Origin of the sequence: Adhaeribacter arboris, assembly GCF_003023845.1 — a bacterium.
GTDB classification, from domain to species: domain Bacteria; phylum Bacteroidota; class Bacteroidia; order Cytophagales; family Hymenobacteraceae; genus Adhaeribacter; species Adhaeribacter arboris.
Map to the genome: position 1 here is coordinate 5123457 of NZ_PYFT01000001.1, position 57671 is coordinate 5181127.

Genomic DNA, 57671 nt, shown 5'->3' on the forward strand with positions numbered 1-57671 from the left:
TAGGGTAAACTTAAAATTTTACCCTATTTTCTCTTCCTCTTTACATGAAAGCCTTATATAATGATTGAGCACACATTGTATATGGCTTATCTTCAGCAATTTCAATTTCAATTTGATCTTTAAGGACCTTTTGTAAAAGAGGATTAGTAGTTGCATGGTATCTGTCGATTAATCTTTTAATAGAATCTAATCTTTCAGACCGTTTCTCCAATAATTCTGGCCTATTTAATTGTATGATAGTTTGAGTTAATTCACCTCTCGTATTATTTGGCCTATGGTGAATAATATGTCCTAAAGCAACTAAAAAATTAGCTGGGTCATCTAGATATGGGTTAATGAAAGGGTAAGTATTATCATACTCATTGCCTTTATTCATATTGCAAACCTGGCAAGCCAATCCTAAATTATCCCATTCAGAAGTTAAATCAGGAAATATAGATTTTGGTTTTATATGCTCAATATGTTCATGAGAAACATGTGCTATAGTGCTTTCACAATACATACATTTAAATCTGGATTCTTTCCTTAAAGCATCTTTTACATCAACATGATTGTAATTGTTTTTCAGATTATTTGGAATCTTTTCTCCTCTACTTAAATAACCAAGTAGGTCATTTGTCCATCTTGATTTATTTAATGTTAATGCTTGTGGTTCAATCCCTTTAACTATTCGAATCATTTCTTTTTTGAATCGTTTTATCTAAAGCTAACGGCATTAAGTTTTCTAAACCTAATTCTTTCATATCTTCCCTCATTTCATTAAAGATATTTTGGTTTAACTCTAACTCAGCATATTTATTAATTATGCTGTTCAATGAATTCTCAACCCAAATTGGCATAGTAAATGGTACTCCTAGAACTTCATTTAGTATTTCTGTTGCGGATTTAGCTTTGTTTTCTAAATCCAGCTTTTCATTATATATTTTTTTAGAATCATCATATCTAAAAGCATGCACGAATGAATCCTTAACAGACCCAATAATCAAAGGACTGTGAGTGGAAACTATAAACTGAATATTTGGAAATGCATCAATTAGATTTGGTAATATTTCACGCTGCATTGTTGCGTGCAAATGATTCTCTACTTCATCTATTAAAACACTCACCTTCTCAGTTGAATCTTTAGAGAAATTATAAATTTGCCATCCTAAATCAATAATAGCACTTAGCCCTCCCGAAACGGCATCCAACATAAAGTCACCAGTTTCAGTTTCTAAAATAATTTCATAATTTCTTATGGCTATAGATTGGAAACCTAATGTTTTAGGAAGAAGAACCTTTAAGATTCTTTGGAAACCTAAATAATAATCCCTGATTTCATTATCAGGTTGAATAAATTCATTACCAGCTCCACCTATTGCCCAACTGAGTAAAGTTTCCTTAATGTAAAAATTAGCTGATTTAGATTGTCCATATTGTGCCTGGAATTTACTTACTGAATTTTGAAAAGTTAATTGGTAAGCATGCTCCTTAGTTCTTTTTTGAGTGGATATATTCACTACTGGTTCATAGAAGAATACTGGTCTATGTGAGGGAATATTTAAACCTCTTACCTGTTGTTGATTTACGATTTGTACATAATATTGGGCCGCAGGCTGATCTAACGCTATCAACTGCGTTTCTGTATCACTTGAATAAGTAAGACTTCCTATTATATAACCTTGAGAATTGTAGGCAGGAACAAAGGTTAATTTTTTTAATAAGGAAAAGCTAAATGTAAAAGCTCCTGTTGATTTGTTAAGAACTGGTGTAGATAACTCATTTAAATTCCAGCCAAAATGTTTTGCTAAGATATTTAAAATCGTTGTTTTACCTGAACCATTTGCTCCAGTTAAAACAGTTAACTGGGGGTGGAAATCAATGTTGAGATTATTAAATTGTTTCCAATCAAAAATCTTAAGATTTTTAAATATCATCTATATAGATTTTAATATAAAAAATTACAAGGCTAAAATTAACTAAAATTATATAATATATAATTCATTATTTATGACACCAAATCTGACACCTATAAAAGCAAAAACCCTTGTAAATCAAAGACTTACAAGGGTTTAAAGTACCAGGGGCGGGACTTGAACCCGCACGAACTAATGTTCACAAGATTTTAAGTCTTGTGATATTGAATCCTTATGGTTCCATATGTGCCTTAAACACATGAAAAAGTGCATCTTATTGGCATATTGATTTACTAGATTTCATAAAAAAACGTGCTTTGTTGTCCAAATGTTGTCCTTTTTTTTGTATCTTTATAAAAGATAACACGCTGACTTTATGGCATCTATTAAAGCTGTCTTGCGGAAAAATAAAAACAAGGACAACACGTATCCGCTCGTAATCCGCATTACGAAAGACCGCAAAACAAATTTCATTTCCATCGGTCACAGCGTTTTGCTGGACGACTGGAACGCAGCAATCGGTAAGGTAAAAAAATCACATCCGAATTCCGCAAGATTAAACAACCTAATTGCCAAGAAGCTGGCAGAAGCCAACGACAAGCTATTGGAACTGGAAACTACGGCGAAAGATACATCCGTTCGCGTTATCAGTAAAGCGGTCAAAGGTGCGAAAGAAGGTACGTTTTTAAAACAGGGACAGGTCTATGTCGATAACCTCACTAAAGAAGGCAAGTTTAACCGAGTATCCGCCGATAGTCCCATCATCAACCGCATGAAAGAATTTGCGGGCGGTGACGTGCATTTCAGTGAAATCGATTCGGCTTATTTGCGACGCTTTAAAGCTTGGCTAATAGGCACGCGCAAGGTGAGTGAGCGCACCGCTGTGAATCATTTCGTAGTGATCCGTTCCATTTTCAACCAAGCCATTGCCTCCAACTTGGTAGACCGAAAGCACTACCCTTTCGGTAAGGGCAAAATCTCGATCAAGTTTCCCGATAGCAAAAAGTTTAGTCTCACTGAAGAAGAAATTGAGAAGCTGGAAAAAATCGAATTAAATGTGCTGGAGAATCATTCCCGCCAGATTTTTCTATTGTCCTTTTACTTTGCTGGTATGCGAATTAGCGACGTGTTGCGATTGCGGTGGTCAGATTTTGACAAAGGACGGCTTTATTACCAAATGGGCAAAAACGCTAAGATTGGTTCGCTAAAAATTCCCGAGAAAGCGTCTGAGCTACTAGAAACCTTACGTCGGCCTGATGCGAGATTGGTTTTTTCAGACTTGGAAAGTGTTGATCTGAATGATCGTTATGGCGTGGAATTTCGTATTAAATCGCGCCTTCATGAAATAAACAAGCATCTTGGAAAGGCGGCAGCCAAGGCGGGTATTAGTAAAAAAACGACAATGCATATTTCCCGGCATACCTTCGGGGATTTAGCGGGAGAAGATGTTGATCCGCATATTTTACAAAAGCTATACCGGCACACGTCTTTAGTGACGACACTGGGCTACCAAAAAAACTTTATTCATCGGCAGACGGATGAAGCTTTAGACGCCGTTATTGGGAAAAAGAAGCGCCAGAAATGAACGCCTTGATGCAAGATCATTTTTTCTTTTCGTGGCAATTTTATATACTATGGGATGCGCCGGATTATTCAATTTTTTAGACACCTATTTAAAGGCAAGCCAAAGGAAACTGATGAAGAATCTCTTTTGTACTTTATGGCGTTAATAAAAGGATACGAACTTCGTAAAAAGCCGAGACCATTACCACCCAGTTTAACCGCTTTGGCAAAAAAGCACATTAACGAACTTAGTTACCTTAAAAATAAGTAATGATATACAAATTGACGACAAAAAAAATTGTATACTATTTTTCTTTGAAAAATAAATATTTATTCACACTCTAAAATGCAACCAATTAATAATAAATTGCAAATAAATACAAAAAGTGCGACAAAATTTTCGTCTATTTACGAGTTGTGTGTAATGCAATCGGAGGTTCAGACAATCTTCCTATAGTACTCGACAAAACAGATTCGATATGACAAACAATATAAATGAAAAAACCATTATTGTTCCAACAGAGCTAATAACAAATAAGACACTTTATACTCTTACCGGTGCATCCGCCTCAGTTTGGATTGTTTGCCTTGTTATTCATTCAATATTACATAGGTCTTTAAATAATCCTGATGTGTATAAGATTATTGCACTTAGCCTATCTCTACTTGTTTCAACAAGTGTAGTCTTCAAAAAAAGGAAAAAGACATATGAAGACTGGTTGCTTTCTGTAATCAATGGGTTTCTGATTTTTATATATGCTACAGGCTTTAATTCGATATCAACAAATATTTTTTTGGTTGACGAAACAAAAGCAGTAAGCGTGAAGTCGGATACAAATGGAAAGGCATATTTTAATGCAAAATCAACCACACAATTAGCAGGTTTCTTAGATTTATTTGATATTGATTGGTTTCCAAATAAAAAATTAATTAGAGAAAATGAGAACCTACTCTACAATATTGATAGCCTAAAGAAAACTTTGAGCAATTATGAAGTTAGGTTTAAGACAAAAAATATAGGAAATGAAAATCACGACTCTTCATTAGAAATAGAAAATTCAGAACTAAAAAACAAAATCTTAGAGCTTGAAAAAAAATTACCTGTTGCGAGTACAGGTATTAATTCTTCACTGACCGATAAGGAAAAAATTATAGTACAGATGGCAAATGAAATAGAAGAATTAAAGAAGAATAAAACCAATTTTAAATCTAAAATAAATCATTATTCAAACGAAAAAAGCCTTGATTCATTAAAACAGACTATATACATATTGCTTGACCAGCAAAAGCAAAATAGCTTACACAATTCAAAAGAAATAGAGAAGTGGCGGAAGAAATATTTGGAATGTATGGACAATAAAGAAGTTCACTAGCTTGAAAAGCACTACACAAAACAAAAGTATTGCTGCAAGTAGGGCTTGACGTTGGTATCTTCGGCTATAGTTCGCTATCAGCAACAGTTCCAGCCGACGAATAAAGCCCAGCAAAAGTTCTTATCTTCATCTGTTAAACCACTGTTAAGCTATAGTTCCGGGCGGGATGTTCAATGAATGCCCCACCTGCAGCAATACTCAACGTTAGCGGCAATGGTAAACGACACTTCACTGAATGAACATACAGAAAAAACTTAAAGACCTAAAAGACCAAAAGAGTTATAGTAATCCAGCCAAAAGGGTAATGGAGCATTTAAAACCTATCCTTAGTAAGTCAAACGACTTGCGACAAAGATGGGTGTGGGAATTGCTTCAAAATGCAAGTGACTTGGGTGATAATGTTAAGGCAAGGTTTGAAATAACTGCTGACAGATTAAAATTCAGCCATAATGGAAAAGCTTTTTCATTGGACGAAGCATATAATCTAATTATGCCCGACTCTTCTAAAGATGACGCAATAACACATAAGAAAAGTGTTATCGGACAGTTTGGAACAGGCTTTATTTCGACACATATACTTTCCAAGATTATACAAATAGAAGGAATCATTGAAGATGACGAGCAATTTTACACCTTTAACTTTCACCTTGACAGAAGCGAAAGAAACAACAAGGATTTTTTAATTCAATCAATTAAAGACGCAGAAGCAGAATATCGGGAAAATCTTGAAGAGATAGAAGAACTTCCAGAAAATGAATTTCAAACTTCATTTACTTATCACATTAATAATACATACTCTTCTTTGAAAGGACAAGAAATTGTTGAAGATGGAATTAAAAATTTCAAAGAATTAATTCCATACGTTTTGACTTTTAGACCTCAATTAGCAGAAGTTGAAGTTATTGACCGCAGGACAACGACAACCAAATGGACATTCAAACGTGATGAAGTTGAAACTGATATTGATGACCTCGTAATTATTAAAACGATTTGCTATAAAAATAGCAAACATATTGAAGACAGATTAATAGGTAATATTATTCAAAAAGGCACTGAAATTGCCTTCCCAATCGAAGAAATCGAAGATGGAAAATTTCAGTTACTTCCTTTTCCTAATAATTGCCCATTACTGTTTTGTGCATTTCCTATGATTGGAACTAGTCATTTTGATTTTCCTGTAGTTATTCACAGTGAAAAATTCGATCCCAATGAAGCAAGAGATGGAATTGAAATCTCTCAACATGATCTAGAAAACAGAAATAGGCTCATAGAAGCTAAAGATGCTTTCTTGAGATTATTAAAAATAATTGAAGGTTATGAATGGACTAATACATTTAATATTTCTTTGCTTTTCAGTCCTGATTTTAATGATTACTCTGTAAAAACTTGGTTTACCAATTTAATTTTTAAACCAATTAAAGAAGGTTTACACAAAACTAAAATGATTGAATTGGATGAGTCCTTAATTAAGAATAAACGACTTTCATTAAGTCAAGTTTATATTCCGTATACAGATAGGAGATTAAAAAATTACACAGAACAGGTAACAGATATTTATAATTTTGCTTTCAAGACAATACCAACTTTGTTACCCAAAAAAGACCATTTTTTAAGTTGGTATGAAGTTTTGGATTTTGAAATTTTTACAGATGAAAAACTTGACTTAGAAGAGCTAACAAAAAAGATTTCCGAAGAAGTTGATTCGCTTGACAAGTTTTGTTCTGAATATTCAATGGATGAAACAGCAGCGATTGAATTTTTGATTGATTTTATAAGATTCATTTTAGCGCAAGAAAAAGATGAACTTTTTGATAAATATAAATTGATACTGAATCAAAGTAATCAGCTTTGTTATTTGAAAGGAATGAAATTAGATCTAATTGATTGTAAAGGACTGAAAGATGGTTATGATGAGAAACTAAAAGACATTTACTATTCCATATCAGACACTGAGTGCCGTGATATTTTACTTCATAAGGACTTTGAGCAAATTGATGGACTCATTGAGGAAAATGATAAATATGAATTTGAGAAATTAGCAAAAGATACTGACGAAGAACTTCGGAACTATGAAGGGAATTTTCAAGATGAAAATTTTTTGCTTATCCTAAAAAACCTTTTCAATTGGTATACAACTTGTGGACTTTCGGAAGAAACCTTAACAAACTTGTTTCGATTCTTTTCCTCTAATAAATCTCAATTGTATCTTAATACAAAGACGTCAGAAGAATTGGAATATGCTTTTGATATTGAGATTAGTGGTAAAAGTGAAGTATTAGCAAAACTTGCTAACAGTTCGCTTTTGGAGAACGAATTAGAAACTATTGCGGATAATCCAGTATTGATTTCAAATTTTATTGAGTGGCTAAATAATAAGCAAGAAGATCATCCTGAAGAAGAATTGGGAAATATCGGAGAAGAGTTTTTATATCATCGACTTTGCCAAATATTTGGAGAAAATAGAGTGCTTTGGGAAGACAAATCTGAATATGATTTCCGAGTTCTTGAAATGGACTTGACAACAACAAAATACTTCATAGACGCGAAGACAACAGGTAAGGGTATTGCAAACAGTGACAATGTTCCCTTTTTTATGCGGACTGCACAATGGTCTTTCCTTGACAAACAACAAGCAAGGAACAAGTATATAATAGCAAGGATTTTCAAAACCGGTAGGACAATTGACATTAAGTATTTAAGGTTAAACAAACAATCACTACAATAAGTACCAATACCTATAACAGAGTATTGCCGCAATAGGAGCTGACGGGCGTAATTCAACAGTTGTAATTCAACAGTTGTGCTACAATGAAACTTTTGTGCTAAATTCAACTGACGGTTTCCAAAATCCCTATTGCGGCAATACCGATGCATTGGTAGCAACGCCTTGCAAATTTATTTAGTGTAAATTTGTATGTCATTGCCAAAAATAATTAAACATGTAGTGGATTCTGATATCAATACGATAGCAACAGAGATTTTAGGGCTAACAAAAATGAATTGGAATTCATTTGATTTATATAAAAAACTTCCGGCAACTATAAATTCATCAAATCAGATCGCCAGAATAGGCAAACTACTTTCCCATTTTGAAGGCAGAACTTACGATTACCGCTTATTTATTTAAATAACAGTCCTGTGTAATATAAAATTCTAAATATAAAATATCCATTTTGGTGAAATGGATCGGTTTCTTCCAATGGTTACATCCCTAATTCATCCGCGAAAGAGTAGTAGCCTTCTTTGGTGACGATAATATGATCGAGAACCGGCAATTCTAAAAAATTGCCCACTTCTTTAAGCCTCTTTGTCATGGTTATATCGGTAGCACTAGGGTTTACATTGCAAGAGGGATGGTTATGCGCTAGGATAATAGCCGAAGCATTAGCTTTAAGCGCCGCCATAAAAACCAGTTTCGGATCAATGACCGTTCCGGCAACGCCGCCAGTAAATAAATCGCAAATCCCTAATACCCGGTTGGCTCGGTTCAAGAGCAATACTTTTGCTTGTTCGACAAATTCCAGCTTGTTTTCATCCCAGGATTGCAGCAACACGTCGTAAGAATCTTTTGAACTGGTTATCTTCGGTCGTAAGGAAGACTTTACATGGGTTTTGTAAGTAAGCTCCACTTCGGCTATCTGAATAGAGTTCTGACAACATTTCTTATGCCTTTCTGATTAGTACTGCGGTTAAGGAATGTATACCTATCGTAGGAATAAAAGCTTGTCAAGGACTACTTAAACTATTTCAAAGGCAAATTTTATTAATAAAATTTGTTCAGGAGTAAACCATCCTCAACTCATAAACAAAAATCCCCTTTTTTTAAAAGAACCGTTACGGGCAACCCTTTCTTTTTCAGACACTTTTGACTTGAACCGAAGCCAGTTTTCAGGTCATTCTGTTCAAATATAAAGGATGGTTTACTCCTGAACAATGCCGGGACGCCACATGAAAAGAGCAATTGCCTACTATCGGGTTTCTACGACCCGGCAAGGCCGGAGTGGTTTGGGATTGGAAGCCCAACAAAATGCCGTGGAACAATACTGTAAACGGAATGATTACGCTTTGCTTAGCGAGGTAGTGGAGGTGCAATCCACTCGCAAGTACCGCCCGGGTTTATTTCAGACCCTGGACTTGTGCCGCCAGCACCAAGCGACCTTGATGGTAGCCCGGTTAGACCGGCTCGGCCGGGATGTCGAACAAATCGCCGGGATCGTCAAGTCGAAGGTGGAAATTATTGTCGCGGATAATCCCCACGCAAACCGGTTTACCATCCATATTCTGGCGGCGGTGGCCGAGGAGCAAAGGCAGCGCATCAGCGAAACCACCAAAGAGGCATTAAGGGCGGCAAAAAAGAGAGGTGTGGCGCTGGGAAAGAATGGCAAAGCCCTCTCCGTGGCGAATAGGAAAGCCGCTCAAGAATTTGCGCATCAACTCTCTCCCATCATCAGGCGCTTACGAAACCGGGGCATTATCTCGGTGCGGGCTGTGTCCGAGGAATTAAATAAGAGAGGAATACCGACCTTTCGGGTAGGCGGAAAATGGCATCCGAGTACGGTTTATACCTTGATGAACCGGCTGAAATGAACCAAATAGAATTAACGAGTGATCAAATTTAACTTAACTCTAGCATTATGATTTTTGAATTCGAAAATGACCTCCTATTTGATGATAGGGCGCTACTTGAAAATAAGCTCGGTGCAGGCTGTTTAAGCAATACCGATGTAAATACTGACTGCGATTGTTCCGGTTATACCGCTATTCCAGACGATGAAGGAACTGATCCCGCAAAAAGCTCCGGAACTGCTGCTTAGCCTAGTGAATCCGGAATACGGGTACGCGGTCAATTGTGCTTACCCTAATTCCTTTCGACTATTGAACCGCGGCCAGTATGAAATCGTGCAGTCCATCAATAATCGGGATGACATTCAAACCCTGGCTATTCAGTTAAGGATGCCATCCGAAAGGCTGCACCAGTTCCTGTTACTCTTGAGTAAAACGGAAATTGTCCGGTTCGATAATAGCTTTAGCCTACCGAAGAAGTCAGCGAAACCAAAATCCTTGAATTTTTGGATTCATACCACCAATGCGTGCAATCTGGGTTGCAGTTACTGCTATATTTCGACTTTAAATACCGGCAAGGGGATGAATGATACCGTCAGGCAGCAGTTAATGTATAAGCTGCTGGAAGTGGTAAAGGTAAGAGGCATCAAGCAGATCAAACTGCGGCTGGCCGGCGGGGAACCGATGGGGCAATTCAATGCCTGGAAAGCCTTCATTCCCGCAGCAGCAACTATTTTAGCTGAGGCTGGCTGTAAGCTGGACGTCGCCTTTATTACTAATCTGACCCTCTTGAATGAGGATATTCTTGAATTTTCTAAAAAGCACCGGGTAAGTTACGGCGTTTCGTTGGATGGCGTGGCAGAGATTCATGATGCCACCCGAAGGTTTCGGTCTGGTTCCGGCTCCTTCCAGTTGGTCGATACCAACTTGCGCAGGCTAGTGGCGGAAAAGATACCGGTGTCGGTGAATACCGTTGTGAGTAATGTTAATATCATCGGATTACCCGATCTCACCCGCTATCTTATTTCCTTAGATATTCCTTTTCGGTATTCGATTGTGAAAGGCGCGGCGATTGATGCCGCGTTGCTGGATAACTATCTGGCCGCCTCCCACGCCATTATGGGAGAAGCGATAGAGACGGGCTGGCAATTCTCCCAGCGATACCAGTTTTGTGATTTGAAGCCAAACGAGTTAGGGTTCCAAACCTGTGCTTCCGGCTTTTCTGGGGGAGCCATCTACGTCGATGGTTCTTTTAAGTATTGCCACGTGCACTTTGGCAAAGAATCTGATTCGTCTCGTTCTATCTTTAATGAGGAATTAGACTTGGTGGCAATGATAGAGAGCGGGCAGCATGACGAAGAGATAAGATCGGCAGATTGCCGAAAATGCCGCTACCGCTCGGTTTGTACGAGTGGCTGCCCGGTTTACCGGGTGGAGGGTAAAGACCCGCAATGCAGTCTTTACCATCGGTTCATTCCCCAATATTATGAACTTCAGGCCAAAGAGCGATTGCGTTTATTGCGTCAATATGAGATGATCTAGCCAATACAATTATGCCCCGTTCCTTAGGATGCTGCGTCATTGGCGATTACCATTTCCCTTTTAGCCTTGCTAGCTACCTTTTATCAACTGTACTTGCAACGAGTTCATAATGAAAAATCGCTCAAGACGCTGGTTCAAATTGATTTGCTGGATCGGGATAAGCTGATTTTTGTGCATATTCAGAATAATGGCGTCGGACCGTTAATAATAGATAAGCTTACCTTTTTCAAAAATAACCAGCGTTATTCGAGCATCGAAGATTGTTTAGACCTCAATCCTAAATTATACCAGCATATAGCGATCACCGAAGCGGTGAAGAAGGTTATTCTGCCCGGAAATTATCTGGAGGTCTTTTCAACTCGATTAGCAGAGAAGGCTGATGATAAGGAAGTGGAAGATGTTCGGGAGCAGCTTTCTGTTCTTAGATTAAAGGTAGAGGGACGAGATATTTACAATAATAAAGTTACTGCCGAACGAGACCTGCACTGGTTTTTAAGACACCATGTTTCCTAAAAGCAAATTCAGCCGGTTGAGTGTAATTGCCAAATCACCCGATTATTATTACATTTGGGGATTGCAATCCTAAAATTATATGTTATTTTGGGATTTTGGAGAGCAAATGATCAAAAGAACGCTACAATCCACTATCGAACAACGGCTCTTTAAAGGCAAGGCTATCTTAATTTTTGGCCCGCGCCAGGCCGGTAAATCCACTCTGGTGGAAACCATCCTGCAAGATAAGGATCATCTTTACCTGAATGGCGATGATTCTGATGTGCGGGATATTTTGACCAATACTACCGCCACCAAATTAAAAACCGTGGTCGGCCAGAAGAACATATTGTTCCTGGACGAAGCGCAACGCATCCCTAATATCGGCCTGACGCTGAAACTGTTTACTGATCAGATCAAAAACGTGCAGGTCATTGCCACCGGCTCATCGGCTTTTGAGCTTTCCAGTCAGGTCAATGAGCCGCTTACGGGGCGCAAATATGAATTCATGCTCTATCCGCTCAGTTTTGGCGAGTTGGTAGAATATCATGGCCTGATCCAGGAAAAACGCCTAATCGAGCACCGGCTCATTTACGGCTATTATCCGGAGATCGTGACCAAGACGGGTGAGGAAGCGGAATTGCTCAAATTGCTGGCCGGAAGCTACCTCTACAAAGATTTGTTAATGCTCGAACAGATCAAAAAACCCGCCATCTTGGAAAAGCTGTTGAAAGCACTCGCTTTGCAGGTTGGCAGCGAGATCAGCTATCACGAACTGGCACAAACGGTCGGCAGCGATCCCAAGACCGTTGAAAAATATATCGACCTACTGGAAAAAGCTTATGTGCTATTTCGCCTGCCGGCTTTCAGTCGCAACGTCCGCAACGAAATCAAAAAAGGAAAGAAAGTCTATTTCTACGATTGCGGGATCCGCAATGCCGTTATTAACAATTTCAAACCGTTGGCCTCGCGAACCGACACCGGGGCATTGTGGGAAAATTTTGTGATGGCGGAACGGATGAAATACCTGCGCTACTGCCAGATCGATACGGCGCAATATTTTTGGCGCACCACACAGCAACAGGAAATTGACCTGATTGAGGATAACGGTGAAGTGCTAATAGCATTTGAATTCAAATGGAAGGATAAAAGAGGCAAAATCCGCTTCCCGCATACCTTCACGGATAATTATCCGGGAACCGAAACTTTCGCCGTTACGCCGGAGAATATAGAAAAATTTATCTTATAAGTTTTCAATGAAAATTATTATCGGCATAGTGAATAAGACAACTGTATAGAGCCGCTGAAAAGTTACATTCATCGGGTGGTGGGAAAAGACCCGCAATCCAGCCTTTATCTATTGCGTTTATTGCGTCAATATGAAATGATCTAGCTAATTTTAATCCCGAATACCTATTCTTTAGGATGCTGCGTCATTGGCGATTACCATTTCCCTTTTAGCCTTGCTAGCTACCTTTTATCAACTGTACTTGCAACGAGTTCATAATGAAAAATCGCTCAAGCCCCTAGTTCAAATTGATTTGCTGGATCGGGATAAGCTGATTTTTGTGCATATTCAGAATAATGGCGTCGGACCGTTAATAATAGATAAGCTTACCTTTTTCATAAATGACAAGAGCTATGGTAACATCGAAGACTGTTTAGCACTCGACCCCAAGTCTTATCAGCATCTGTCAATTACGGAAGCGGTAAAGAAAGTTATCTTGCCCGGAACCTACTTGGAGGTTTTCTCAATTCGGTTTGCAGAGCAGGATACCTGTGAAGAAATAGACAATGTCCGGCAACAGCTATCCGTGCTTAAATTGAAGTTGGAAGGTCGGGATATTTACAATAATAGGATTATCGCCAAAAGATACCTGCACTGGTTTATAAGACACCACATTTGCTAAGTGCCGAAACCTTATCTACTCTCTATTTCATGTTAGAGTGAACCGGGAAATTGTTCCTCTTATAACTGTATCCAAAAACTATTAAAGCTATTGATTCACTTTAATCTAAAAGGTAGCACCAAGGTAGCACTGAATAAATCGCAATCTTGATTAGTTATATGTAAGTGCTTGATTTAATTGGTTGCGGGGGCAGGATTTGAACCTGCGGCCTTCAGGTTATGAGCCACTTTTGCAATAATATATGTAATATTTAATGGTGATGTATGGACGTTAATTGTTATTGATATATCAGATACTTGTTGCAATAGTTGGTGTTTTCGGCTATTCATTCAATATAACCGATTTTACCCTGGAAGGTAGCACCAGGGTAGCACCAAATACCAGCACAAGGAGCATTAAATGCCAGCCAAAGTAATCAACTTTACTAAAGCATGTTTGACTAATTTGCCCTTGCCAGAGGCGGGAAAGCGGAAATACTATAAGGATACCCAATTAAAGGGACTGATCCTGGATGTGCGTTCCAACGGCTCCAAGTCGTTTTACATTTATAAAAAGATAAGTGGTAAACCAGAACGGCTGTTCTTAGGTATCTTTCCCGAAATTACCATTGAGAATGCCAGAAAAAAAGCCAAAATAAAAATTGGCGAAATCGCTCAAGGAAAAAATCCGCAAGAAGAAGCTCGCCAGGTTCGCAATGAAATGTCGTTTGAGCAGCTTTTCGACCAGTATATGAAGCGATATAGCAAAGTGCACAAGAAGTCATGGCGCTACGATGAACGGGAAGTGAACCGGTTTTTAGCTCATTGGTTCAAACGCCGTCTTTCAGACATCAAGCGGGTCGAGGTACAGCGCTTGCACGAAAAAATCTACGCAGAAAGTGGCCTCTACCAAGCCAATCGCCTTTTAGAACGGATACGGGCGATTTTTAATAAGGCACTCGAATGGGGATGGGAAGGTACCAATCCCGCTATTGGCATTAAGAAATACAAGGAAAAGAGCCGGGATCGGTTCATTCAGCCAGTAGAAATGCCTTTTATCATCCGCTCTCTCAATGAAGAAACGAACGAGACGGTAAAAGATTATCTCTGGATATTGCTTCTAACGGGTGCTCGCAAAACGAATACCCTCATGATGCGATGGGAGCAGATCAATTGGGAGCGGAATGAATGGCGAATTCCGGATACTAAAAATGGAGAGCCGGTTACCGTTCCTCTGATCGAACGCGCACTGGAAATATTAAAGCGCCGTGAAATGACCTCACAGAGCCCGTGGGTTTTCCCGCAAGAAGCGGATAATGAAAAGCACTTCGTTAACACTAAACGTGCCTGGCGGCGCACTTTGGAGCGAGCCACGCTTTACCTATGGCAACAAAACGAAAGGATTGCTCCATTATTGGAAAAATTGGAATGTAATGTGCCTGTTTTTCTCCTAAGTGAGATATTATTTAAAGCTGTGATCAAACGGGCAGAAAAAGAAAAAATCCCGCTTCCCGCAAGCCTGCTGGATATTCGCTTGCATGACATTCGTCGTACTTTCGGCAGTTACCAAGCGCTTACCGGTGCCAGCTTGCAAGTCATTGGCAAGAGCTTAGGTCACAAATCTACCCAAGCTACACAAATATACGCGCGACTCAATCTCGATGCAGTTCGTGCCTCCATCGAAAAGGCTACTGGCGCTATGTTTGATTAATTTCCGATTCAGTAAAAAATGACTTTCGAGCAGGATTCCATTTTACTACCTTAAGTATTGAAATTTCCTTAGCTTTTCAAGCTTTATGTTATAGTGGGTACCCCATACCCCCATTAAATAATAGCGGGGATTAGATTAATATATGTTGCCAAAGAAAGAATTGCTACTGATTTTTGTTGTAGAGCTTCGATATTGAGCTGACACTAGCATGGAAATAAATAATAGGGAACTTGCGGGACTTATTTGGATCGGGATATTTATAGCTTGGGTTATGATGCGTCCGGAAACACGAAAAAATGTCCCTGGACTGTTTAAAGCGGCTTTCCAGTCTAAGCTTAGTATTATCTATGGAATTATGGCAGCGTACACCGCTATTGTTGTCTTTCTTTTATACCGCATAGAGTTGTGGAATAGCAGCCAAATTAAGAACACTATTTTGTGGTTTCTTACTGTTGGTTTGGTTTCGCTCAATGATATAACAAAACATAACCAAGTCAATTTTTTTAAGAAAACAGCATCAGATGTCCTTAGTCTAACCGCGATCCTTCAGTTCATAACCGGAGTTTATACTTTTAGCTTTATTACTGAATTTACTTTAATACCGTTCGCGGTATTGATTGGATGCATGATTGCAATGGCAGAGAGAAAGCCAGAACACGTTTCAGTAAGAAAGTTATTAAAGGGGATGCTTGCATTAGCTGGATTATATACGATTAGTTTCACTATCTATAAGATCGCAACGGATTTCCAAACTTTTGCTAATAGAGGAACACTGAACGATTTCCTGATACCTGGCGCTCTGTCTTTTCTGTTTCTTCCTTTGATGTATTTGTTATCTCTTTATGCAGCGCGTGAAAATACGTTTATTGGTCTCGGTAACGTTTTAAGTCCAAGCTTATTACGATTAGCAAAATGGTACACACTGCGCTATTTTGTTTTTAATAAAGACGATTTGCAGCGCTGGCAAAGGTACATCTTTGTAAAAAAAATTGAAAGTAAAACAGACTTACGTTGTTCAATTAAATTTATCAAACAACTAAAGAAAATTGAGAAAAACCCGCCTTCCGTTCCTATAGAAATGGGTTGGTCTCTATATATAGCAAAAGAGGCGCTTACAACAGAAGGGATCAAAACCGGCCAATACCTACCGAACTTTAATGAGGAATGGTCAGCTAGCTCTACTTATCTTAAAATTGACGATGATCTACTAGCGAATAACATTGCTTACTATATAGAAGGTAATTCGCGTGTTGCCGTACGACTTAAACTCGTCTTAAATGTAAATGACCCAGCTAAGGCTAATAACGCACATACCAAAATGGTTGGTTGTGCTAAGCTACTTTATCGATTTGCCATGAACCAAGACATACCGAAAACTATATTAGATGCCCTTTCTACAGGTAAAAGAAAAGAACTACAGATCGGTGATAAGTGCATTTTAGTCTATAAAAATAATTGGTCGGAGCATAAAATGCAGGGTTACAGTTTAAAATTTACCATTGGCGTTGGAAACACATCAGTAGTGGAATTCTAAATATTTAAAATATAATGGGTGCTACGGCCTCCACCTTCAGTTATCAGCACTTCTACCTCTAAAAGGTGTTGTAAATCCCTTATGACAGTTGCTTTGGAAACTTTTGTTATGGACATATATTTTTTGGCACTCATACCTCCTGCAAAACCTTCCACTCCGGCATCCAACATTTGTTTTACAACCTTAATCTGCCGTTCATTCAAAGCATCTTTAAACCGGTCAAAGAACTTTGATTTTTTCAAAACGAAGTCGACCAAGCTAATTGCCTGTTCCTGAGACTTCAGAATAACGTCGATAAAGTATTTAACCCAAAGCGTAATCTCATTGCTTTTTTGTGCCTGTTCCAAAGCATTATAATAAGACTTCTTATCGGACTCTATGACTCTTGAAAGACTAAGCAATACGGGACGACCAATAGTTTGCGACAAAGCTTTTTCGGCAATGGCACGTCCAATCCTGCCATTGCCATCTTCAAAGGGGTGAATTGTTTCAAAATATAAATGCGCAATCGCTGACCTAACAGGAGCTTTCTTTATTTCTTTGATGCTTCCCGGAGTTGTGTCATTGAACCATTAAATGAATTTTGTCATTTCGTCTGGTATACGAGAAGAGGGCGGAGCTTCAAAATGGATTTTTTCTCTGCCAAGTGCACCTGAAACAACCTGCATGGGGTCTTCATGGTTGCGCCATCTGCCAAGATTGATTCTTATATTTCCTTTTAAAAGCATTTTATGCCATTAGAAGAGTCTTTTCTTCTGTCATGGCTTCAGCGTAAGTTCTTTGGACATCTACCATCAATTCGCTAGCCCCTTGTGCTCTCCTATCTTTGACAGGGTCATGGGTCTGATTAAGTCCAAGATTATTGCGAATAAATGAAACAACATCTTGGCGACTTAGATACTCACTCTCAATTTCTGAAGTTCTAATCGCTTCGGCAACCATTATATCGATAACAGCTTCCATTCGGATATCATCCGGTATTACCTTTAAAATGCCACTAACATGGCCTATTTGCTCAGCGAAATGGAATAAGGCGTCTTCCGTATTCCGCAAATCATATTTAAAATTAGGCCAGTCAGGTTGTTGTCAGTTTATATCATGAGCCGAATATATTGTTTATTCGGCTCAAAGATGATAGAAAAATGTGCCAAATAGCGTGGTAAATAAAATCAAGTTCATTTCATATACCACTCTTAATTAATTTTCGTCTAAATTCATCACTGTTCGAAAAGTGAATCTCTATACTATTAGCATTATTAAAACGTTGAAAATCAGCTAACGTACGAGAGATATCTTTTATTAAACTTTCTGAAATTTTAATACCTTTTTCTAGAAAAATGGATTTCAAAATAAGCTTCTTACTCTGTCTGTCAACTTTGGGATCAATTCGACCTATAAAATTTCCTCTATAAAGAATAGGCATGTTATAATAACCCCACTTACGACTTTTTTCTGGTTTATAAGCTTCAAATACATTTTCAAAATCAAATATTACTCTATTACGCTTTTTATTCCAAAAAATACAATCGAAAGGCGATAAAAAGGTTGTCCATGTGGAATCTATATTTGCTTCAGTAAAGTTGCTTAAGTCACTAATTTTCTCCTTGTGAATATACATTGGTTCACGAAATTCGGCTACTTCAATCGGTATAATTTCTCCTTTTTTTATTATAGATGCTAATACACCTTCAATTGAAGATTTTCTTATATTAGCATAATTCATTAGTTCTTGTAAAAAGAAAACGCCTAGACATTTGGCAGAAAGAGTTAATTTAAATGCTATTGCTTCTTGAAAAGAGATTTGACTTTTATCTACCCAATTAGGAAGAACGCGTTCCTTAATATCATAAATTCGACAAAAATTTACTCTATCAGTAACCATAAGATCTCCTCTGTTATAAAGTTGCTCAAGTGCATTTTTAGTTGGCTTTCTGTTCCACCAGCCACCAATAGGTTTTTCTTCATCAAAATCAGCAGAGCGAACATTACCGTGACTTTTTACGTGTTCATACACTTGTTTCATTAAAATTAAATTTTCGGGCTGGCTAAGCCATTCTTTACTCCATTTATCATTATTGTTCTTGTAAGTATCCATTTTGTCCGCTAAATATTTATATATATTTAGTGGTATTAATGATGCACAATGAAACCAATATTCAAACAACTGTTTTTGTTCGCCATAAATGAGACTATCTAAATCAGATTTATTGTAGAAACCTAATCTACTCCATAATGTAAGATAATGGCTTCTTTCAACAACATTTATTGAATCTATTTGAATTACACCCATCCGGCATATACAATCCATTAAATCCTTTAATGAATAATACATTTTTCTTTCACTATGTGAAAAAAGATTTTGATTATAAAGTATATAACTTTTTATGTTCTCTTTGGTATATTTCATACAGATAAGTAAAGCCTAAGATTAAATCTTAGGCTTTATATTACAACACTTCATAGTGAAATTTAAGAGGTAAAATTTGCGGTTGGAAAAATAATGCTGCCAAATTTGCTATCGTTACATTTGCGTTCTTTGAATCAATTATAGGCTGAGTACCATTTTCTAATCGGCTGCCAGGAGCGACTTTCATTGGTACACCTCCATAATCACTGTGTACTTTATCTAAACCCAATTTATAGATACCAATATCTAAGAAATAGGCATTTAAGAAGGGTGTATATACACCAGGCTTAGGATCGCGTTTTAATGGAAAATCAGCATTCACCAATGTATCACCCGCAGATAAGTACATATCTTCATCAAAAACAGCACCTAAAAATGTTAAAGAACTTCTATACGCCCTAATTAATAAATATTCTGAAGCAAGTTTGGGATTTGTTCCGGTTAGATTTGTGCCGTCATGAACACATTTATCTCTGAAATCGCCAAATCTTTGGTAAACTTTTATGTTTTGAGTCCAACTATAAAAATTTTGCACGAACTTCCTAACTTTTTCCATTTTAGTATGTACTTCATTAGGTTCATCAAACAAGCTAAGATTTATGGTATCAGAAAAAATGATTAAATCTTGTTGATTCATTATGAAACTAATATCTTTTAAGTTAGTAATTTCATTTATAGAAGTTGTTAGTGGGGAGGTTACCATTAAAGGAAAACATTTGTTTCTTAGCACTTTGTAACTTAAGTAATAACCAGTTTCGCTTGAAGGAAAGACTAATATTTGCATAGTTGTCCCAAAGCTTTCACTTTCATAATCTAAGTCCCGAGCCAATATTGACCATTTACCTTCTTCGTTGAAAGTTTCTCTTATTTCCAAAGTAACTTTCATTCTATTATTTTGTTCAACGGAGAAAATATGTCTGAAAATACTTCCACTATTTGGAGTAAGATGATCTACACCACTTAATGCCTTAGCTGAAGTACCAGCTTTAGTCTTACCATATTGGTTAATAGGTTGACTGCATCGAAAAGTTTCAATCCTCATTGTTGGGCCATTAAACCCAATGTCTTTTAAATCTAACTGGCAGAAATTTCCATCATTTTGGAAAGATTCTGCAATTTGCTTTAGTGCCATAATTGTATGTGTTATAATTATGACCTAAATTCATACCTCCTTTTGTCCAAGCAAAGGACAAAAGGAGGTATTTAAGAAAAAACTAAATATTAATTTAACATTAGCTTATGCCGTATTTCTGAAAGATTAAAGCTATGGGTGCTACTATTCGCAAGTCACTACGCATAGTAAAGAGTAAACTTGAACACTATCCTAATCACTAATTGAACAAACCATATATAATCCTTAGATAATATAGAAATAAGTTATATAGTTAATTTACAGAATATATCGACTACGGATGATAAATTTGTGCTATATGCACTTAATTTCTTATATTTAATTGATTAATAAAAAATAGCGATTGATTTATTTCTTTTATGGCTGCTGATACAATTCTTGCTAATCCATTTCTAATCAGACTTTGGAAAAACCTGTGGTTATTATCACAATATGGAGATTTGAATCGTTCTTTTACTAGTCAGGATTACGACATTATAGCAAGATACAATCAAGTTGATGATCATTCTAGTGCAAATGGTGAAGAATTTTTAAAAAAAATCCTTCGAGCTGATACTCAAATTAAATTTTTTAAAAGAAGAACTCTTGACAAGTTATGTAAAACTCTAAGCCTGAAGGTTAGTTATTATAATTTACCAAATAGTTGGAAATCATTTGAAGAGTCCCAGGTTGGTCATAAAACCTTTAGAGACTGTCAATTGCTTGTCGCAAGAAGGAAGAGCATCCAAAAATTGGATAAGGCTCTGATTTTTCGAATTAATAAGCATGCCAAGAAAAAAGCGGAGTATATGCTACATTTTGATGCATCCGAATTCAATGTACCAACTACAAACTTTGAAGATTTGAAAAGAGAAATTCAGATAGCAACTGAAGAAGATATAGAAAAAATCTATGATTTTGCTCGAAATGGCAGGTATAAAAATTGTCCTGTGAATGGACCTGTTATTAAGGTTCCATGGTGGCGGCAAAATCCATTTATTTTTTATGTTATTAAAGACAACCAAGATAAAGTAATTGCAAATATAAATATTTTACCCTTAACTGAAGAATCCTACTTCAAAATAAGAAATGGTGTTATTGATGAAAGAGGAATAAAACATACAGATTTACACCAGCCAAATGATAAATACAATGTTTCCTATTTATACATTGAAGGGTTTAATTGTATGACAACCGCGTTAATGTCTAAGTTTATCTTCTCCTTTTTACAATTAATTGACAGAATAGCTGATATTTCAAATCCCAACCTAGTAATAGGTGCAATAGGAGGAACAGATGAAGGTGAAGAGTTAATGACTAAACTAGGATTTGAAATTGTGAGTTTTGCTGAGGTCAGGCAAGATTCATTAGACTTCTACGAATTGCCTCTAAATAAGGCAATATGGTTGCGTAATTCTTCTATTAAATTCTTTAATACTTAGCAAAAATATGTAAAGTATATCGGTTTTAATCTATTTCTATTTTACATTCTATAATTTTAATCAAATTAGAAATTATTTTAAATATTCTTCTACAAGACATATTGCATTCGATTTATTCGTATGAACTATAAGATAGAGGAATTAACAAATTAAGCGGTAATTATATACATTATTTGTTGTTAATAGGATCAAGTTCCCATTGACAGGATTGCGGAGCCTATAATAGGATTTAAAACCTAAATAGCAAGTCTTGCAAAAGGCTTTAGTCGATTCCGCCACACACCCTTCATGGAGACAATAGTGAAAGAGACTATACCCGAACCGCTGCTTGATCGCAAATCGGCAGCTAAATACTTGAGCGTTTCTCCCGGCACACTGGCAGTTTGGGATTGCACCAAACGCTACGATCTAAAACCCATCAAAGTAGGCAGAGCGGTTCGTTATCGCCGTACCGACCTGGACGACTTTTTAAATTCTCAACTTAAGCGCTAAGGAGAATCATGGTGAATATTGAACAGGCTAAAACGATACCGATTCCGCTTATCATGGAGAGAATTGGCGTTGCTCCATTCCGGCAAAATGAGCGCGAGATTCGGTATCTTTCGCCTCTACGGCAGGAGCGCACCGCCAGTTTGCATGTCCATAAGGTCAGAAATGTCTGGTATGATTTCGGGGAAGGTAAAGGCGGTAATGGCATTGATCTGGTTTGTGCGTATTTGCAAGTGTGCGGAGAAGATGCAACCGTAGCGGATGCACTGCGTTGGCTTCGTAGCACTGCCGGCAATTTTACCCCAATTGCCTTGAGCCAAAAAGCTTGTACTGCTGACGAGGATAAAGGCTGGCAACTGAAATCGGTCAAACCTATTCAGCACCTTGCTCTTGTCCGATATTTGGACAAACGTGGCATACCATTGCCGTTAGCCAAAAGGCACTTAAAAGAAGTCCATGTACAAAGTTTGGAAAATGGCAAAGAAATGTTTGCTCTTGGTTTTCCGAATGAGGACGGCGGCTATGAGTTGCGTAACCCGTTTTTCAAAAGCTGTGTTGCGCCGAAGACGATAACCTTCATTAGGGGTGCAATCCCGAAACCTGTTGAAATTCACTTATTCGAAGGCTTCATGGATTACCTTTCGGCTGTAGCTTCTTGCAAACAAGAGCAGTTGAACGGCGATAGCATTGTTCTGAATTCTCTTTCCTGTTTGCCGGAAGCATTTCCTTATATCAAAGGCTACGGTTACCGTATACTCTTTAGCTGGATGGATAATGACGCACCCGGAAAAAAAGCGACAAAAGCATTAGCCGAATTTGTGCGCACGGAAGAAAATCTCCAGCACAAGCCCGTGAACGCCACATTTACACCGCACAAAGATGTGAATGCCTGGCACATGCATGCCCTCGGACTTTCAACATAGATGATAAATCGCCCCGATAGGTAAGTGCAATTAAAAAATAAGCTCATTTTCTTGATCTCGCTTGTCTTGAGCTAATGCTTCGGCACAAGCAACCAACCTTTGATCTTTAAATATCAAACCACCTTAGTATATCCGCTTAGGAAGGCATTTGCCTAAGAGGGCTAGCTGAGATGATCCAGTTGATCCTTGTCCTGTCTAGATTGGACTTCTGGTTTCAAGGACAGGTGATTAACCGAAGTCGCTCCCGCCACCAACAATAATTTTCTCCAGCCCTAACGGGCTTTCCTCGCCCCTCCAAAATTACAGCCGGTTTGGTCGCTCAAACTTCGGTTGCTTCATCCCCTGTAACCATCACCCAAACAGGAAAGGAACCTGCCATGTCCCACACAACAAACGCCTCAGCAAGAGGACAAACATCTCAACGCCGGGATATCCATCAAGAAGTAACGGATACTATTATCAAGCAATTGGAAAAGGGCACCGTGCCGTGGCACAAACCCTGGCAAGGAGAAGAAACGAAAGCCTTCGGTCTTCCTTACAACAGCATTACCCAAAACCATTATCGCGGTATCAACATCGTCCTGCTTTGGAGTTCTGCTATCGAGAAACAATTTGCTTCTGCCGAATGGGGAACATTCAAACAATGGGCGGACAAAAAGGAAATGATCCGTAAAGGCGAAAAGGGGGCAATGGTCGTTTACTATGACGTCTTGGAAAAGGAAGAAGATGACGAAATTCGCAAAATACCTTTCCTGAAAACTTCCTATGTCTTCAACAGATGCCAATTAAGCAGCTATCAGCCAACCAATACGGATGATACCCAACAACCTAAGCAGTCCCTAGTTGAGAGAATCCAGACAATGGATTGTTTTATAAACAATACGCAGGCGATTATCGAACACAGTCAACGAGGAGCCTGTTACAGCCCTAAAGAAGATAAAATCTATATGCCTTTTACCGAAGCTTTCATTGATACGGAAGCTTGTACCGCCACAGAAGGTTATTATTCCACATTATTACACGAACTGGTGCATTGGTCTGGAGCACCTAATCGGATCGACCGCGCTAAGTGCAAAAAGTTTGGCGATCAGAATTATGCTACCGAGGAATTAGTAGCCGAGCTTGGGGCGGCCTTCCTTTGTGCGGAATACGATATAACCTCAGCCGAAAAAGGCGATCACGCCAACTACATCGCTAGCTGGTTGAAAGCGCTTAAAGATAACAAGCATTGTATTATCACCGCAGCTAGTAAAGCATCCAAAGCCGTGCATTATCTAAGAGGATTGCAGCCTTAGTAAGGGCTAATGAAATAAAACTAAATGCCCCAACAAATATTGGGGCATTTTTCGTGACAATCTCCCGGTTTAAATGCTTGGCTTTAGCTAATTTCTTGGTTACCTCTTATCTCCAACTTAAACAAGAAATGGCTTTAATTAGCTAAACCTTCTTATTAGCATTCAAAGAATAAATTTAATGTAGAAGTAAAAGAAATATCTTCAAAAGACATCTAATCGTTGGATATACAGTAAATTACAGTTATTCTTCATAGGCTAAATATAAACTATTCTATGTTTAATTTTTTAACAACGTTACCAGCAATCCTAGGAATTATTGGTTTTGTAATATATTTAATACTAAAGAAAAGCATTACCGAAGATCCAATTATCAAATCTATTCTAGAAAAATTAAGGTACAACGAACCAGGGTTTTACAACCAACTAGACAAGCTTTCTGATTCAGAAAAAGTTAAAATCTTAAAAACTGACTATAGATTACGAGATAAAATTTCTGAAGGTGACCGGAAACTTTTAGATAAATCACTAACTAACCAATATAGAACAAACTTATTTGTTTACTCGCTTTGTGCGATTTTACTACTTGTTGGAATTTATTTATTTACTAGACCGGTACCTCTTCAAATAGATAATATTCAAGTTCAGAATACCGATAGCAGAGATAATAATCAAATAGTTGATCTTGATCCTATTACAGTAACTTGGACATCTAGTGGGAAAAATGGAGATATATTAGTTGCGTTAGAGAATATTGAAACTGGAAAACAAACAAAGCGATATAGAGCTTTGGCATCTGATGGTGAAATAATCTTCAAATCTGACAATTATGATAATTATGATAAAATATTAAGTAATAGATTTCCGAACGAGAGTAATAAAATACGAGCAATCGTTTATTCGGGTCAGGAATCTTTTAAATCAAAGCCCTTCGAAATTAAGGTAGGAGTAAAAATTATCTGCTTACCGGAAGAGTCAGATAAACTGGTATTTAACGCTATTATTGATCAAAGAATAATCGATAACTTTCATTTTGCGCCAAGATTAACTTTATTTAAGGACGAACATTTTAATAATAAGGAGACATTTGAAGCTCCTGAATTTTCATCACGACCAACACTTGTAATCAGGAATACCAAAGATTTTACGATAAGTAATTTTGCCCTTTCAGTTAATCCTAGAGACATTGTAAATACTAAGGTTTACAGGACAGATGTTGAGTCTTTGAAAGTTGCATTTATGGAATTAAAAAATAAGCAAAATAAATAGCACTTATCTTAGTAGTCCTTTTAAGCTCAAAGCAGTCAATTAAAACTTAGTCGTCTTTTTGCACTACCATATCAGTCACTAACACATCTTTCATATTGTCGGATAAAGCATATCGGGAGTCTATTGCCACAATCATCCGGGGTAGATGATCAAGTAGAGCCATAAAAAGCGGTTGAAGGCCGAAGCCTTTTAAAATGACTTTATAAGAAGAGAAAGTAAGAGTAATCACATTCTTATCTCCATCTAGCTTGAACTCACCGGAGACTAGATAGGAGTAGCTTAAAAATACCCGTCTACCATCCGGCCATACCAAGCACAAGCTTCTAGAGTTACCCGGTGAGTCATAATAGTCATTTTTATGGCTTACCTTTGAATCCGTATCAACCTTAGTGGGGTCATTTTCCCGCATTTGGTCGTAGCGAAGTTTAAATCCTTGGCTCATAGTCCCGGTCTTTTTGCAGTGAGGAAGGCTCTTTGTCTCTGGATTTATCTATTTGTGAAGAACCCCAATTTATATCTTCTCTGATTCGTTGGTGCGTTATATCCTTGGTTTGGCTTCGCTTCCCGACTAACTCTAGGGCGGATTGCCGTTCGCCTAACTCGGAAGCGTGTTCCAGCAATTGTTCTTTGTCGTCTGTGTAAATGCGGGCACGTTCCCGCCCACGCGAGACAGAAACATAGAACTGTTTAGAATCTGTGGCGGGAAAGGTTGCTGCCGGTTGCGAGATAAAGACTTCATCGACCGTTTTGCCTTGCGAAGCATGAGAAGTGATGCAATGCGCATGCGCTAAATGCCCGTAATCTTGTTTTAGCTCATAAGTGCCTTTGCTGATATTGTTGCGAAGGAGTAAACTGCCATTCTTGCGGACAGATACGACTTCCAAAGTTTGCCCGTTATTCAGCCGTTTCTTTTCTTCATCAAAGCCGTTGCGGGTTATGCGGATCGTGTCCCCCTTCGCCAGAGCGATTTCATCTTTGCGGTAAAGGTCATAGTCACCGCTTTTCTGCATCGGCAAGGGGAGTACTTTTCCCTCCTGATTTTTAATGGTCACTCCCTTTTCTGAACTGCTATCGACCGTCCACATACTGCCTCGCTTAATGCCAGGCGCGTTCTGATTGAACTGAACGACTTGACCTTTTTGAAGATTTCGCCAGTCGCTTTTTTGCGCTTCCGTTAGGTTAAGGTTGGCAAGGCGGGTCGCTGAAATTTCTTTTTTGCCTATTAATCCGTTTGCTTTGAGTTTCTGGCGGATGTCTTTTGTGACTTGGTCGCCTTGCTCATGCGTCGGGGAAACCACTAAAGCCGATTTTCCTTTCTTGATCGATTCAACGTAATCATCCACTAAAGCTTTATTGGGTTTTAACGGATCAATGCTTTGGATCGAGCCGATACTATCCAGTTTCTCGAAAGCGTCCTTCACCTCACCTTTGGATAAATCTTGCACGGCGGCGCGGTAATGTTCATTTCTTTGCCGGTAGATTTTGCTTACCTCAGCCGTTTTAATTCCGCCGACTGTATTGAGAATGCGCAGGGCATCGCCTCTGATCACACTGGCGTGCTGACGCGTATCGCCCCCTAAGATTAGCCGAGCATTTTGCTTAGTAGCCAAATCGAGCAATGCCTTCATATCCTTCGTGCCCAGCAGCCCGGCTTCATCTACCCAAAGGACTTGGTTCTTTAATTGTTGCTGTAATTTTTCGTCGGTTAGTAATTTGGCAACCGTTTCCGCTTTACTGAACCCTTCTTCCCGTAATACGCCGCGAGAAGCCTGAGCGGTAGGAGCAACAACGGTGACCTTTTTACCGGCTTTTTCCATGTGGGCAACGGCTTCTTTCATCAGGGTGGTCTTGCCCGTACCGGCAGCACCGCGGATGATCGAAACCCGGTGGGGGGTGGTAAGCACATGCTGAACAGCAGCGGCTTGCTGACCGTCCAGTTGCAGTTTAGGCGTATTGGTATAAAGAGGCTTGAGTTTACCTTGTCCTAGCCGGGCTAAATCAACCATTTCCTTTTCTTCGGATAAAACTTGGCGGGTAGTGCAAAATGTTCGTGACTTTTCCTTTACCTGAATAATGCGTTCATCCGTGCGAAAGCGTTCCGTAATGGCCTCAAGGGAAATCGTGGTGCTACCTAAACTATGGCGATAGGCAGTTTCCAGTAAACGGCGATCCGGCATAACAGAAGCTCGCTCAAAGCCGTGCAATAAAGCATGGTCGACGCATTGAGAAGGAGAAAGCGTAACTTTTTCTTTTTCCGGGGCAAAACGGATAATGCGCTCACCTTCGCCTTGCTCATTCGGAACCAGTTCTTTGATTTGTCGCCGCCATTCGGCTTTCAGTTCGGTCATGCTCCTACCCTTTTGCTTTTTTGCGCGGGTACGTGCGCCTAATTCACTAAGCTCTTTGGCATCGGTAATCCCTTTCTCTTTGGCAATGCGCCCGATTTCATCCGTCCGCTTGGAAAAAAGATCAATGGCTTTCTGCGGCACACCTTCCACTTCAAATGATTTTTCAGTGCGGCGTACCTGGTAGCCCAATTTGATTAAACGGTCGGAAAGTTGCTTGTGAAAACGAGCCTGGTAATAGGGCATGTCACGTTTAATATCGCGGAATTGGCCGGCTTTGATTTGCTTTTCCTGCTCATCCCAAGTAGCGTTGAAGACAAAGCAATGAGCATGTAAATGGGGATCGGGGACAGAACCATCGACAGGCCGAGCGGTTTGATGAACGAACTCTGCCCACATTAATTCACCGGTGTTCCGATCATCGTACTTGCCTTCTTTCCGTACCCGCGTTTTACTATCTTGTTCCATGTCGTGCATTGTTGCCTGAACACTTTCTTCAAATGCTTTTAACAAATGATCGTCCTTAGAAAGTGCGTGGATGATGGAGACGGATTTGGGACAATGAAAATTAATATCGTAGCCAATCGTGCGCTCTTCTTTGGTGCGCGGGGTGATTGGTTCACCAGTTGCAGGGTTGATATTTTCACAAAGGGCAAAGAAGGATTCCTTGTTGGCCTGCCCAGTCAGATTTAAACGTTCAGCGAGGCGACCGTGCATGCTACCTTGGAGTTCCTGATCGTCTATGTAGTAATCCGAACGGGAGAGGGCATCGGAAAAATACGCCTTGGCGTGACCGGCTGAGTTGCTTTGAATCATACGAATCATAGCTGAAATATTACAGGCGTTTACAAGGTAATGGCGGCTGTTTGTGCTCTCGTTACTGTTAGTGCATAAGGGATAAACCGGTAGGAAAAAGGAAGCAGTGCAAAGGGATCAGATAGGCTGGTTAAAGAAAAATCATCAGACTTCTTCCCTAAGCACTGCTTAGGACAATTACTAGCGGGCTTCTACTAGATCGTCTTCTTCTATAAAGGCCTTGGCAAGCTGCCGCCGTGTTCCTGGATCGGCAGGTTTGTGACCGTAAAAATGAACTCCGCGCGTTTGACTGGCATCAAGCTCATCGACAAAGGCAGAAACCAACTCCTCATTACAAATCATCTCATCTATCTTATCCATTATAAAGTCGTCGCCTTTATGGTAAGCAGCTATGTAACTTAGAGAGTACACGATACTAGATGTTATTAGCAACATACCGACCCGTTGATCCATCCATAAGAGAAGCAAGCCAATTAAAAAGAAAGGGGCGGGTTCCAATATTATTTCAATGCCCCGTTTATCAACGGGTTTGCCGCCGATGCGTATCGCATAAAAGATCGGATGAATTCTGCCGGCAGAGAGACTATAGCGGGCAAAGTCAAAAACGGAAGGTAGACGGATAACTTCCTGCCAACGAAAAAAACAGCCAGCGGCATATGCGGCTAAAAATAAGTACCAGCTTACATTATCTTTTATAATCTCAGGTAACGTATCTCCATACGAGCCAAACATACCACCCATGGCGTAAGGGAAGAAAAAGAATACAACAAATACAAAGCTCGCTACAAAAGGAGAGAAATATCTCTCGCCCATATTTTTCCGGAGAAACACTTCCAGCAAAAGGCGTGGCATGGAGGCCACGGAGAGGAAAAAATCCAGCAGCAATTCTTTAATGTAGTTCCTGCGCCGGAAGACTTGACGGTAATACAGATTTTTTTTCATAAGTGATAAAAGGTTAAAGTGAAACAAATGGTTTAAATAATTAAGGTTGATAATTTTGGTTAAAAGCCATTTTTGTATGGTTGAGACCTTTGCGGATGGTATCGCCTTGCTGGTGGAAATAACCTTCCACGCGGTAGTTGTTTTTAGAACCACCCGTTTTAAGGCGAATAAATTCTTCGGGTCGCACCAATTTTTCTAGCCTAAGCGATTGGGTTCTACTTTGAGAGAAATTCTCCCCTACGTTAACCGTACCCGACTGATCTTCAAAGAAAGCCTCTCCAATGAGTTCCGAGGCATAACGGTTTGTTTCTATATCCGCGTTAGCATGAAAAATCTTGGTGCCCAAAGTGCCCAAAAAGCTTTTTACCCGGTAATCGGCCTTATGGCCGCCCATGTTGGCATAGTAATTTGGCAAGTTCTGCGATATATAGACAGTGGCAATGCGGCTGCTTCTAGCTGTAGCTTGATAATCCGCGTCATGCTCATGCAAAAAGTTCTGCGCTTCATCTGCCCACAAAAACATGGGACGCGAATTCTGAACCACGTTGCGTTTTTCCATCGCCCTTTGCCAGATGTATTTGAAGAGGATCTGACAATCCCGTCCTACCTTGTGGTAAAGCTTTACCGGTAGATTAACCAAGATAATCTTACCTTTCAGACTATCCTCCGGCGTGACGGTGGAGCTATTCCGGCAAAACAGGGAATAAATCGGCTCACGTAGTAATCGGAACAGGAAGCCCGAAAATGTAAAATCAATGATCGACCGTGTTTTATCACTTAAGGATATAAAGTTGTCTACAAAGAACTGATCTAAAAACTTGAACAGCCGTGCATCCGGGAGCGCTTCTAGCATGGCCGCTTCGTAAACGGCCTCATCTTCGAAATCTAGTTTTTCAATCTCAGGAAGATCTAATGTCCAGGCATCAACTTGTGACATCACTTTCTTCCGTGCCTCCTCAAAGGCTTGGTGAAAAGGCTTAGCATCCTCCGGTGAGTTGATTTTTAATCCCTCTTTATTTTTCGGTATTGTTTGGACAATGTCGAACATTAGCTGCACCGACACTGTGCCATAAGCCAACTTACACAGATCAATAACATTAAAGATGAGCATGTCCAAGGCGGTTTCCCAAAAAGCATCGTCGCTTTTTCCTTCCCCTTTTTCTTCACCGGCTCGTATAACAGTCTTGAGAACTTCAACAATGTTTTCGGTAATAGCTTCACTGCCATCCGCTTGAGTAGATTCATATTCAAGAAAATTGAAGCTATGAGCACCGCCTGGTTCAAGAATAATCAGATCGTTTTCACGATTGATAATTCGGCAGTATTCCTGCCAAGCTTGTTTTTCATCCGGCTTTACAGTGAGCACTAGGCCACCAAAACCGGCAGCTAGATATTTCAAGGCTAACATGCGGCCTGAACCGGAAGTTTTACCGGAACCAATGCCACCGAAGATTTGTGTTCCTTCTACGGCATGACGTATCGTCCAATAGCTTCGCTCCGTTCCCGAAGCAAGCTCTATAATCGGCATCTCTAAATCAAACGAGTTCATAAAACAGCTATTTGCGTTGTGTGATACAAAGGAGCAAACAACTGATCGTGAGTGCAATAGACAACGATTATATTGCCATTAAAGCGATTTCCATTAGATTTACACAATTTCCACGTCAATTTGGAAATCAGGAAATTTGGAAAATAAGATAATCTAAACTTTACAAACTATGGAGTTGCTGGTTTCTGTAGCATCAAAGCTGTATGATCAAGTAAAAGCTAAATTTGAAAAGGATATCAAACAAAGGACTAGCAAACTATCGAACAATAAACTACCGGATACGGAAGAAGCCATTTGGAACTATCCTAATAATACGCAGTCTCTTTTTAGAGAATTAATCGGGGATTTTGAACCGCTGTATTTAAGGAATAAAGTCAAATATAAAACGGAGAGGCGTTACAAGAAATCAGGCGAAGCGTTGTTAAACTTCAGCAGACCAGATAAATTAACCGCTTTCCTTATTTATCTAGATTATCAAGGAGAAGACCTTAAAGATAAATTAAATGCATTTTTGGAAACGGTAGATTCCAAAGAACGATTGTTTCACCATACCCACCTGAACCAATCTCGTCCTACAATAAAAGCAGAGAAACCTCGGGAAGATGTTGAATTTTATCTCGAACAAACTGCCAAATTACTCTCTAAACGCTATACGCCCCGGCTATTAGGGAAGAGATTTTGGCTGTATTTTTATGGTTACGATAAATTCATTTATGGTAACGATGACTTGCCAGATGCAGCAGAAGACAAGTGGTCACTGGTAAAGGTGGAATTTGCCTTTACGGATATGTCCGGATTTGATCTGAAAGTGACGTTAACAAATACGGGTGCGATAGAGCATTACAATTATGTCGGTAAAACCGACTTTTTAACTTCTTCGGAGCAAGTACTCGTGATCAATTGCCGTACCGAGCCGGATTTAACCAGGCAACTGAATATCAAGCTACACATTGGCACGGGTAACGGAGATATATTTATCGGGCAGTATTTAAATTATGAAACAGAAGGCAGAATAATTAGCGGTAGCTTACTGCTCCAAAAAATACCGGACGCGGAATCGGACATACAGCCTAAGATTTATCGGGTTCCAAATTTACTGCCGGGTATAAAATTTTATACAGAGGATTTTGAAGGTGTAGATAAAAATATTTTGCAATACCTCCACGACGAAAGGCTGAATTATAGGCGTACATCTATCAAAGCCGGTCATACTTTAAGAAGCCTTGAAAAATGGCTTAAAGAGTATGAAAAAATCCATCGAGAAAGTATTTAATGAGGTGAGTTGAATAAAAAATTTGGTTGAAGCCTATGGCTAGACTACTTTATAATGGCTGACTCGAAACCGTAAAGAGGCGAGGCGTCGGCAATTTCTTTCCCGTATTCCAGTAACGCTTCGCGGTATTTAATCAAAGTGATTACTTTAAAATCAACCGGTGTTATGTAAGAGGGTAGCTGAAATGTATCTTGAGACATAACTTCGCGCATCCAAATTTCTCCCACAACCGAATGTTCCAACTTCGGTTCATATTTTAGAAAGGAGATAAGTCTAGCTTTTACATCGGCCTCGTAATGATTCAAATAAGTTTTATATTGTTCGTAAACGTATGGCTTATAAGTAAGGCAAGCATTTTCAGTCATTTCAAAATTACGTATCAATTTGACGTGCTCTTCCGCTTGTTTAGTAAAAGCCTCATCGCTTAACATGCCTTGCTCATGGTTTTGAATAAGAACGCGCAAGAATGGCTCATACTTCAGCACAATGCAATCATGGGGAAAATAGCCTAAAAGTCGCTCAATTAAATCCCGTGCTTTAACTTCGTACTCAGGCAGGGTAATGGCTGCGTCAGCAATATCTTGCCATTTGATAGCATAGCGGCGTCCTTCAGCTACAGCGAACGCGTATGCTTCCTTAAATTGCTCCACATCACCGTTATATACTTCATCAATTGTTTTTTGGCGCCAATCCACTTTTATTAAACCTTTGTTCGGCGTAAATAACTTTATTTCGTATATTATCATAACTGAATTTTCAGTCAAACAAAATCAAAAAGGAGATGGAAAGTCCTGACGAAATAGAAAATGCATTCCCACCTGAATATTCCCATGTCGGTGAAAGGGTGCGCGAGGCGCAAGAGCGTATCCAACAGATTGAGGAGCAAATTAAAAATGTCCCCAGTGATCGGGGAACAGCACCGCAATATAATCCACCCGTATTTTTACGGCCTAGACAGCCGGGAGACCATAACCAAACGGTAAAAAGCCTAGAAAAACAGATAAGTCAGATAAAAGACGATGTGATGCGTTCGGTAGACAAAGAAATAGTCGACGCTGACCCACAAACTGCCAGAACGGTACGCGATAAAACGCGTGAAAGCCTATATCCCAATCCATATAAAAAAATGGATGCGACGAAAATGGAGGCGGCTAAAAGCCAATCAAGGGATTTGGATGCTTCACAAGACTATAAAGACGCCCAATTGAACCGCGAACCAGCCCCTGATCTTCCAGAAAGGGAGCAAGACGCACCTGACCAAGCAAATCCGCAACCAACTCAGCAAGAGAAAAAACCACTCTCAATGTCCGCCCGATTTTCACAATCATTAAGCTCCACGAAAGTAATAGAAAAAGATGATAAAGCGCCAGATAAAACACCAAACCCAGAAAAAGGTAAAGAGGAAAAAGATAAAGACTAGTGAAAGAAAAAAAGTTACCGCTCCGGTTCAATATCCTTGTCTTTATCCATCGTTTTAGTTGGTTCGTTCTCCCCCTTGCTAGTACGCTCTCCGGTCAGCCAGGACGGATAACGTTCCTTCGCCTTTTCAGATAAAAACTGGTTCCGTCCTTCTTGAAAACCATTCCCGCGTAAGTTTTCTGCCGTAGCCTTGGCTAACTGTTCGGCAAGTTCAGGGAGGTGTTTAGCAATGGTATAACCTTCATTAAAGCCTTTCTGATAGTCCGGCTCCGGTTTGTGCGCTTCTTCCATATATTAAAAAGGATTTCGGGCGTTTTTCTCTAAATAAGCGTCAATGGAATCCCGGTCATATAGAATAATTTTCTTCTGTGGCTGAGAGTAGCGAATTTTCCCTTCATCCCGCAGCTTCTGCAAGGTTGTCTTGGATTTAATATTCAGGAGTTGCATAGCTTGCTCATCAGAAACCCATTTTTCTTTTTCTTCGTTATGCTTTTCTTTCAGCCGGGCAACTACCTGCTCGACCAAAGCATAGAAAGCTGATTCTTCAAGGCAAATGACTTGCATATATAATTATAAAAAATTGGCTACTACAATTTGTCTATAGTTAATTGATTTCATTTTGCATTAAATGCTTCAATCGAAAGAACATAAAAAGTAAAGTCTTATACTTTCAAGCTTTATTTTAGTGCTCAGGAGGAATTTAAATATTTTTTTAATTATATTGATATTTAACTGTTTGTTTTGCTCCAAGAATTTGAAATTCTATGAGATATCATTTATTTGGTGTATTAAGAAACTTAGTAAATGTATTTATTACTGATTCCAAATTTTTTTCAATTTCACATTCCCAAATTATAAGTACTCTCCAACCTAACTTCTTACAAGTTTCTTGATGCTTTTTATCCCTTTCTATATTCTTATATAACTTTTCTTTTCAAAACTTTGTATTCGTATTTGGAATTCTTCCTTCACGACAATCTTGATGATAATGCCAGAAACACCCATGAACAAAGATTATAGTTTTATATTTTGGCAGAACAACATCAGGTTTTCCAGGTAAGTCCTTCTTATGGATTCGGAATCTATACCCAAGTTGATGCAGAATTGTCCTAAGGATTTTTTCTGGCTTTGTATTTTTGCCCTTAATACGGCTCATTACAAAACTACGCTTTTCACTTGACCATATATCCATCTTAATATTTTAAGAAATACTTTCAAGAAAATCACTAAGGCTTTTACCTACAGCCTTTGCTAAAGGGACTGGAACCCCATTGCCTATCATTTTAAATTTTTTTGTTAAGGAAAGTTTTGCAGGAAGAATGTACGAATCTTCGACTCCTTGTATACGCAACGATTCTCTTACAGATAATCTTCTGTTTAAAAATGGATGTAAGTGTACTTCATTATTGCCGTAACATGTAGTAGGACTATACTTGTAACGGTGTAATCTTTTAAATGAAGGCCTATTAGTCTCTCCTTCCTTTATTTTATCAAGCCTATCAAGGTGTATAAGAATGTTGAAAAACTCTGAACTATTTGCAATATTATTTTCCTGCTCAGGCGAAATCAAACAAGATTGGACACATAGTTCTAATGGTATGTTTTTTGGTGCTTCTACATTTGAACCAAATGAAATTGGGTCAGGCCATTTATATTTTGTAGAAGAATTAGAATAAATTTTATTTACAGGAAAGGGAAACCACCTTCCATCGATCCCAATGTTAATTCTATTTATATCAAATTTGTATTTATTTATTCCAATAACAAAAACTCTTTCTCGAAATTGAGGAACTCCGAAATCAATACTATTTAAAATTGCAAAATCTATAAGAAATTGCTCTTTCATAACTTCTAAGAGCTCTAAAAAGTGCTTTGCGCTTTTTTTTACTTTTAAAAGTCCTGTAACATTCTCCATTACGAAAAATGCAGGTTGTAATTCTATTATCTTATATAAAAAAGCATCAGTCAAAGATCCCTTGTCGCCCTTAAAGCCATCCAAATTCCCATTTAAGCTAAAATCCTGGCAAGGTGGACCACCTATAACCCCAAAACAACTTGGCTTTTTCCCATTGAATGCCTCTTTGATAATAGTTTCTGGATGAATATCTTTTATTGAATTAGTATTAGATATTTTAAAATTCCCATCTATACCTTTACTCTTTTTCCATGATGTTATTCCAGAAGCATATAAATCTGCGAATATTATATCTAACTCATTTGTCCAAACAATATTAAATCCAGCATCTAAAAAGCCCATATCCATGAACCCTCCTCCTGTAAAAAAAGATATAACAGGAAGTTTTAACTCCTCACTCATAAATCGTAGTTGTCTTAGTCGCAGAATAAACGTTACTAAGGATTCCTTTTCTTAAATTAAAAATATTAATAAGTCGATTCCTCTTACTAATAAAATATTCAGGATTAGTATTTGTAAATCCAGTAACTGTAACGGAATGACATCCATTATCCAGTAAAACTGTTATATTTCCATTTGAATATTGGACTACATTTTTAATAAAACCACTAACATCATTATAAACATTATTTAAACTTAGGTTTTTTAAATAAAATGAGCAGGCAGGTCTATATAAACAATAAATGCAATTCTTCTCATTTACATTCGCATTATAAAACCCAGTACTAATACTTTTGTTTGTTTCTGCCAAAACCTTTTTAGCATCATCAAAAGCTGCTTTACATTCTTCTAATGAGAATTCTATCGAAATTTTTTGTTTGGCTAAATCTACTAAACTTAATCGCGTTGGGAACCTGCTTGTACACTCATAGAAAAGATAGGCGTATAGTTTCAGTTGTTCCAGATATTCATCTTTTATCTCTGTACTTATCTCACCATTTTCGTTTAGCGTATCCTGTGTTATAGCCCCTGTCTTAAAATCTATAATCTCTATATCTTGCCCAATCTCTAGTATTAAATCAATTTTTCCACCTATCAAGCCGTCTTTTGATTCAAACCACTTCTCAGCTATGGCCTTCGATTCAACTATTTTTCTAGGTAAATTACTTAAATGCTTTTTTAATTGAATCTTTTTTATACCATAATCTTTAACACTTTTCTGAAGGGGGGTAATGAAGCCATTCCCTTCTTGGAGCAATCTTTTTTCCAATGAATTAATTTCAGCATCAAATCTTGTTTCAAGTTCAAAATCTGTTTTTATTTCTTTGATTGAAATTAGTTCTAATATTTTATGCAATACTGTTCCTAAATATGCATTTGGAGAAACTGGCAATAATGGTTTTTTTTCGAATGCTTCAGCAAGAATAGATTTATATGCACAACTTTTTATAGAATAAAACTGGCTTGGAGAAATCCTTTTGATTTCTTTATATTCGATTTTACCAATTTTATTCATAATCTACTTCCTAGTTTTTCGTAACACCATCCTGGCCTGCGATGCAAATTAAATGAATCAATAAAGTTTAAATTACCATCTAGATTATTTGTATACTCTCTTAACTCATAAACAATTTCAGTTAACCAATTAGCTACTCTCATATTTTTCAAATCCCAATAAGGATGAATAATTAAAATTACATTCTCATGATTTTTCCCAAATTTTATGAGGGGAAGTCCATTAATTTCACCTTTTAATTTTTTTCGAAATGAAAAACTTTCAAAGAAATTATCCCTTAATTTGGTTGCAAATTCAGGCCAACCATTGAGTTCTATATAATTATTAAAATTGTTATCTGTACCGCAAACATACTGTGCATCATTGAAAGTTCTCAGCAAGGAAAAACCTAATCGCCAATCAAGCAAGCTGTGATAATTCATATTGCGGTAAACTTTTAAACACTCATAACAGGCATCTTTACAATTTTCTTGGTGCTTATGTAGATGTATTTTTCCTAAATACGAGTTAGGATTAGCTGGTAACATTGCTTCATTTAATACTTCTTGGAAGTTATTATATAAATATCTTACAAAGCCAGAGCCATTAGGCAACTCATCTGTCAAGATAATTTCTGCTACTTTTCGTCCTGTTTCATCATCAAGAGATTTCATAGAGATATCAGCAATTTCTATTTCAGCAGGATCAACGTCAAGTTTATCAGCTAAAATTCTTTGCAATAAGAATGCTGCCGAGTAATAACCAGAACGAACTCCATTTGCTTGTGCCTTTACGAAATGAGGCTCACTGTCCATTGAGAACATATTTAAATCTAATTCTAATGGAACAGATGCTGGAACAATTCTTAATATTTCAGTATTCTTATGATTTCCAATACAAATTGTTTCACTTACAACACTGTTAAGTACCATTTGCAAATTCATAGCATAACCATTATTATCAGAATAATTATTAGCAAATTCATCTACTATCCATTGATTTACAAATTTGTATCCTTGACTTAGCCCAAATGGAAATCCATTTCTTATTTCATATAAACGCCCTGAAAAAAAACGGTCAGAATTAGTATTAACTCGCCATGTTATATCTCTATCACTTATTGATATAATTGCATTCCCAGTTTTAGTAAAATCAATCTTGCTGTCTTCCCGGTTTGTTTCTGCAAAGATTGGTGGTCGGGAAAGTATTATTTCACTATCATCTCTCATATCACTGCCCTGCGATAAATTTGTTCTATATGCTTTTGGAGCTTTAAGAATAACAGGCCTTTGGTAGCTATCACCTTGTTCGCCGCAATTCTGACAGGCCAAAAGCGCATCATTTACCTCATTGTTACTATTATAGGTTTTAAAAGCTCCGCAACTTCGGCATCTTGACATCCATTTGTTTATCGAAAAAGGATTTCCATCCCAGTTATGATTACCAAATTGATTTAGCTTATTTTTAATCTCTGTTGTAAAACCAATTACTTGATGAATTGCCTTATCCTTTGTCTTCTGAGATCCAGGTGCAAATTCATATATCGCCATTGATTGGGCTCGATCAATCGTTAGAGTTTCTAAATGTTGGTTGATACCGTGATATAAGTTTTTTACAGTCGTAGGCATGCCAAACATTGGAAGGACGCCACCTTCCGCTAGTTTTTCTGAAATATCATTAGTAGAAATCTCTTCATTATAAACTACGGTTTGAATTTTTTCTATTAAGCCATCATTGCTTGTTATATCACAAACCCAATTTATAAACTTATCACGATTTGGTTTTAATTCCTGTGTAAGTAAAGCATCTACAACTTCCTCAACCTGTTTTGAACTGCTTCTAATCCAATTAATAATTTGAGTTTTATAATCAATCCAATTATCTACTGTGCCAAATTCTCCATGTACGCTGGATTTACCTTCATTATTATTCACATTAGGTTGTATTGTTAAGTATATTCTTCGCAATATTTCTTTAGAAAGTAATCGTTTAAAAATCCTTTCCTGCCCCATTGTAAGAAAAGGAGTGGGTGGAGCATCTCCTGTAATTTTATGAGGATTTGAAAAGTAAAACTCATCATGGCTTCTACCTCTGCAAAAAGTTAAGACAACAGAATATGCTTGACCCCTACGACCTGCCCGCCCAACTCTTTGTTGGTAGTTAAATCTTTGTGGGGGCATATTCCCTAACATTACTGCCTGTAATGCCCCTATATCAACACCAACTTCCAATGTTGTTGTTACACTTAATAAGTCAATTGTTTTTACTTGTTTATAACCTTCATCCGGCAAAATAATATTTCTGAAATGTCTTTGTCTCTCAAATTGATCGTCAGTTTGACCAGTAAGTTCTTCACAATGCAAGCGAATTGGAGATCTTTGTTCTTCTATAGCATTGTATGATAAATAATTCTTCTTCCATACATCGCTACAAACTTTATCTGGTTGAGTGTTAAGTGGCGTAAGTGAGTAGGTACAAATGCCCCCACTAAAATGCAGGTGAGGTCTGTTGCCTCTCAAGCTAGTCCAAACATTATCTGTTCTGGTGGCAACCTTAATAAACAACTCTTCAATAATGATTCCATTTGCCCCATCAAGAAGGCCGCTTGACGAAAGAATACTAAAAATGGAATTCCCTAACTCAGTTTCAGACTTAGATAATCTATTTGCAACTGCTCTAATATATCTTCTAACTTGGCTTGGAAACCTTGTGTAATCAATTAAATTGAAGGGATCTGAATCCTCAACTTTATCATGTTTAAACTTATCTCCCAAAATTCTTATTGTTGAATTTATTATCTGCAGAAGGTCCTGTTGCCTCATTGCTAAAGTATTTGCTTCTTGAGATATACTTTGTAAATCTGGATTTATAGTTACAAATCCAAGTGCAGAAGATTCAAAAGAATAAAACAGTGAACCAAAAAACATTGACGCAAGATTACTGAAGGTACCTTCTTTCAAGTTATATATAAAAGCTTGGTCTGCTCCAGCTTGCCACTTAAAACTTGTAAAATCTATTAATTCATACCAAGGAGCAAATTTAGAATTTAATAACCGAGATTGGATAGCAATATCATTACCTCCTGGATTAATTCCCAGTTCAATAAAATGACGAATCAATGGTGCAAGATTTACTGAATTAGTTATATCTACAAGTTCTCTCACGCTGAAAATCTTTTGACGAATTTTTTCAACCTGTTTTTTTGCATTATTCCTTTGTTCTACTATTAAGGGAAGGCTTCCAGGTAAAGCTGATAATGAAATTAGCCCTTCAACTTCTTCAACTTCCGAACTGCTTCTAACTTTAAAGCCCTCAATCTTATCAAGTTCATCGGCTTCATAAGCTTTTAAAATATTATGTTTTGTTAATACTTTTTTATGCAGTTCATCAACTAAAATCTCCCTAAGTAAATCGGTGAAATGGTTTCTTTCGATTCCATTTGCTATTTGAGCAGCATCCTCTCGGCTGTCAGAGAATACAACTAACTTTCTTTCAGCCTCACTATTTGGCAATTGGTACATTAACTCCTTCGCAAACATCTGTGTAGTCTTAGCAAAACCTGTTCGGAAACCTCTTATTGATGTAAATTTTCTTTTAGGTCTGTCTTGCCTTCTATTCTGATGGTTTACTCCACAGCATGGACAAACATTAGGAAGTGCTTTATGGGTTTCATCAGCACTTATTTCACCATTCGCGTCTGGCAGAGCAATATCTCTTCCTGAACTATTTATAATCGTAAAATAGTAGCCTTTTATCCAATCATTCGGGATTTCATCTGATTTTTCATGTCCTGAGGAGCCAAATTCTATATCTCCAGAAAGGTTATTAAGTGATGCAGGAACCCATCTCGCTTCAAAATCTATCTGATTATAGCCGTTTAATGTAACCTGTCTCCAGTAGTTTGCAGGGATTCCATGTTCTTTATCATGTGGTGTGAATTGTTGGTTTCCACAAGGCCAAAACACAGCATATTCTTGAAAACTACGTCTTTCTACAAGTTTGGCAGGTGTTTTTTCTGGGATACCTTCAATATTAGGACTTATAGGAAGTAATTCAAATGAACTAATTCCTGAAGCATTTCTTGTTATTAACCGACTACCACCAAACAAAGTAGTTCCACAATTATCACAATACAGTAATTCTAAAACCCGGTATCCATTCTCTGAGTTAATTCTTGTCGTTGAATAAAGCTTGCCGGCTGTTCTTTCTTTATCTGCAAATTTAACTTCAACATCATCTGATTTTATAGAAGCCCACATACCTTCTATGTTTCTAAAAAAATAATGGAATCTATATCGGGGCAACTTTCTTTGATCTGGGATTATATCAGCAATGATTTTAAACCTAGGCTCATCAAGCATCGCTCTTACTATTAACAGTCCCCTTAAAGCCATCTGCAACTCTTCATAAGAAATTACGCTATTGAAAATTGTATCGGCAAAACAGGGATTATTATTATCATCTCCGTCTGCTTTTATTGAGCAAACTGCCTTGTAAGCTATTTTATCGTTATCACTTATTTCACAGGCATTATATAATCTTTCCTTTAGCTTTAGTGCAGGATTTGAAATTGCATTTAAAAGCCTTTCGATCCCAGTTGAGCGCCTATCTATTTTATATATTCCTTCAAGATTTTTTGCAGAATTTTCGCAAATGTCTATAAAATTATCATGGGTAATATTACCTTTTACAGTATCATACGCTTCAGCAATTTTTATAAATGGTCCTGTTGGAAGCTTTCTCTCAGTCTCACTAAGAGAATGAACAATATTATTTTTGCCTTCTATAATTTTGAATGGCTTTATATCGCTATCAATTCCAAAAAAATCTTCAAGAAATTTTTTACTTTTTTTACCTTCTTCATTGTCGCCTGCTTCTAACGAAGCACTTGATGCTAGTATTCGAAGCTGATCGTGATGTGGATGTAACCCTAAACGGTTTAAAACTAACTTTAATAAATAAGCTACTTCCGTTCCTTGAGTGCCTCTGTATAAGTGTAATTCATCAATTATTAAATGGAATATTCTATTTTTCTTTTCTGCTTCCCTTTGTTCTTCTGGCAAATCGCTACAAGCCAACCAACTTTTTGTTCGTTCAAAGATCCCTGAATCAACTGCCCTCATGAGCATGATACTCAACATAGAGTAATTTGTAATTAAAATATCAGGTGGAGCTAATTGCATATCAAAGCGACATCGCATTTCTGAACCATCGAGCCGTTGAAAAAATGATTTTAGCTCCTTCGCTTCATCTGCGGTACGTCTTTCTTGTCGAATATATTGTGCAACTCGTTCAGCATCTTTTTCCATCTGTTTCAACTGTGCGGTTAATTGCTCAACTTTGCTTTTATTTATGGTTGATGTTCCATCAGTTTTAATTCTCCTCAGTTCACCTGCTACTGGTGAGCTTCCATTATACCTGCCAAAAAAGATTGCATTACCTTTAGCATTTTCATTTAGCCAAGCTCTTGTATCATCGGAATCTAATGCTTTTCTTAATCGGCTCATTTGATCTTCAACTAAAGCATTCATTGGATAGAGAATTAAAGCTCTAACACCAGACGGTCTGGTTTCGTGATGCCTTTGCCTAACATTATTTGCTAGACTAAAGTCGTTAGCGTTAACAATTTGTGCCTGAGTTAAGCCTCCTTGAGTTGTATCTTTCCACCAATTATCTACAGATTCAGGCTTTGTGCCAGGAGCGCTCCAATTTGAAAGCTCTTTTGAAAGTTGCGCAAATAATGGAAGAAGAAAAGATTCCGTTTTTCCGGAACCAGTTCCTGAGGTAATAATACAATTATTACCCTTCAAACTTTCTTTCAGCATTTCTGCCTGATGAGAGTGTAACTTTGCATACGAAGGAAATAGCCCTGTTTGTACAAGGGCTTTAAATGTATTTTTTTCTATTCGATTTAAGGCATTACCTAAATCCTCAAGTGTTAAATCTTCAATGTGTTTATTACTTGATATATAATCAGGAAGCACTTCAATCCAAGGCTTACGGTATAAGACTTTATCATAGTTTAATAAAGCATATCGTTCTTTTTCGATACTTTCAAATTTGGTTCCGAACGCCGTTTCAACATACCTGATAAAATTTTCTTTTATAGTTTCAAAGGCACCTATTGGATCTTTCATTCTTTATATTAGTTTGGCAGTTGTTTCTATATTCATATGAAGTTTGAATTTGAAGAAATTATCGATAAAAGCCGAAGGTACATGCTGGTAAACGTTGTACCATCTTTTTTCGCCCCCTAATGGAAATTCTTCAAACTCAGGAAGTTTTCCACTAATTTGTAACAAAATTCTTGACATTACTTTGGGCAAAGGTAGGCTGGCTGGAATTTCAAGAGTAGTGTTATTACTAAAAATTAAACCCGGCTTTGAGAACAACTCTTTGGAAAATCCCTTTTGTTTCTCAGCATAATGGTTCAACAATAAATATTTACCCCAATTTTTATCTTCGACTTTGTAATATTGCCCATCTATCCATAAGCCATATTCTTTCCAGTATGTTGTGTAAGTATATTCAACTAAAGAATAACTCTTCGAAATTTCAATTGTTTGTTCGAATTTTAAAGTAGATAGATTAAAAACTTTTCTTGCCCAATCATTACCTTCTTGTGAAGGTGAAAGTTTATTGTCTAGAATAAATTTCTCATATTCATTTAAAGAAGGAATAAAGGATTTTAATTTAAGAATGTACCATTCATCAAAGATAATATTTAATTCTTCTGCAAGTTTTACAAATTCCTCCACATTATTGCTCTCAAGAAAAATAGAGTCTGGAATAAGTAATTGTAACTTCTCTGATATATTTTTTACAATTTTAATCGTAATTACAGATTCTTTTTTTGAGCAATAAGCAAGAAGTTGTTTGATTAACTTCTCATCCCTGCCTCCAATCAATGAAGCCCTCTTTCCACAATCGCTTGGTATTAAGATTAATTTTGGGGGAAGAGTTGAGATAGTATTTCTTGAGTAATTGTAATCAACAAACCCCAAATTATCAATTAAATTTAGTGTTGATACTCTATTTTGCTGAATATTTCCGACTTTCTCACAAAAACATTTAATAGATATAGTTTCAAAAACCTCATTATATTCTTGAATATTACATTGTTTTTTGGCTACCAGCCATTTCAATAATTCATTTTCTTCTCTATTATACTGATTAATTGGCGAAATTCTAAGTATTTGATTATTTACAAAAGATTGCCTATCTCCAATATTATTACCTGGATTAGAAGCAATGTAATTTCCCTGTATATAGCCGTCCTCCAAATTGATTGACGAATCAAATTTGTTATACTTTTCTAATATATTATTTGACAATCTTCTATAGTCAGCCTCTATAATTCTATAAGCTTGCTTATTGCTGGCATTTTCTTCACCATCAATATTTATATAGAAATCATAATCTAAATAAATGCTGTTCGGCAACAACCATCTATTGTTATTTGCAACTGCCTTCTGTAACCAAATTCTTTCATCCCTTCCTATATATTGCAAGTATATAACTTCTTGACCGTTCGAATTTAATATTTCAATTTCTGGGAGTAGGGCTAATAAGTAGGTTCTAAAATTAATTTTCAGCCCACCAATAAGTCGAATTGATTTTTCTGTGTGTACGGTAAGTAATGGTATTTTATTAAGTGATTGAACCGGATTAAGGAATTTAAATAATGAGTAGTCTTCAGGCAAATTATCATATTCATTAGAAAAATTTAAAAAGTTGCCGACTTTAAATGTATTTCCCCATTCTTCTATTTCATTCCTTATATTATTTTGACAAAGCAAAAACATCCAATCCGTTTTTGACAAAACATCAGTCTCAATCCAATACCCTGTGCTTAGTTGAAAAAAGCCACCACTTATAAAAAGCCTTACTTCCCTTTCTGGAAATTTCACAATCCATTTATTAAACTCGTCTTTTAGTTCAAAAGAGTTAAGGGTAACTCTTTTTGGTAAATCAATCTTTTTAGAAAAACCTGCTCTTTCATATAAATTCTCATATCCACCTATTGTGAAATCTTCAGGATAGTCGATAGACGAATATATTCTATATGAGAAATCAATTATACCTTCATCTTCGTTAAACTTAAATTGTAACAATAAAGGGGCTACAGTATATTGCCGTCTCTCACTTTCATGTCGTCCTACAAAAAATCGTTTATTTGATTCTCCCGTCCATCTGATATATTCTCTCTTTGCTATATCAATTAAAGATTGGCCTAATTCATTCTCATCACTATTTTTAATTAGGTCTATAACATTACTTCTCAACTTGAGAATGGTTGGACCATAATTAAGTAAGTGTCGTTTAAATTCTTGAACACTATAATTCGAATTTGGAACCATTCCTGCCTCATAAAATAACTTGGAAAAGTTTACCAATGATTTCGGCGATAAAATGCATTGTGAAAAGGGCTTTCCAACGTAAACCCAATGTAAATTAATGAAAGGCCTAATTGTAAACGTACCTAAGTCACTATTTTTTTTGTTCTTTGACCAGTTTGCTAACTCAGTCCATAGTTCATTAATATTATTATTCTTGAAATCCTTAGTATATATTTCCTGCTGTATTCCATTTTTAAAAAGAAAAGAATTTAGTCTACCAAAGTAGTTATTAGTACTAAAGGCATTATCCACCTCTTCAATGAGAGGTAATACAAAAAATACCAAATAGGTAATATAAAGGGGAAACTTTATATTAATAGATGCAATACTAATAGCTCTACGTTTATCATAGCAATCCTTGGCTTTTTCAGTTAAATTGCCTTTCGAGCCAGGAAGCCCTGATTTAATTGCTAATATAAAGTCAGCCCAGACTTCTTTATTAGATTTTCCGTGCAGATATTCCTTGCCAAGATTAATAATCTCTTCTCTTGTAATATATAAATAAACCTCTTTACCACCATTCCCAGGATTAAAAAAATGTTCTGAAATAATATTATTCCATTCAATAAATTTCATTGTAAATAATATTTTACTAGGATGTGTCTTCCATCGTGAAGGATAAAACTTCCTCCCACTTGCCTCGCAACCTAACGTCGGTTGAAAATTAGTGAGACAGGTAACCTATTTAGTTTTTGCAAAAACAGCTAGACCTTTAATTAACAACTTGATTGAATCTCTCATAATCTTACTGTTAAAAGACAAGAAATAAATTTGAGCCTATTTCTAATCTGATTTTAAAGTAAAATATAAGTTTTTGTAGGACGGAAAATAATTAATTTTCCTGTAATTGGGGTACAAATGTTTTGCCTAAGTTAGCCAATGGAAGCTTAAAAAGCAAAAAAGCCGCTTTCTAGCGGCTTTTTAAGTACTAGGGGAAAGACTTAAACCCGCACGAACTAATGTTTATAAGATTTTAAGCCTGAGATGAAGATCAAACTTTTAAACTGACAAAGAAACAATGTTGTATTATTGTTGTAGTAATAAAAAAGACAGCTACAACATTGTGTCATAACTGCCTGATTATAAATGTGGTGATGATTGGAATCGAACCAACGACACAAGGATTTTCACTCCTAAACATGCTTCTAACGCCATTTTATAATTGTTGTCCAAATGTTGTCCTGTTAATTTTAGGAAAAAAGAAAAAGCCGCTTTATAGCGGCTTTTTAGTGTACCAGGGGCGGGACTTGAACCCGCACGTCCTAATGGACACAAGATTTTAAGTCTTGCGTGTCTACCAGTTTCACCACCCCGGCAGGGCCAACTTGCGTTGTGCCAATTCTATAAAGAAAAGACGTTGCGGGCGCAACGTCTCTTGAAGGATTTCTTCTTCGAGCGAAAGACGGGGTTCGAACCCGCGACCTCGACCTTGGCAAGGTCGCGCTCTACCAACTGAGCTACTTTCGCGTTTCTAACTCGTTTTATCGATTTAGTGAGGCAAATTTAAGCACTAATTTTCATTTGTCAAGTACCAAATTAAAAAAAATTTAACATTCTCTTCTTCTTCCTGATTATCAGCCTTATTATTTCTTAACTGCTGCAACAAAAAACCCGACTAACACTGATGGTAACCTGTAAACTTATTAAAATAGATTTCAAAACCGGAAAGCTTGTACAATCACCTTACCACTGCTTTTTCTACGAAATAGAGAGCTTTTTTCGCCCTTAGTGAAGTCAACCACCCCTACCCTCCTCATCTTAGGCTCCAATTAGGACGCTTCTTTTCTTATCAAACCCTATTTCCAGTTTTCAGCGGGGAACTACTCATCGCTGCCCGTTTGCCACTGGCAGGAGGAGCAAAACACGTTGTTAGGCGAACAGGCGAGTATAAATTCCCGTTCCGCCAGTTACAAACGGGAAGCAGCAAAACGCAGGAAAAGTACTTATTCTTATTACGTGTTTTAATCGAATCCTAAGATGAGAAGGGGAGCTATACAGCCAAATTTCACCCAATTAAAAAAGTAAATTTACAAAGAGAGGCACCTACCGTAATTTCACCCATCTGGCTTTTGAGCGCCTTGTAGACTTTCGGTCTCGACAGGTGTCGGGATTCCGCAGCGGAGCGAGGAAAGAAAGGATACACCGCGCGAAGAAGCCAAACGAGGCCCATCGGTTTTGAGGCTATACCGCTTATAGAAAGTAATAACTTGCGAGAGTCTCGCCAGACAGGTTCAGATACAGAAATACTTAAAATTTACTCTTCAAAAGTTAGCATTCAACCTTCCAAAAACAAAAAACTACTTTTTACCGGGTGCTTTCTGCGCGTCTACCAACAACTTCAACTCATTTAATTTAAGCAAGGCTTCTACGGGCGTAATCGTATTAATATCCAGTTTTTCAAAAATCTCGCGCAGACGCTTCATAGCCGGATCGTTGAGCTCGAACATATTCAACTGGTACTGCTGCTTGGGTATGGTTTTCAGGTGGTTTTTATCTGGTTGCTGGCGGATTTTATCTTCCTCGAGGTGGTGCATAATATCGCTGGCGCGTAAAACCACCGTGTTGGGCATACCGGCCATTTGCGCCACGTGAATCCCGAAGCTGTGTTCGCTCCCGCCCGGTTTGAGTTGGCGCATAAACAAAATTTTACCCCCAGTCTCTTTCACGCTCACGTTAAAATTGTGTACTCGCGGCAGTTCCTCGGCCAGTTGGTTTAGTTCGTGGTAATGGGTAGCAAACAAAGTTTTCGCGCGGGCTCTGGGGTGATTATGTAAATGTTCCACAATGGCCCAGGCGATGGAAATACCGTCGTAGGTGCTGGTGCCGCGGCCAATTTCGTCCATTAAAACCAAACTGCGCTCCGAGAGATTATTTAAAATACTGGCCGTTTCCGTCATTTCTACCATAAACGTACTCTCGCCCCGGCTTAAATTATCCGAAGCGCCTACGCGGGTAAATATTTTATCAATAATGCCTACTTCTGCCGCTTCGGCGGGTACAAAAGACCCAATTTGTGCCATGAGCACAATTAAAGCCGTTTGGCGCAGCAAAGCACTTTTACCCGCCATGTTCGGGCCGGTAATAATGACAATCTGCTGCTCGTCGGTATCCAGGAAAATATCGTTAGGAATATAGCTTTCGCCGGGGGGTAATTGCCGTTCAATTACCGGATGACGCCCCTTTTTAATATGTAAAGCGTTTAAGTTACTTACCTGCGGTTTTACGTATTTATAACTTACGGCGGCGCAGGCAAAAGATGCCAGACAATCTATCACACCTAACACCCGGGCATTCTGCTGAATCTGACCCACGTATTCAGTAGTGCTTAAAACTAATTCATTAAACAACTGCTGCTCAATGGTGTAAATCCGTTCTTCGGCGTGCAGAATTTTTTCTTCGTAGGTTTTCAGTTCTTCGGTAATGTAGCGCTCGGCGTTTACCAAAGTCTGCTTTCTTATCCATTCTTTCGGCACTTTGTCTTTGTGGGCGTGCGTTACTTCCAGGTAATAGCCAAAAACTTTATTGTATGCTATTTTCAGTGAGGTAATACCGGTATTTTTTACTTCGCGCTGTTGCAATTGCAGTAAATAATCTTTACCGGAAAAAGCAATGGCCCGCAAATCGTCCAGTTCGGCATGTATACCCGGTTGAATAATATTGCCCAGATTCGTGAGCATGGGCGCATCCGGCTTTACTTTATATTTAATTTCTTCGCGTATCTCGTCGCAGAACGCCAGCTGGTCGGCCAGCTTTTTTAAAGCCGGGATGTTACTAAAGCCTAGTAATTCTTTAATCGGCACCGTGGCTTCCAGGGCTTTGCTCAGTTGCAGCATTTCGCGGGGATTAATGCGTTTTACCGCTACTTTCGAGATAAGCCGCTCCAGGTCATTAATTTGTTTGAGATAATGCGTAACATCCTGCAAAAGATCATTATTACCAATTAAAGCTTCAACGGTATCCAAACGTCTTTGAATTTGCGATACTTCCTTGAGCGGCAGCACTACCCATTTTTTAAGTAATCGGGCTCCCATAGGCGTAACTGTTTTATCCAGAATCTGAATCAGCGGTACGCCTTCGGTGTGCTGCGGAAAAATGAGCTCCAGGTTGCGAATGGTAAACTTATCCAGCCACACGTACTTATCTTCTTCGAGCCGCGAAATAGTGCGGATATGGCTAATATCGTGGTGCTGGGTTTCCGATAAATAATGGAGAATACAACCGGCGGCAATAATACCTTCCCGCAAATTTTCAATGCCAAATCCTTTTAAAGAGGTAGTACCAAAATGGCGGAGCAAGCTCTCGTACGCGAAATCGTAGCCAAACACCCATTCGTCGAGCGCGTACTGGCAAAAATCCGGACCAAAGGACAAGTAAAATTCTTCCTTTACTTTTTTGCAGAACAATACTTCGGCGGGCGCGAAACTTTGCAGTAACTTTCCGATATAAGGCCGATCGCCTTGGGCGGTAATAAATTCGCCGGTAGAAATATCCAGGAAAGCAATGCCGGTTTCGTTTTTGGTGAGGTGGACCGCCGCCAGGTAATTATTGCTTTTTCTCTCGAGTACCTGGTCGTTAAACGATACACCGGGCGTTACCAATTCGGTTACGCCGCGCTTTACAATGCCTTTTACCGATTTGGGATCTTCGAGCTGGTCGCAGATAGCTACGCGTTCACCGGCCCGAACCAGTTTAGGTAAATACGTATCCAGAGAATGATGCGGAAAACCAGCCAGAGCTACTTCCGAAGCCGTGCCATTGCCCCGTTTCGTGAGCACAATATCCAGAATTTTGCTCGCCTTAATAGCATCTTCTCCAAAGGTCTCGTAAAAATCACCCACCCGGAAAAGCAATAGCGCTCCGGGATGCTTCGCTTTAATGGCGTAGTACTGTTTCATTAAAGGCGTTACAGAAATATCAGCTGTGGTACTCAAAATGTAATGGCTTAAGCTACTCGATAAATAAATTTAAAAAGGTGCGTACATAAGGCATAAATTCATGAATCATGAATTTTCCTGACGGGCACGTTACCGGCAGGTATGCTCTTATTTCTAAAATTAAGCTAAATTTGCTTCTTAAACGATTTTAAATCGTTCTTCTAAATACTCCGGAAGAATTTTTAATTATCCGCTTTAAGGCACGGCGGTTAAGCCGGCTTCTGGAGACAATAAACAAAATTAAACAATTAGAGCACGCCTTACCGCATCTAGTATCCCCAATTTCATGCGCAAATTAAAAATGGAAGAACTCAACCGGGTCTCGGTAGAAGAGTTCAAAGAACAGGAAAAATTACCGATTGTATTGGTTCTGGACAATGTGCGCTCGCTGCACAACGTTGGCTCGGCTTTCCGGACGGCCGATGCTTTTGCCGTTAGTAAAATTTTTCTCGGGGGCATTACCGGAACCCCGCCGCACAAAGAAATAAACAAAACGGCTCTGGGCGCCACCGAATCCGTGGATTGGGAACATACTACGCAAACCGCCGAATTAGTTCAACAACTCAAAGCCGAAGGGTACCAAATAGTTGCTATTGAACAAGCAGACCGCAGCGTTTCGTTAGCTGATTTTACGCCTGTACTTAACCAAAAATACGCCCTAGTATTTGGCAACGAAGTATTTGGCGTAGCAGACGAAGTAATGGAACTAGCGGATACCGTTATTGAAATTCCGCAGTTTGGCACCAAACACTCCCTTAACATTTCGGTAGCGGTAGGGGTAGTTGTCTGGGATTTCCTGAGTAAGCTAAACAAATAAGCTAACCAAGCTTCGTTGGTAGTTGCTCGTTGTTCGACTAATCACCAAAAACAAACAACTACCAACCAACAACGCTTTTAATCATAATCCGAATCGCGCAGTTTAACGGGCGGCGTGGTAACTTTACGCAGGCGCATATTCAGCATTTCTACGCCCAGCGAAAACGCCATGGCAAAGTAAACGTAACCTTTCGGGATGTGGCCGTGAAACGCTTCCACAATCAGCATGACACCAATCATAATCAGGAAAGATAAGGCCAGCATTTTTACCGTTGGGTGATTGTTCACAAAATCGCCGATTATTTTAGAGAAAGCCAGCATAATTCCCATCGAAATTATTACGGCTATTATCATAATGCTCACGTGATCGACCAAACCAACGGCAGTTAAAATGGAATCGAAAGAGAATACAATATCTACGAGCACTATCTGAATAATAACTTTTTGCAGGCTGTGGTAGGCTCTCTGCGGACCATGTTCCTCCTCGCCTTCTAACTTACTGTGAATTTCGGTAGTACTTTTAGCCAGTAAAAACAAGCCTCCGGCAAATAAAATAATATCGCGGCCGGTTACGCCAAAATCATCGAACCCAAAGGGGAAATTTATAGTAAAAAGTGGTTCTTTTAACCCCACAATCCAGGAAATAGTGAGTAGCAGCATAATGCGGAATACCAGGGCCAGCATTAACCCAATGGTACGAGCCCGCCCTTGACTTTCCGGCGGTAACTTACCCGCCACAATCGAAATAAACACAATATTATCAATCCCCAGTACTACCTCCATAAAGGTTAAGGTTAGTAAACTTAACCAGGTATCCGGCCGGGCAAAAAGCTCAAAAAAGTCGTTCATGTTATTTAGTCGATAGTCCACAGTCCACAGACCATGGTCCATAGGTATTTTTTAGTTAATTTATTCATAGTCCATGGACCATAGTCGATAGTCCACGGTCGATAGATTATGGTTTATGGTTATTTAGATAATCTATAAAAAATGCTTAGTTAAACAATTTACGGTCGACCGTAGTCTGTGGACTGTCGACTATCATCTATGGACTATCGACTATGGTCCATGGACTATTTACGATTTCATATTCACAAATTGCAAAGGCAAGCCTAAGTCCGATTGGCGCATTAGGGCAATTACATCCTGAAGTTCGTCGATTTTTTTACCGGTAACCCGAATCTGGTCGTCCATAATAGCCGCCTGCACTTTTAATTTACTGTCTTTAATTATTTTAGTAATTTTTTTGGCGGTTTCCTTATCTACACCGGCTTTTAACTTCACATCTTTTTTTATCATCGGGCCAGATGCGTATTCTTCTTCCGAAAAATCCAAGGCGGTAGCATCTAAATTTTGCTTTACCATTTTACTCATGATAATATCTTCGATGTGCTTTACCCGCATGGAGTTTTCGGTGACAATATGAATAATATTCGTTTTTTTGTCGAGTTCCACGCTGCCCTTGGTATCCCGGAAATCGTAACGGTTCTGAATTTCCTTTTTTACGGTATTCAGCGCATTTTCCAGACTTTGCGGGTCTACTTTACTTACAATATCAAATGAGGCCATGCGAAAAAATTTTACTGCTTAAAGAAATTAGACGTATATGCAGGGGCAAAGTTAATATTTTTGGTAAAACTTCTTGCCTTATCACCATCTACCTGGTTATTGGCCAGCAAAGAAAAAGAATCTGCTAAACTTTTACCACCGCAACAGGTTTAAGACAGTAAAGAAAAATTACCTGGTTTTTGGCGGAATTCAGTAATATAAAATGCTGAAGTACCTGGATCAGGTTTTAGGTGGTAGGTTTTAGGTTATACGTATTGCAGAATTTCCTTCTTTACTGGGTATTAAGTAGAAGAACAAAATGAAGGAACAATATATTTAAACGAAAAAGCTATTGGCCTGCCTTTATAAACGTGAAACGTATAATGTACTGCTTACCTAAAGATATTTGGCTATGAATAAGAATACCCGGGAAATTTTAATTGGTGCCGGAACCGTAGTGCTGGGAAGTTTGGCATTGCGTTATTTTTCGCGAAAGCATCAGCCTCTGGAAACAGTATCCGCCGTAGATCTGAGCCGTTATGCCGGCAAATGGTACGAAATTGCGGCATTTCCTTTAATTTTTGAACGGGGCTGCCATTGTACTACCGCCGAATACACGCTGCACCCGGCAGGCTACGTAAAGGTGGTTAATAGTTGCCGCCGTAACAGTCCGCAAGGAAAAGTAAAGCAAGCAATGGGTAAGGCTTTTCCCGTACCAGGCAGTAATAATACAAAACTAAAAGTACAATTTCAGTGGCCTTTCCGGGGTGATTATTGGATTATAGCCTTAGATGAAGATTACTCGCACGCACTGGTGGGCACCCCCGACCGACAGTATTTATGGGTATTAGCGCGTTCGCCGTTTATGGCCCCTACGCTGTATCAGAACCTGGTGCACCTAGCGCAGCAAAAAGGATTTGATACCGATCACCTGCACCTGACCAACCAGGCTTGCTTTGATTAAAGAACTTACTCGCTGCGTTTTTCGTGCTGCCGCATGGGCATAGAATCAATTATGTCAAACAATACGGCGGGCGCCTGAGCATGAGCGGCCCGGTATTTTTCGGTGCCGTCTTTTCCTACTAAAATTACGGCAAATTGCGCGGGATTTATTTTATACGTTTGGCGCAAAGATGCAGCCGGGGGCATTTCTTCCTTTACGTGCGGATTAATTTCTACATTATTTTCTACTACTTGCACTACTAACAAGTCGCGCTCGCTGAGGCCAAGGTGCGCCTGGCGCAACATTTTATCTTGCTCCAACAAAAATTCATTCTGGCTATCGGGGGCAAATATGAGTAGAAAACGATGTTTACCTTTATCCATTAGGCCTATTTTAGAGTGGTCCGATTCGGCTGATTGGGCTTTGCCAAGGAGCGCGCAACACAAAAAAAAGAGCACCCAACTACTAATGGACATTGTTTTTTTTCTCATTCTTGATTTTCGACTAGTACAAATGAATAAAAACTTTTTAGCCCCTGTAGCTTAGTACTATATGTAAACGGTAAATACTGGTTAGTGGTTGGATTAAATGCCGCCTAACCAAAAAGACATTACACTTAGCAGCAACAAAACCGCAAACGGAATTAAAAGGTTAAAAAATAAAAAATGATTCTGCCGCTTGTGGTACTGGTTTCTTTGCGTAAACAGATACCCTATTAAAACCAAAAAAGTAATTACCCCTAACGGTGCGGTTAGAGTTAACAGAATTCTGGCGCCCCACCATCCCTGAAAAGTAAATAAAACCGCGGTAAAACCGGTAGCTAAGGCCAGACTGCAAAAAGATCCGAGTAAAGCCACCCATAGGTTTTTCAGCATAAAAGAAAAGGAAAGCAGCATTTGCCCCAAAAACAATAGCCCTAAACTACCAAGAGTAAATACAAAAAGCTTGTCGGTAAGTTGCTGAAAATACTGCAGGTATAGCCCAATTCCGGTTAGAACCAGGTTCAGGTAAATGCACTTCGAGTACCCGGCCATAAAGCTGCGGATATGGGAACGAATATCAGCTTCTCCGGCCGTGAAGATAGCAGGAGTTAAAAATTTAGAGTACATCATTTTATCATCTAGTTACATTTAAATGGATTACAAGATTACTTTAAACTACTCGTCTGCCAAGAGCCGGCCTTCAAAGATAAAGATAAACAATTATTATTCAAGGAGTACCATTTTAAAAGTACGTTTTTTCAATTTTTTAGTTTCGTTAAATTTTGTACCCTCGCCGGTGTTTATGCGTAAGGAATTTGCGAGCAGATTATTCCGTATCTTTGCTCTTTATTATTCAAAGATTAAGAACATTGAAAGTTAAGGATTTCCTGGAACTTTACCGGCTCGATCCGGTGGTTCAAACCATTGCTGAACGCCTCCGATCTTCAGAAAAAGCCCGTTTGCAACTGAAAGGCTTAGCCGGTAGTTTAGATGCCGTATTGGCCGCTGCTGTGAGCAGTTTGCAGCCTGGCCATCACGTTTTTGTAGTGCACGATAAAGAAGAAGCCGCCTACTTTTTGTCGGATTTACAGCATTTGTTTAACGGCAAGCAAGAGGCTTTGCTGTTTCCTTCGTCCTACAAACGGCCTTACTCCTTTGATGAAACCGAGAACGCCAATATTTTAATGCGGGCCGAGGTATTAAATCAAATAAGTAATAAAGCCGCCGAAGGTTTATTAATTGTAACTTACCCCGAAGCGCTCACCGAAAAAGTTATTAATAAAAAATCATTGGTCGCTAATACGTTCAGCGCGAAAGTGGGCGAAAAGCTGGACGTAAACTTTTTAACGGAAGTACTCACCGAATACGATTTTGAACGCACTGATTTTGTGTACGAAGCCGGTCAGTTTGCCGTACGCGGCGGCATTGTGGATGTATTTTCGTACGCTAATGAATTACCGTACCGCATGGAGTTGTTCGGCGATGAAATTGAAAGCATCCGGACGTTTAACCCGAACACGCAGCTTTCCGTGGAAACCAAAAACAGTGTTTCTATAGTACCCAACGTGCAAACCAAACTTTTGCAGGAAACCCGCGAATCATTTTTAGAATTTTTACCCCCCCATACCCGATTCTGGTTTAAAGACGTACGCCATGCCTCGGATGTAATCGACGAATCGTTTACCAAAGCCGAACAAGCCTTTGAATATTTAATGCTCACGAGCGGCAACACTAAAGTAGTATCCAAGCCCGAAGATTTATTTGAAACCGGCAAAAGCTTTAAGAAATTACTGGAGCCTTTTACCACCGTAGAATTTGGTAAACGCTTTCATTTCAAAGCCACCGAAACCTTAACTTTTTCCACCAAGCCGCAACCTTCGTTTAACAAAGATTTTAATTTACTGGTCAGCAACCTGCACGATAACCAAACCAAGGGTTTTACGAACATTATTGCGGCCGATTCGCCGCGGCAGATTGACCGGCTAACTACTATTTTCGACGAACTCGATCACGCCGTAAAATTTCAGGCGCTTACCATTTCCCTGCGCGAAGGCTTTATCGACGACCAGGTAAAAGTGGCCTTGTATACCGATCATCAGCTGTTTGAACGGTTTTACAAATACAAAAGCAAGGAACGGTTTTCTAAATCCAAGGCGCTTACTTTAAAAGAACTGCGTTCGCTGCAACCCGGCGATTACGTGGTACACGTCGATAACGGCATTGGCCGTTTTGCCGGCTTGGAAAAAGTGGAAGTAGGCGGGAAAATGCAGGAAGCTATCCGGTTAGTCTACCGCGACGATGATTTATTATACGTGAGTATTCACGCGCTGCATAAAATCAGCAAATATACCGGTCAGGAAGGCACCCCGCCCAGCATGAGCAAACTGGGTTCGCCGGAGTGGGAAAACAAAAAGAAACGGGTTAAGAGCAAGGTAAAAGATATTGCTACCGAGCTAATTAAACTGTACGCTAAACGTAAATCGGCGCCGGGCTTTGCTTTTTCCCGCGATGGGTTTATGCAAGCCGAACTGGAATCGTCGTTTATTTACGAAGATACGCCGGACCAGGCCAAAGCCACCGAAGACGTGAAAAACGATATGGAACAACCGCACCCGATGGACCGACTGGTGTGCGGCGACGTAGGTTTTGGTAAAACGGAAGTAGCCATTCGGGCCGCCTTTAAAGCCGCCTCCGACAGTAAACAAGTAGCCGTGCTGGTACCTACTACTATTCTGGCCATGCAGCATTTCAAAACTTTTCGCGACCGCTTAGAGAAGTTTCCGGTGAACGTAGAATTTATCAACCGTTTTAAAACGGCGAAAGACATAAAAGAAACTTTACAGCGCGTAGCCGAAGGAAAAACGGATATCTTGATTGGTACTCACCGGATTGTAAGCAAGGACGTTAAATTCAAGAATTTAGGTTTAATGGTGATTGACGAGGAGCAGAAATTCGGGGTTAAAACCAAAGAAAAGCTGAAAGAAATGCGCGTAAACGTAGATTCGCTTACTTTATCGGCTACCCCAATCCCGCGCACTTTGCATTTCTCCCTGATGGGCGCCCGCGACTTATCGGTAATTGCTACGCCTCCGCCAAACCGCCAACCCGTCCAAACCGAACTGCACGTTTTCGACCAGACTATTATCCGTGATGCCGTGATGTACGAATTAAAGCGCGGCGGCCAGGTATTTTTCGTGCACAACCGCGTGGCCGACCTGGATGAAATGGCGAACCTAATTTTGAAATTGGTACCCGATGCCCGAATTACTTTTGCCCACGGGCAAATGGACGGGGAACAGCTCGAAAAACGCATGATGAAATTTGTGGAAGGTGAATATGATGTCTTGGTATCCACGAATAT

45 protein-coding genes, 2 tRNA genes and 1 pseudogene (1 of these 48 only partly in view) are annotated in these 57671 nt (G+C 38.7%); 22 read left to right on the forward strand and 26 right to left on the reverse strand.

What is annotated here, in order from left to right; translation table 11 throughout:
* Positions 1-40: 40 nt before the first annotated feature.
* A complete protein-coding gene (locus AHMF7605_RS20830) occupies positions 41-679 on the reverse strand; it encodes an HNH endonuclease (protein WP_106931951.1) in 639 nt (212 codons plus the stop codon).
* Complete coding sequence (locus AHMF7605_RS20835) at positions 663-1916, reverse strand: AAA family ATPase (protein WP_106931952.1); 1254 nt, start codon at positions 1914-1916, stop codon at positions 663-665. Before AHMF7605_RS20835 ends, AHMF7605_RS20830 begins: the two co-directional genes overlap by 17 nt.
* Before the next feature lie 355 nt (positions 1917-2271).
* On the opposite strand from AHMF7605_RS20835, the gene AHMF7605_RS20840 reads away from it, so the two are divergent.
* The 4 genes from AHMF7605_RS20840 to AHMF7605_RS20855 all read left to right on the forward strand — a co-directional run bounded on the left by AHMF7605_RS20840 (position 2272) and on the right by AHMF7605_RS20855 (position 7958).
* On the forward strand, positions 2272-3480 hold the full coding sequence (locus tag AHMF7605_RS20840; RefSeq protein ID WP_106931953.1) for a site-specific integrase: 1209 nt from the start codon (positions 2272-2274) through the stop codon (positions 3478-3480).
* 457 nt (positions 3481-3937) lie between these two features.
* Positions 3938-4831 (forward strand): hypothetical protein, encoded by an 894-nt coding sequence (locus AHMF7605_RS20845; protein WP_106931954.1) that lies wholly within the window; start codon positions 3938-3940, stop codon positions 4829-4831.
* A 235-nt stretch (positions 4832-5066) separates the two neighbouring features.
* Positions 5067-7556 carry a sacsin N-terminal ATP-binding-like domain-containing protein gene (locus tag AHMF7605_RS20850; RefSeq protein ID WP_106931955.1) on the forward strand — a complete coding sequence of 830 codons (2490 nt, stop codon included), beginning with the start codon at positions 5067-5069 and terminating at the stop codon, positions 7554-7556.
* Positions 7557-7745: 189 nt separating this feature from the next.
* Positions 7746-7958, forward strand: coding sequence for a hypothetical protein (locus AHMF7605_RS20855; protein WP_199200278.1), 213 nt, complete (start codon positions 7746-7748; stop codon positions 7956-7958).
* 76 nt (positions 7959-8034) lie between these two features.
* Here the strand turns inward: AHMF7605_RS20855 and AHMF7605_RS20860 are convergent, their stop codons facing one another.
* Positions 8035-8460 carry a JAB domain-containing protein gene (locus AHMF7605_RS20860; RefSeq protein ID WP_233219205.1) on the reverse strand — a complete coding sequence of 142 codons (426 nt, stop codon included), beginning with the start codon at positions 8458-8460 and terminating at the stop codon, positions 8035-8037.
* A gap of 319 nt (positions 8461-8779) precedes the next feature.
* Between AHMF7605_RS20860 and AHMF7605_RS20865 the strand changes: the two genes are divergently transcribed.
* The 8 genes from AHMF7605_RS20865 to AHMF7605_RS20895 all read left to right on the forward strand — a co-directional run bounded on the left by AHMF7605_RS20865 (position 8780) and on the right by AHMF7605_RS20895 (position 16561).
* Entirely contained in the window at positions 8780-9418 is a 639-nt protein-coding gene (locus AHMF7605_RS20865; protein WP_106933558.1) for a recombinase family protein, read from the forward strand.
* A 47-nt stretch (positions 9419-9465) separates the two neighbouring features.
* Positions 9466-9645: a hypothetical protein gene (locus AHMF7605_RS29515; RefSeq protein ID WP_146153634.1), complete on the forward strand. Its 180-nt coding sequence runs from the start codon at positions 9466-9468 to the stop codon at positions 9643-9645.
* On the forward strand, positions 9602-10936 hold the full coding sequence (locus AHMF7605_RS20870) for a radical SAM/SPASM domain-containing protein (RefSeq protein ID WP_199200279.1): 1335 nt from the start codon (positions 9602-9604) through the stop codon (positions 10934-10936). The genes AHMF7605_RS29515 and AHMF7605_RS20870 overlap by 44 nt, the downstream gene beginning before the upstream one ends.
* Before the next feature lie 39 nt (positions 10937-10975).
* The gene (locus tag AHMF7605_RS20875; RefSeq protein WP_106931957.1) at positions 10976-11449 is read left to right on the forward strand and encodes a hypothetical protein; all 474 of its coding nucleotides are present in this window, start codon (positions 10976-10978) and stop codon (positions 11447-11449) included.
* 79 nt (positions 11450-11528) lie between these two features.
* Positions 11529-12677 carry an ATP-binding protein gene (locus AHMF7605_RS20880; protein ID WP_233219206.1) on the forward strand — a complete coding sequence of 383 codons (1149 nt, stop codon included), beginning with the start codon at positions 11529-11531 and terminating at the stop codon, positions 12675-12677.
* A 241-nt stretch (positions 12678-12918) separates the two neighbouring features.
* Positions 12919-13338: a hypothetical protein gene (locus AHMF7605_RS20885; RefSeq protein WP_233219207.1), complete on the forward strand. Its 420-nt coding sequence runs from the start codon at positions 12919-12921 to the stop codon at positions 13336-13338.
* 399 nt (positions 13339-13737) lie between these two features.
* Positions 13738-15027 (forward strand): tyrosine-type recombinase/integrase, encoded by a 1290-nt coding sequence (locus tag AHMF7605_RS20890; protein WP_106931959.1) that lies wholly within the window; start codon positions 13738-13740, stop codon positions 15025-15027.
* Positions 15028-15235: 208 nt separating this feature from the next.
* Complete coding sequence (locus tag AHMF7605_RS20895; protein WP_106931960.1) at positions 15236-16561, forward strand: hypothetical protein; 1326 nt, start codon at positions 15236-15238, stop codon at positions 16559-16561.
* Here AHMF7605_RS20895 and AHMF7605_RS30610 read toward each other — a convergent pair.
* The 5 genes and pseudogenes from AHMF7605_RS30610 to AHMF7605_RS30215 all read right to left on the reverse strand — a co-directional run bounded on the left by AHMF7605_RS30610 (position 16558) and on the right by AHMF7605_RS30215 (position 20100).
* Complete coding sequence (locus AHMF7605_RS30610) at positions 16558-16989, reverse strand: Fic family protein (RefSeq protein WP_233219208.1); 432 nt, start codon at positions 16987-16989, stop codon at positions 16558-16560. The two genes, AHMF7605_RS20895 and AHMF7605_RS30610, sit on opposite strands and share 4 nt — an antisense overlap.
* A gap of 48 nt (positions 16990-17037) precedes the next feature.
* A pseudogene (locus AHMF7605_RS31150) lies at positions 17038-17106 on the reverse strand (hypothetical protein); the annotation flags it as partial.
* A gap of 184 nt (positions 17107-17290) precedes the next feature.
* Positions 17291-17614, reverse strand: a complete 324-nt coding sequence (locus tag AHMF7605_RS30620) for a DUF4172 domain-containing protein (RefSeq protein ID WP_233219209.1) — start codon at positions 17612-17614, stop codon at positions 17291-17293.
* Between the two features lie 127 nt (positions 17615-17741).
* Positions 17742-18968 (reverse strand): winged helix-turn-helix domain-containing protein, encoded by a 1227-nt coding sequence (locus AHMF7605_RS20905; RefSeq protein ID WP_106931961.1) that lies wholly within the window; start codon positions 18966-18968, stop codon positions 17742-17744.
* 40 nt (positions 18969-19008) lie between these two features.
* Positions 19009-20100 (reverse strand): hypothetical protein, encoded by a 1092-nt coding sequence (locus tag AHMF7605_RS30215; protein WP_199200280.1) that lies wholly within the window; start codon positions 20098-20100, stop codon positions 19009-19011.
* A 359-nt stretch (positions 20101-20459) separates the two neighbouring features.
* Here AHMF7605_RS30215 and AHMF7605_RS20915 point away from each other — a divergent pair, with 359 nt between their 5' ends.
* The 5 genes from AHMF7605_RS20915 (at position 20460) to AHMF7605_RS20935 (ending at position 25494) form a co-directional block, all read left to right on the forward strand.
* On the forward strand, positions 20460-21521 hold the full coding sequence (locus AHMF7605_RS20915; RefSeq protein ID WP_106931962.1) for a hypothetical protein: 1062 nt from the start codon (positions 20460-20462) through the stop codon (positions 21519-21521).
* A gap of 300 nt (positions 21522-21821) precedes the next feature.
* Complete coding sequence (locus AHMF7605_RS20920; protein WP_106932813.1) at positions 21822-22013, forward strand: helix-turn-helix domain-containing protein; 192 nt, start codon at positions 21822-21824, stop codon at positions 22011-22013.
* An 8-nt stretch (positions 22014-22021) separates the two neighbouring features.
* Complete coding sequence (locus tag AHMF7605_RS20925; RefSeq protein ID WP_233219210.1) at positions 22022-22933, forward strand: toprim domain-containing protein; 912 nt, start codon at positions 22022-22024, stop codon at positions 22931-22933.
* 311 nt (positions 22934-23244) lie between these two features.
* Positions 23245-24228, forward strand: coding sequence for an ArdC family protein (locus AHMF7605_RS20930; RefSeq protein ID WP_199200281.1), 984 nt, complete (start codon positions 23245-23247; stop codon positions 24226-24228).
* A gap of 273 nt (positions 24229-24501) precedes the next feature.
* The gene (locus AHMF7605_RS20935; protein ID WP_106931964.1) at positions 24502-25494 is read left to right on the forward strand and encodes a hypothetical protein; all 993 of its coding nucleotides are present in this window, start codon (positions 24502-24504) and stop codon (positions 25492-25494) included.
* Between the two features lie 425 nt (positions 25495-25919).
* Here the strand turns inward: AHMF7605_RS20935 and mobF are convergent, their stop codons facing one another.
* The 3 genes from mobF to AHMF7605_RS20955 all read right to left on the reverse strand — a co-directional run bounded on the left by mobF (position 25920) and on the right by AHMF7605_RS20955 (position 31146).
* Complete coding sequence (gene mobF, locus AHMF7605_RS20945) at positions 25920-28664, reverse strand: MobF family relaxase (RefSeq protein WP_233219211.1); 2745 nt, start codon at positions 28662-28664, stop codon at positions 25920-25922.
* A 171-nt stretch (positions 28665-28835) separates the two neighbouring features.
* Positions 28836-29597, reverse strand: coding sequence for a hypothetical protein (locus AHMF7605_RS20950; RefSeq protein WP_106931967.1), 762 nt, complete (start codon positions 29595-29597; stop codon positions 28836-28838).
* 40 nt (positions 29598-29637) lie between these two features.
* Positions 29638-31146, reverse strand: a complete 1509-nt coding sequence (locus AHMF7605_RS20955) for a type IV secretory system conjugative DNA transfer family protein (protein ID WP_106931968.1) — start codon at positions 31144-31146, stop codon at positions 29638-29640.
* A 169-nt stretch (positions 31147-31315) separates the two neighbouring features.
* Between AHMF7605_RS20955 and AHMF7605_RS20960 the strand changes: the two genes are divergently transcribed.
* On the forward strand, positions 31316-32419 hold the full coding sequence (locus tag AHMF7605_RS20960) for a hypothetical protein (RefSeq protein WP_106931969.1): 1104 nt from the start codon (positions 31316-31318) through the stop codon (positions 32417-32419).
* Positions 32420-32463: 44 nt separating this feature from the next.
* Here the strand turns inward: AHMF7605_RS20960 and AHMF7605_RS20965 are convergent, their stop codons facing one another.
* A complete protein-coding gene (locus AHMF7605_RS20965) occupies positions 32464-33165 on the reverse strand; it encodes a hypothetical protein (protein ID WP_106931970.1) in 702 nt (233 codons plus the stop codon).
* Between the two features lie 35 nt (positions 33166-33200).
* Between AHMF7605_RS20965 and AHMF7605_RS20970 the strand changes: the two genes are divergently transcribed.
* The gene (locus tag AHMF7605_RS20970; RefSeq protein WP_106931971.1) at positions 33201-33839 is read left to right on the forward strand and encodes a hypothetical protein; all 639 of its coding nucleotides are present in this window, start codon (positions 33201-33203) and stop codon (positions 33837-33839) included.
* A 14-nt stretch (positions 33840-33853) separates the two neighbouring features.
* On the opposite strand, the gene AHMF7605_RS20975 is transcribed toward AHMF7605_RS20970, so the two are convergent.
* The 10 genes from AHMF7605_RS20975 to mutS form a co-directional block, all read right to left on the reverse strand.
* A complete protein-coding gene (locus AHMF7605_RS20975) occupies positions 33854-34129 on the reverse strand; it encodes a hypothetical protein (protein ID WP_106931972.1) in 276 nt (91 codons plus the stop codon).
* A 3-nt stretch (positions 34130-34132) separates the two neighbouring features.
* Complete coding sequence (locus AHMF7605_RS20980; protein WP_106931973.1) at positions 34133-34402, reverse strand: helix-turn-helix domain-containing protein; 270 nt, start codon at positions 34400-34402, stop codon at positions 34133-34135.
* Between the two features lie 370 nt (positions 34403-34772).
* Entirely contained in the window at positions 34773-35030 is a 258-nt protein-coding gene (locus tag AHMF7605_RS31155) for a very short patch repair endonuclease (protein WP_199200282.1), read from the reverse strand.
* A 9-nt stretch (positions 35031-35039) separates the two neighbouring features.
* Positions 35040-36155, reverse strand: a complete 1116-nt coding sequence (locus tag AHMF7605_RS20990) for a DNA cytosine methyltransferase (protein WP_106931974.1) — start codon at positions 36153-36155, stop codon at positions 35040-35042.
* A complete protein-coding gene (locus AHMF7605_RS20995) occupies positions 36148-37209 on the reverse strand; it encodes a PD-(D/E)XK nuclease family protein (protein WP_199200283.1) in 1062 nt (353 codons plus the stop codon). Before AHMF7605_RS20995 ends, AHMF7605_RS20990 begins: the two co-directional genes overlap by 8 nt.
* A complete protein-coding gene (locus AHMF7605_RS21000) occupies positions 37206-43325 on the reverse strand; it encodes a DEAD/DEAH box helicase (RefSeq protein WP_106931976.1) in 6120 nt (2039 codons plus the stop codon). Before AHMF7605_RS21000 ends, AHMF7605_RS20995 begins: the two co-directional genes overlap by 4 nt.
* A gap of 3 nt (positions 43326-43328) precedes the next feature.
* Positions 43329-46163 carry a hypothetical protein gene (locus tag AHMF7605_RS21005; protein WP_106931977.1) on the reverse strand — a complete coding sequence of 945 codons (2835 nt, stop codon included), beginning with the start codon at positions 46161-46163 and terminating at the stop codon, positions 43329-43331.
* 656 nt (positions 46164-46819) lie between these two features.
* Positions 46820-46903 (reverse strand) — tRNA-Leu (locus AHMF7605_RS21010).
* Between the two features lie 78 nt (positions 46904-46981).
* Positions 46982-47054 (reverse strand) — tRNA-Gly (locus AHMF7605_RS21015).
* Positions 47055-47884: 830 nt separating this feature from the next.
* The gene (gene mutS / locus AHMF7605_RS21020) at positions 47885-50482 is read right to left on the reverse strand and encodes a DNA mismatch repair protein MutS (protein ID WP_106933564.1); all 2598 of its coding nucleotides are present in this window, start codon (positions 50480-50482) and stop codon (positions 47885-47887) included.
* A 325-nt stretch (positions 50483-50807) separates the two neighbouring features.
* On the opposite strand from mutS, the gene AHMF7605_RS21025 reads away from it, so the two are divergent.
* Entirely contained in the window at positions 50808-51338 is a 531-nt protein-coding gene (locus AHMF7605_RS21025; RefSeq protein ID WP_106931978.1) for an RNA methyltransferase, read from the forward strand.
* A 77-nt stretch (positions 51339-51415) separates the two neighbouring features.
* Here the strand turns inward: AHMF7605_RS21025 and AHMF7605_RS21030 are convergent, their stop codons facing one another.
* Positions 51416-52228 carry a TerC family protein gene (locus tag AHMF7605_RS21030; RefSeq protein WP_394336211.1) on the reverse strand — a complete coding sequence of 271 codons (813 nt, stop codon included), beginning with the start codon at positions 52226-52228 and terminating at the stop codon, positions 51416-51418.
* A gap of 186 nt (positions 52229-52414) precedes the next feature.
* Complete coding sequence (locus tag AHMF7605_RS21035) at positions 52415-52906, reverse strand: YajQ family cyclic di-GMP-binding protein (protein WP_106931980.1); 492 nt, start codon at positions 52904-52906, stop codon at positions 52415-52417.
* Between the two features lie 391 nt (positions 52907-53297).
* On the opposite strand from AHMF7605_RS21035, the gene AHMF7605_RS21040 reads away from it, so the two are divergent.
* Positions 53298-53849, forward strand: coding sequence for a lipocalin family protein (locus tag AHMF7605_RS21040; protein ID WP_106931981.1), 552 nt, complete (start codon positions 53298-53300; stop codon positions 53847-53849).
* Positions 53850-53854: 5 nt separating this feature from the next.
* On the opposite strand, the gene AHMF7605_RS21045 is transcribed toward AHMF7605_RS21040, so the two are convergent.
* Together AHMF7605_RS21045 and AHMF7605_RS21050 are read right to left on the reverse strand one after the other, a co-directional pair.
* On the reverse strand, positions 53855-54319 hold the full coding sequence (locus AHMF7605_RS21045) for a DUF4174 domain-containing protein (RefSeq protein ID WP_106931982.1): 465 nt from the start codon (positions 54317-54319) through the stop codon (positions 53855-53857).
* A 93-nt stretch (positions 54320-54412) separates the two neighbouring features.
* Complete coding sequence (locus AHMF7605_RS21050) at positions 54413-54940, reverse strand: hypothetical protein (protein WP_146153635.1); 528 nt, start codon at positions 54938-54940, stop codon at positions 54413-54415.
* 239 nt (positions 54941-55179) lie between these two features.
* On the opposite strand from AHMF7605_RS21050, the gene mfd reads away from it, so the two are divergent.
* Positions 55180-57671, forward strand: partial view of a transcription-repair coupling factor gene (gene mfd / locus AHMF7605_RS21055; RefSeq protein ID WP_106931984.1) — the 5' portion only. It continues 871 nt past the right edge of the window; only the first 2492 of its 3363 coding nucleotides appear in the window; the start codon lies at positions 55180-55182; the stop codon falls past the right edge of the window.

Excerpts from the sequence above, each read along its gene's own strand:
- AHMF7605_RS20830 (WP_106931951.1), bottom strand. The coding sequence starts at position 679 with ATGATTCGAATAGTTAAAGGGATTGAACCACAAGCATTAACATTAAAT.
- AHMF7605_RS20835 (WP_106931952.1), bottom strand. The coding sequence starts at position 1,916 with ATGATATTTAAAAATCTTAAGATTTTTGATTGGAAACAATTTAATAAT.
- AHMF7605_RS20840 (WP_106931953.1), top strand. The coding sequence starts at position 2,272 with ATGGCATCTATTAAAGCTGTCTTGCGGAAAAATAAAAACAAGGACAAC.
- AHMF7605_RS20845 (WP_106931954.1), top strand. The coding sequence starts at position 3,938 with ATGACAAACAATATAAATGAAAAAACCATTATTGTTCCAACAGAGCTA.
- AHMF7605_RS20850 (WP_106931955.1), top strand. The coding sequence starts at position 5,067 with ATGAACATACAGAAAAAACTTAAAGACCTAAAAGACCAAAAGAGTTAT.
- AHMF7605_RS20855 (WP_199200278.1), top strand. The coding sequence starts at position 7,746 with ATGTCATTGCCAAAAATAATTAAACATGTAGTGGATTCTGATATCAAT.
- AHMF7605_RS20865 (WP_106933558.1), top strand. The coding sequence starts at position 8,780 with ATGAAAAGAGCAATTGCCTACTATCGGGTTTCTACGACCCGGCAAGGC.
- AHMF7605_RS29515 (WP_146153634.1), top strand. The coding sequence starts at position 9,466 with ATGATTTTTGAATTCGAAAATGACCTCCTATTTGATGATAGGGCGCTA.
- AHMF7605_RS20870 (WP_199200279.1), top strand. The coding sequence starts at position 9,602 with ATGAAGGAACTGATCCCGCAAAAAGCTCCGGAACTGCTGCTTAGCCTA.
- AHMF7605_RS20880 (WP_233219206.1), top strand. The coding sequence starts at position 11,529 with ATGTTATTTTGGGATTTTGGAGAGCAAATGATCAAAAGAACGCTACAA.
- AHMF7605_RS20890 (WP_106931959.1), top strand. The coding sequence starts at position 13,738 with ATGCCAGCCAAAGTAATCAACTTTACTAAAGCATGTTTGACTAATTTG.
- AHMF7605_RS20895 (WP_106931960.1), top strand. The coding sequence starts at position 15,236 with ATGGAAATAAATAATAGGGAACTTGCGGGACTTATTTGGATCGGGATA.
- AHMF7605_RS20905 (WP_106931961.1), bottom strand. The coding sequence starts at position 18,968 with ATGAAATATACCAAAGAGAACATAAAAAGTTATATACTTTATAATCAA.
- AHMF7605_RS30215 (WP_199200280.1), bottom strand. The coding sequence starts at position 20,100 with ATGGCACTAAAGCAAATTGCAGAATCTTTCCAAAATGATGGAAATTTC.
- AHMF7605_RS20915 (WP_106931962.1), top strand. The coding sequence starts at position 20,460 with ATGGCTGCTGATACAATTCTTGCTAATCCATTTCTAATCAGACTTTGG.
- AHMF7605_RS20925 (WP_233219210.1), top strand. The coding sequence starts at position 22,022 with ATGGTGAATATTGAACAGGCTAAAACGATACCGATTCCGCTTATCATG.
- AHMF7605_RS20935 (WP_106931964.1), top strand. The coding sequence starts at position 24,502 with ATGTTTAATTTTTTAACAACGTTACCAGCAATCCTAGGAATTATTGGT.
- mobF (WP_233219211.1), bottom strand. The coding sequence starts at position 28,664 with ATGATTCGTATGATTCAAAGCAACTCAGCCGGTCACGCCAAGGCGTAT.
- AHMF7605_RS20950 (WP_106931967.1), bottom strand. The coding sequence starts at position 29,597 with ATGAAAAAAAATCTGTATTACCGTCAAGTCTTCCGGCGCAGGAACTAC.
- AHMF7605_RS20955 (WP_106931968.1), bottom strand. The coding sequence starts at position 31,146 with ATGAACTCGTTTGATTTAGAGATGCCGATTATAGAGCTTGCTTCGGGA.
- AHMF7605_RS20960 (WP_106931969.1), top strand. The coding sequence starts at position 31,316 with ATGGAGTTGCTGGTTTCTGTAGCATCAAAGCTGTATGATCAAGTAAAA.
- AHMF7605_RS20965 (WP_106931970.1), bottom strand. The coding sequence starts at position 33,165 with ATGATAATATACGAAATAAAGTTATTTACGCCGAACAAAGGTTTAATA.
- AHMF7605_RS20970 (WP_106931971.1), top strand. The coding sequence starts at position 33,201 with ATGGAAAGTCCTGACGAAATAGAAAATGCATTCCCACCTGAATATTCC.
- AHMF7605_RS20975 (WP_106931972.1), bottom strand. The coding sequence starts at position 34,129 with ATGGAAGAAGCGCACAAACCGGAGCCGGACTATCAGAAAGGCTTTAAT.
- AHMF7605_RS20980 (WP_106931973.1), bottom strand. The coding sequence starts at position 34,402 with ATGCAAGTCATTTGCCTTGAAGAATCAGCTTTCTATGCTTTGGTCGAG.
- AHMF7605_RS31155 (WP_199200282.1), bottom strand. The coding sequence starts at position 35,030 with ATGGATATATGGTCAAGTGAAAAGCGTAGTTTTGTAATGAGCCGTATT.
- AHMF7605_RS20990 (WP_106931974.1), bottom strand. The coding sequence starts at position 36,155 with ATGAGTGAGGAGTTAAAACTTCCTGTTATATCTTTTTTTACAGGAGGA.
- AHMF7605_RS20995 (WP_199200283.1), bottom strand. The coding sequence starts at position 37,209 with ATGAATAAAATTGGTAAAATCGAATATAAAGAAATCAAAAGGATTTCT.
- AHMF7605_RS21000 (WP_106931976.1), bottom strand. The coding sequence starts at position 43,325 with ATGAAAGATCCAATAGGTGCCTTTGAAACTATAAAAGAAAATTTTATC.
- AHMF7605_RS21005 (WP_106931977.1), bottom strand. The coding sequence starts at position 46,163 with ATGAAATTTATTGAATGGAATAATATTATTTCAGAACATTTTTTTAAT.
- mutS (WP_106933564.1), bottom strand. The coding sequence starts at position 50,482 with ATGAAACAGTACTACGCCATTAAAGCGAAGCATCCCGGAGCGCTATTG.
- AHMF7605_RS21025 (WP_106931978.1), top strand. The coding sequence starts at position 50,808 with ATGCGCAAATTAAAAATGGAAGAACTCAACCGGGTCTCGGTAGAAGAG.
- AHMF7605_RS21030 (WP_394336211.1), bottom strand. The coding sequence starts at position 52,228 with ATGGACCATGGTCTGTGGACTGTGGACTATCGACTAAATAACATGAAC.
- AHMF7605_RS21035 (WP_106931980.1), bottom strand. The coding sequence starts at position 52,906 with ATGGCCTCATTTGATATTGTAAGTAAAGTAGACCCGCAAAGTCTGGAA.
- AHMF7605_RS21040 (WP_106931981.1), top strand. The coding sequence starts at position 53,298 with ATGAATAAGAATACCCGGGAAATTTTAATTGGTGCCGGAACCGTAGTG.
- AHMF7605_RS21045 (WP_106931982.1), bottom strand. The coding sequence starts at position 54,319 with ATGAGAAAAAAAACAATGTCCATTAGTAGTTGGGTGCTCTTTTTTTTG.
- AHMF7605_RS21050 (WP_146153635.1), bottom strand. The coding sequence starts at position 54,940 with ATGATGTACTCTAAATTTTTAACTCCTGCTATCTTCACGGCCGGAGAA.